Raw genomic sequence first — 57368 nt, forward strand, 5'->3', positions numbered from 1 at the left:
CACGAAGCCGGTAAGCTCTATCGTCTGCGTCGTAAACGCTGTCGGCCGGCCTTCAAGCTGGACAACAAAGGACTGCGGCAAATTCTGCAATCTCGTCTCGAAGAAGGCTGGTCTCCGGAGCAGATCAAGGGCAGAGAATCCCTTGAGGTATCCGTAACTACCATCTATCGGGCCGTGAAATCCGGTCGATTGCCCTTTGAGGTGAGAAAACACCTGCGTCGCAAGGGTAAGCCCTACAGGAGAAAAACACGGCAGGATGGCCGAGGGCGTATTAAGGACGCCGTTTCCATCGAGCTTCGCCCCAAGGAAGTTGAGCAAAGGCTTGAGATCGGGAACTGGGAGGTGGACACCGTCCTGGGCAAGCCAGGTTCTGGGGGCCTGGTTACTGTGGTTGACCGCACAAGCCGCTTGCTGCTGGCGGCAAAGATCGAAGACAAGACTGCGTCACGGACAACGGAAAGGAGTTTGCTCGACACAAGGAGATATCCACAGCCCTGGGGGCTCCTGTGTACTTTGCTCATCCTCACAGTCCCTGGGAGCGTGGTACAAACGAAAATACCAATGGACTCATTCGCGAATATCTGCCCAAGGGGCTCGATTTTCAAGAGGTGCGGAACGATGTTGTTCTACGGATTGTAGAACGGCTGAACAACCGTCCAAGAAAGTGTCTCGGCTTTCGTACCCCTAATGAGGCTTTTTTCAATTTGCCTGTTGCTTTTAGATTGACAATCTAGCTCCTATTTCGTAACCGGAGCAATAAGAAATACTCAACACAAGCGACATTCTTACAAACATTTCCCCAAAGGATAGCTCATCCAAGGATGCCCAGAAAATCCGCCAAGATTTCCCAACCTGAAGGGGATTCGATCGCCGCTCATCTTCAGATAGGCCAATTCCAAGGTTTCTTGTTCCTGGCCCCGACGCTTTTCAGGTACTCCGCAACCAATGTACTTCCGGCCTCCTCAGCCACATCAAGCGGCGTTCCCCTTTCTCCTGTCTCAGATTCCCCCGGGTCACTCAAGGCGTTGACCTCCGCACCCGCTTCTACCAACAATCTCGTCACCTTCAAAAAATCCGTCTCCTCCTTTCCTATCCGCTTCAACATCTCACTGAAACTTTCCCATTTTCCGGAAGGCTTACGCCTCAAAAGCCCTACCCCCGTCGCCATGTGCAAGGGCGTCATGCCCTCCACGCGAACATTGGGATTCGCCCCACGCTCCAGCAGAGCGGACACGACCCTCGACAGCCCCATGGCCGAGGCGCCCCAAAGGGGCGTAACCCCCTCGTTATTGACAACACCAGCATCAGCCCCAGCCTGGAGCAGCAGGAGCGCCGCTTCCTCATCTCCTCCCAAGACCGAATCGTGAAGCGCCGTATTGCCGCTCTTGTCTCGGGTGCTCAAATCCGCCCCCGCATGGAGCAAAGCCCCAAACAGACGCGGGATATCCTTCAAGTCTCCTTGGATTTGCCTGCGGATTTCCCTGTCGCTGTAAAATAACGCAAAATAATGCAGCGGCGTGTTTCCGCTCTGGTCCTGAACATTGACCAGACTCATATCGCTCAACAGAATAAGATTGACGATCTCCAGCATCTTCCCCAGATGACGGCCCTTCGCCGGGGCGATCAGGGCACAGTGCAGGGTGGTCATGTTTTCGTCAGTCCTGTGCCCAAGATTTGCAGAGGCATCAAGCAATAGCCGAACGACCTCGGGGTTCCCTCTCTTGACAACCACAAAAAGGGGCGTCCAACCCCAAATGTTCTCCTGTTCGAGGTTCTGTCCGTCTTGGATCGCCGTCTCAATTTCCGTGATACTGCCGCTCTCCACCAACGCAAAAAAGCCATCTGCATCCATAGCGCCAAGGGCCGACACTTTCAGGCCCGACCACAGGGAAAAAGACAGCGCAAAAAGCAGGCTCCTCGCATAAAAATTCTTCTTCAAGCATTTCCACCTCCTGTTTCTCGGTTGTTTACAGCCCTTTCCTCTGCGCCCCAAATAAACAACGCGAAACAACGGACCTCGATCTTTAAGGTCGGTCGCTTCGCGCGCGTTCGCAGGAATTCGTCGTTGACTCAGGTCTGCGCGGCTGGCGCGGCGCTCCCGAATGCTGTTCTCCGAGTTCCGATCTAGTCCATTCGTGTCAGGGAAATGTCACTGCCGCCGCCATTCAAGCATAAAAACACACAGCTGTAAAGGATGCCGGTGCAAATTCAGAGAGCGACCGCGATGCGTGCTACCGTCTCCAAGGCAGCCAAAGAATTCTCCACAAGGGGCACCAAAAGAAAAAGGGCTCGGGAGAAAAACTCCTGAACCCTTGCTATCAGTGGTGGGCGATACTGGGTTCGAACCAGTGACCTCTTCCGTGTGAAGGAAGCGCTACTACCACTGAGCTAATCGCCCTCGACAAGTGAGCATTATACACAAAAGGAACGAGAAGCACAAGGGGCTCCCCATCTCCATACGGGACGAAACGCCGGAATGCCCGTCCGGAAATCCATTTTCAACCGGGGCAGGCCCCGCACATCCATCGAGAACACGTGCCCCGGAGAAGGCCTTGCCTCCACCTCGGCGGCGCGCGGCCCCACCTTGACGTTCTTGCATCGGCCGGCGACGGGACGCCCGCATCGAACTGTTACAGATCGATGGTTCGGCCCAGCCCCTTCTTCAGCGCGTTCTCGTAGATGCGCCGTGCCGAGACGACGTCCAATACCGCACTGCCCACAGTTTTGAAAAGGGTGACCTGATCGTCCCTCGAACGGCCCTTGGCTTTGCCGGACATCACCTCGCCCAGCTCAACGACACGGTCGTAGCTGAAGACGCCCTGACTTTGCGGGATGATGAAATCCCCCGACTCGTTCAATACGCCGTCACGCGTATCCACCGTGACGATCTCGGCCCTGCGGAGCGCTTCCGGATCCAGTTCCTGCATCTCCGGCGTGTAGGACCCCACGCCGTTGACGTGAGCCCCGGCCTTCAGCTTGGCCCCGTCGAACACGGGAACCTTGGAGGTGGTGACGGCGGTGACGACGTCGGCATCCTCCAGAGCCTCTCCGGAGCTGCGGGCGGCGGCAATCGCCGCCTTGAACTTCCCCGCAAAACGCTCGCCCATGCGCTTTGCGAAATCCTCCGCCCGCTCCATGCTGATGTCGAACACCTCGACCCGCTCGATGGAGGAACGAACCGTCAGGACCGCCTCGAGCTGCGTCTCGGCCTGACCGCCTGTGCCATAGAGCGCAAACTTCCGGCAGTCTTTACGGGCCAATATATCCGTCGCGGCCCCCGAGACGGCACCCGTCCGGATGCGGGTGAGGCACGTACCGTCCATCAGAGCCGAGACCTGGCCGGTATCCGCATCGAGGAGCACCATCGTCGCAGGAACCGAGGGCAAGCCGCGCTCGATGTTCCCCGGATATACGGAGACGATCTTCACGCCCAGAGCGCCGGCTTCCGCCGCATAGCCCGGCATGTAGAGACTCTGCCCCTTGTGCTCGGGGATGTCGATGTTCGTGCGCAGCGGTATGGAAGCGCCGCCCGCTGAATAGAGCGAGAGCGCGTCTTTGTCCGCCTGTACCGCATCGGCCATGGAGAAGACGGACAGCATCTCCTCCGCGCTCAGCAACGTAATCTTCACGGCCTCATTCCTCCTCTTCATCTCCGGCAAAGGGCGGCTTTGCCTGGCCCGATCCGCAAAAGGGCACCGCCAATCTCTTAATCACTATAGGCCGTAAGGAGGTATTCTGTCAAACGAACGACGTGGAGCTGCCCCATCCAAAACGCAACGGGGGGTGCCGGCTGGATTCCGGCACCCCTCGTCTTTGCCTTAACTCAATGCAATTCTTGCCCGCTACTTCTTCGGCTCGGCGTCCTGATCCCCGAAGCCAACGGCCTTGAGCCAGTCGGTCGGGTAGCCCAGGGGCACCATCTTGTCCGAGGTGATCCTGTAGCCGTCGTTGTACTTGCCCACAAGGGTCCAGGCCAAAGCCCACCAGTCCTTGTGAACCTCCTCCATGTAGCCGTTGACGTGCTTCGTGATCATCTCCGAAGCCTTCTTGGGGTCCTTCTTGTAGAGCTCGGCAGCCTTCTTCTCGAAGTCGGCCTGCTCGGAGAAGAACTTGCCCTCCAAACGCTTCTGCTCGGCACGGATATCGCCGATCATGGCGGCAAAGTTGAGGTCCGCCCAGTTGCCCACGAAGTTGAACGCCCACCACGTCGACTTGGGGTCGAACTTGATGCGCTCGCCGGTGTAGTAGGACTCGGGGACCTTCTTCGTCCCGGCGTAGACGGGCATGTAGCAGGTGGTGACGGGCTGGTCCTCGCCGAACCAGGCGATGGCCGCCAGAGGCTCCGGCAGGTTGTCGCGCACCTGGCCGACGAAGCTGTAGGAGCAGCGGAACAGGCTGATGGAGCGGTTCCAGTCGTTCCCCTTACGGTCCTCGGGCTTCATGTCCTTCGTCACCGCGTAGCGCGTGGGGGTGCCGAACGGCCCGGCAGCCAGTCCCTTGGTCATGTCGAAACGCGTGCCCTCCATATAGTCGCGGTTCAGCGCCATGAGATCCTGAACCTTGATGGGGGCATCGGGCTTCTGGAAAAGCGGGTAATGCTCGGCCGCGTCCTCGGCCAGCTTCACGCTGGGGGACAGCAGGTTGTAGGCCCGCCACTCGCGGCGCTGCTGGTAGTAGGGGGAACCGTAGGGCTGGGGATTGTAGAGCTTGTGGAAGACGAACGCATCGCCCTCCTTCCACCAGCCCATCTCCTCGGCGAAGGACTTGACGTTCGAGGAGTACATGAAGTTCTCCTTGTCGTCAAAGTCGATCTCCGCGATGCGGGAGCGGTTGGACCCCATGGCGTAGCTGTCGTCGGGCACGCGCACCGCCGCCCACACCGCGCCGGGCTTGCCGCTCTCGGGCGTCCACAGCGGGCCGGGGCCCGTGATCTCGAACAGCCATATCTCGTCCTTGTCGCCGACCGTCAGGGCCTCGCCGCCGTCGACGTAGCCGTACTTCTCCGCCAGCTCGCCCATGACCTTGATGACCTCGCGGGCCGTCGCCCCACGCTGAAGGCCGAGGACCTGAAGCTGCTCGATCATGAAGAGCCCGTTCTGGCACTCGTTCTCCTCACGGCCGCCCCACGTGTATTCGCCCATCACGACGGACTTCTCGTTCATGATGGGATAGCCCACATGGAAGTAGGTGTAGGTCTTCTCGGCCTGAGGAATCTCCCCCACCTTCTTCAGCTCCTTGCCCGGACGGGTCTGGTAGCAGATGTTGTGGTAGACGGGAACCATCTCGCCCTTCTTGTGGGTGCCGCCGGGGATCACCTGCAGCCGATGGTCGTACCAGCCGTCGCAGGTGTACGAAACCATCACGGACCCGTCGGCCGTCGCCTTCTTGCCCACCATCACGGACGTGCAGGCCAGCGCGGCGCCGGCCATGACCAGAACCAGTACCGCAGTCAAAACAAGAAACTTCCAACTCGACCTCATAAAACAACCTCCCCTTTCAATATCGATCCCACCATTCGGCGAAATCGTGACGCACTCCCCAAAGCTGGCGCAAAAACTCGGAGACGAGCCAATCGCCCTCCAGCCTTTTATTTCGGATCGGCGGGATTGGAGGTCTCCCCATACCCCACGGCCTTGAGCCAAGACTCCGGCAACCCCACGTTCTCCTGCGCGCCCTCCTCCGTCATGACGTAGCCGTCACAGTACTTCCCGATCAGGTGCTCGGAGAGCGCCCACCAGTCCTTGGCGATCCTGTCCATGTTCTCGGAACAGTATTTTGTGAGATAAGCGACAGCCTTTTTCGGAGATTCCTTGTGGAGGGCCAGGGCCTTCTCCTCAACGGATTTCTGAGAAGCAAACAGTGTGTTCTCGATCCGCTTCTGCTCTGCGTTGATATCCTTGATCATATAGTTGTATTTGAGCGTGGCCCAGTTCGAGACAAAATTGAACGCCCACCAGGCGGAGGTACGATCGAAAACATGACGCTTGCCCTCGGAATAGGCCTTTGGAACGGAGGTCACCCCGCAGTAGACGGGCATGTACACGGACGTGGAGGGCATGTCCTCGCTGAACCAGGCCAATCCGCCGATGGGGTCGGGAAGCCAGCTGCGGGACTGGGAGACAAAGGTATAGGAAGCCCTGTAGACCGAGATGTTACGCTCCCAGTATGTGGACTTGAGCCCTTCGGGTCGCTGATCCTTATTCGCCCTGTAGGCGACCGGACACTCGAACGGTCCGCCGGCCAAGGTCTTTCCGATGTCGTAAGGCGTGCCCTGATAGGAGTCCCGGTTCAGCCGAATGATATCCCTGACGGAGAGCTTCTCGTCCGGCTTCACGAAGAGCGGATAGACGCCCGCCGTGGGGCTCAGCTTCTGGGAAGGAGCAAAGAGGTCGAAAAAGCGCCACTCCCTGCGTCCACAGATCGGGAAATGCTTCTGGGAATCCGGGTCGTCATAGGCCAGGCGATACACAAAGGGCTCGCCCTCCTTCCACCAGCCCATCTCCCTGGCAAAATCCCTGACACGCTCGGAGTACATGAAGTTCTCCTTGTCGTCCCAGTCGATCTCCCCGATGCGGGCTCGGTTGGCAATGACGCTCACGCAGTCGTCGGGAATGCGACGCGCCACCCAGTTGGCCCCCGGCTTCCCGCTTTCCGGCGTCCAAAGCGGACCGGGGCCGCAGATCTCAAACAGCCATACCTCCTCGGGATCCGCTATCGCCAAGGCCTCTCCCGAGTCCCCGTAACCGTACTTCTCCGCCAGTTCGCCCATCAGCGCGATGGCCTCGCGGGCCGTCTTCGTCCTCTGGAGCGCCAGGACCTGCAGTTGTTCGATCACCATCCAGCCGGCGTCGCAGAAGGTCTCGTCGCGGCCGCCCCAGGTGGATTCCCCGATCATGAGCTGATGCTCGTTCATGAAGGGATAGCCGGCATGAAAGTAGGTGTAGGTGATCGCCGCCTGAGGTATTTCGCCCATCCTGATCAGGGGCTTCGTGGGCATCGTCTGATAGCAGATGTTCTTCTCAATGGGCACCGTCTCGCCCTTCTTGTGCTTTCCGCCGGGAACGATACGTATCCTATGGTCGTACCATCCGTCCACGGTGTGGCTCACCATGGCGGAACCGTCCACCGAGGCTTTTTTGCCCACCATGGTCGTGGTGCAGGCAAAAGCGCTGCCCCCAACAAGCAGAATCCCTATTGCAGCAGAACAAAAAGCCAGCTTCCTCAGCCTTCCCAACATCAGAAATCCCCCCTTCAGTTTGTGAAATGCTCCTCAAAAAAGGGAAGTAACGTGCTCCCTCCTTCGCTATCGAGCCGCTGAAAAGCGACTTCAATCATACGCCACACGCCCCAGAGGCACCGCCGCGGGATCGTGGAAGAACGCGCCCACGGATTTTTCCTTCACCTCGGCATAACGGGGCACTCCCGTGACGACGACGGCCCGGTCGGGCTTCATCATGGAGAAGGTGTCGACGCACTGAAGGAAGGTGGAAAGATGGCGTCCGACCCGGACGTCGATGTGCCAGCCGTTCTCGTCCATCGGGGCATAGAGCAGACCGTACTTGCCGGCCTCCATGACGAATTCGTCCTTGCCCTCCAGCAGCAGCTTCTGGTCGGTGATGCCGCGGATGCGGTCCAACATGGGCTCGGCCACCTCGAAGAGCATGGACATCGCGGGCGTATGGTCGCCGATCTCCCGGTGGGACAGGCCATGCAGCGCCGTAGGGGAGAACTCCATGCCGATCGGGACCTCGAACTCCTGCCCCGTCAGCATCATCGAGGCCATGGCCGCGATCTCCTGCGCCTTCTCATGGGCGACGATCGTGTTCTCCACCGGATACTCCAGCTCGGCCTCGTGGAAGTCGATGGCCACATCCACGCTCTGGGCGCGGATCATCTGGGCCAGGCCATAGGTGGTGCGTTCCACCAGAAGGCCGTTCGGCCGGCCGGGCCAGCAGCGGTTCAGATTGCGGATATCCATGTAGGCCAGCATCTGGCGGCTCGGATAGTGAAGGTAGACCTCGGGATCCGGCCAGGAGTCCAGCGGGCTCCCCGCACGGTCGCCCAGTCGCCAGGTCTTCTTGCCCCACGGGGTCTTGATGTCGTAGAAACTGGGGTACGCCTCCCCGTTCCGGGAGTACAGCGACCCGCTGGTATTCGCCCGGGTCACGACGATCAGGCGCCCGGACTCCACACGAGCGTTCTCGACCAGGACCTGCGCGGAGAGGTTCGAGGCCGGCTCCTCGGGGTGCGTCCCGCCGATCACCAGCACGGTGCCGCCGGGCTTGCCGCTGTCCAGGAAGTACAGGTTGCAGTCGTTGACCGTACCCTCCAGAGAGGGCTCGTACAGGCTCAGCTTCTGCACCTCGGTGACGCCGGGGCCCAGGACCACCGGCTCCTTATAGTGCCGCATGGCGTAGAACTCGAGCGCGCTCCAGCCCGCGGCCAAGGCACAGACGAGGAGGGCAGCCAGTTTGATTCCGTTCGTTCTTCTGTCCATCGTCCCCGCCCCCTACTTGACGTGCAGAACACGCAGGACGAAGGGAATGAGGATCACCGCGTAGAGAACCGCCTCCTGCGCGTTCCGGGTCCTTCTGAAGTTCCAGGCCAGAGCGCAGCCGAAGAGGAAGGTCATGGCGTAATAGCCGTAGTGGATTATCTGATTCACAAAGATCATCAAAGCGTCGTTCATCGTTTCTATCCTCCAAGCCCTGTGCGTTTTCCTAAAATCAAAACGTCAGGAAGGCGAGCTGCTTGCTGTAGACCAGGAACACGGTGCAGCAGATCGCGACGAACGCCATGGGCACCAGACAGGCCATGACGAACTCGCCAAAATAGCGCCCCTTGTAGTCCAGCTCCATCACCGTGGCGCGACCGACGACCGCCGTGGGCGGCAGACAATCCCCCAAGGGCCAGAGAACCGACATGGCTGAGAGCGCGACAATGACGTCCATCCCCCTCATGTTGAAGAGCATGATCAGGGGCACGCCCAGCAGGGGCGCCACCGCATACTGCAGAATGCCCTCGGACACGGGCAGGATGATGAAGAGCGTGGCAAAAAGCGTCGAGAGCGGCAGGATCACCACATGGAGGGAGATGACGCCTCGGGCTCCGGAGAGGGCCAGAACCTGGATCAGCGCCCCCACCACGACCATGATCCCCACCAGGGGAAGCAGGTTTTGGACCGTCTGGGCCAGAATGCGCCAGACCTCGAGCTTCACCGGAGAGAGCACCCAGACCATGAGGGCGGAGACCATGAAGATCATAGGCAGCCCCACGACGGGGAAGTCGAACGGCCAGACTCGGCCCGCCAGGAGCAGGGCGGCAAAGACGACGAAGGGCGTGAGCACCCGCAGCCAATTCATCCCCACGGGCGCCTGAGGAAGCCGGCTCAGGGCATCCTCGCCGGCGGCGGAGCTGCCACGGCCCGCCAGCCAGAACATGGAGAAAAGGGCCCCCACCACCGAGAGCACGGCCAGAGGGCCGTTGAACCCCACGTAAGGCAGGTTTGCTCCGGCCGCCGCCATCATGGCCCACAGGTTGATGGGGGGCGCGGCGGCGCTCATGGCGGCGGTCATGAAGATCGCTGCGGCCTTTCGGGTGTCGTCCACCCCCATGGCGGAGAGCACGGAGCCGACCAGCGCCCCCACCGTGAGGACGCTCGTGGCCCCCGAGCCGGTCAAGGCCCCGGGGATCAGCATCACCAAGGTCAGGAGCAGCAGACAGATCACGCGCCTCGTCCGGAAGGTCTCCACGATCCGGCGGACGATGAAGGCCACTCCACCGGACTCCTTGACCAGGGCCATGAAGAACGTCGCACTGATGAAGATCAGGCAGACGTCGAAATAGGTGAACGTCCCCTCGACCAGGTGCCGCAGGGGGAACTCCCCGGACCAGACGGCGCCGTGGTAGCCCGCCGCCGCGATGGCCGAGGCCAGCATGGATAGTTCCGTGGACAGCCGAAGCGCCTTTGCGACCAGAAAGACGGCGACGACGATCCCCAGAATGGTATAGGTGTGCGCAAACATCGAATTCTCCCTTCAGAACGAGAAAGGGGGAGCGGAACCGACGGCCCCCTCCCCCCTTTCAGGTTCGCTATTTCAATTCCGCGAGCTTCGCGCCGATCCCCAGCGCGTCCTTGACGACAATCAGCTCCTTGCCCTGCTCCTTGGCGTACTCCGTGAAGAACCCGTCGCTGTTGCTGTCCTCGATGACCATGATGACGTCGGCCAGAGGCATGATGGCCTTGATCGTCGCCTCGTCGGAGGCGTCGGTGCGGCGTGCCATGCCCTCGACATGAGCGCCGATGACCAGCATCCCCTTTTTCTTGGCGGCCTCGATCAGGGCCGTGCAGCGGGCGATCTCCTTGTCCACGTTGGTACCGGCCGCACCCATGCCCTTCATGCTCGTCCCGGTGGTCACGACGAGCGTCTTGCCGTCCTTTTCGGACAGCTCCTGCGCGGTGATCGTCTTGCTGTCCTCGATGGGCGTGACCTTCGCCTGCATGGAGGACATCTTCACCATCATGGCCCCCGGGCTCTGCCCGCATGTGGTGGCGATGATCGGCGTCTCCACCTTGGGCAGCTCCGCAAAGGCGAGCCCCGCCATCAGGCACACGACGCAAACGGCCAGAAACAATCCCTTTCGCTTCATCGTCATACTTCCTTTCCCTCCGTACCTGGAGCCTGAAATGATTGAGGTACAAGCTTCCGTCGCATTCCGTCTTCATTATAGCAACATGGCCCCGGACATACAAATATAAAATACAATTGAGTTATCAGCCTACAATTCCTTCCTTCCGTCCCCCTCCTCCCACCCGTCCCACGACCAGCGCCGGTGCGTCGCCAGGACCAACGCGAACAGGGCGAGTCCCAGCGCTCCCGGAACGGGGCCCCGCGAGGCGAAGCTCCGCCTCCGCTCCGCCCAGCCGATGCCCTCCGCATCCGCCAGAGCACGCAGGTTCAGGAGGTGAAGAACGGGGTACCCCGCCCTGAGGGCCCGGCCGATAACCCCGTTTCCGGCAGCCCCTCCATCCCCCGGCCCCCTCATCCCCGGGGCAAGGGACAGCGCCACGGGATCCGTTCCCATGTTGCCCTCCGAGCCGCCGACACCGACGACCAGTCTTGCCGGAGCCTCCCCGTCCTCCCCCTCGACCAGGCGCATTTTGCGTTGGATCGCCTCTTCCAGCGTGGCGGCGAGCAGGAGCGCCGTTCCGTCCGAGCGGGCCGCACCGGCCAGCAGTTCCCGAGCCTCCTCCGGCATCCCGCCCCCGTTCTCCTCCTCCCCGCCCAGCGTGTAAAAGGCCGGGCGTGCCCTCAGGAACCCCCCGCGCCTCAGGATTCGCGCCAAAACGGGCCACGGGGCCTCGGGGCGGTTGGCCCCCCAGGTGGATGCGCCCAGGGAAACCGCCAGTCCGACGTCCAGCCCCCGGTGCTCCGCCGCCGCCAGCACGGAGTGGAGCAGGCCGGGAAAGGACGAGGAGGCCAGGACGACGATGCGGTCGCCCTCCTTCAACCCCTGCGCGTCGAACCAGCGCAAAAGCCGCACGGCCCAGAGAGGGTCCGTGGCGCACCGTTTGGCCTCCAGGCTCCCCAGCGTGGTGGTGGTCATGCTCCACTCGACGCCGATGAATCCGCTTCTGTAGGGATCCGCAGCAGCGTCGCCGGGCACTCCCTCCCGCTCCAGAGCATCCCAGAGAAAAGCTTGAGCCGCCTCGACCCTGCGGTAGAGCCGGGATTCCTCCGCGGTCAGGGGCGCACGCAGCAAAGCCCAGAGCGCGCACAGGACCGCGGTCAGCAAGACGAGCCGTAGCGGAGACCCCGACACGAGGATTTCCCGAAAGCGGCGAGGCCCGATCATCCTGAGAGCCCCCTTATCAGGTCCGTGGCGAACGCCGTCGCCACCGCACAGGACAGGGCACCGCACAGGGTCATGGAGACGCCCTGACGCTGCGCGTCCGCCGCGACGAGCCCCGGGACGACCCAGCCGATCCAGAACGGTACGGGGACGAAAGGCGTCAGGACGAGCCGAACGGCCAAGGCCAACAGCATGGCGGCCCCGACGCGCTCGCGCCCGTAGAGTCCGAGCGCATGGGACAGGGTCCCCAGCGGCGCGGCCAGCAAACCTCCCAGGGCCAGAGCCATGGCGATGCGGTACGGCGATCCCGCATGGAGCGCCAGCAGACCTGGAGTCACCAACCCTCCGCAGCTCCAGCCCGTCCGGCGGCTCCAGATCAGTCCGAACAGCACCCCGATCCCTACGGTCACCCCCTCCGACAGGGCCGGGGCGGCAAAGGGCGAGGAAAAGAAAAGAAGTTCGTTCATGAAAGCCTCCCATCGGGTCCGGAACGCATCAGCAATTCCAGCGGCCACCCGGCAACGTTGCCGCAGGCGAAGACACGCCCGCGACCGCACCGCCAGCGCTCGAACGCGGCCGCGTCCCGTATGTCGTCCCTCCAGGCCAGAGCGCCGAAGCGCCCCAGCGGCAAGTCCGCAAACGGCCGGCATACCCGGGTGAAGACGGTCTCCCTCCAGGGCAGGGAGCCGATCCACGGCAAAAAGCCGCGCAGCCGTGCGGTGCGGTCCAATCGGTGATGGTAGAGCAGCGTCGTCCCGGCCGGGTCCCATCCCGTCTCCGCGAAAAGCCGCGCGGTGCTCTCCACCTCGTTCGCCGAGAACGCGGCGGCCAGAAGGTCGTCCCCCTCACCCAGCACCCGAAAATCCGCGATATCGGGGGGAAGGGCTTCCATGGCCCGTCGCGCGGCCTCCCGCTGCGCCTCCGCCGCGACGCAGAGGGAGAGCGCGCGGAGCGCGAGGGCCAGATTCTCCTCCCGATGGTTTCCCCTTGGCGTCGTCGGGGGCGGAAAGTGCAGCGAACAGCCGCGGCCCTCCAGGAGGGCCCGTACCATCGGATGATCGGCCTCGGGCCCCCCCGCCACCGACACGCCCCGCGGCACCCCTCGCACAAGGGCCCGTGCAGCCCCCTCGAGCCCCGGCCCCCAGGCCTCCTGGTGGTCGGACCGCAGCGTCGTCCAGACCACAAGGGTCGGACACAGCCAACGTCCCGCCGCCTCCTGAAGATCGGGCGACACGGCGCTGTTCTCCATGACGACGGCGTCCGCATCCGGAGGGATCTGAGCGAGCCACCAGCACATCTCCCTAACGTGCGCGGGCGAGAGGCGACGGATCACCCGACAGCCCTCGGGAGAGAGCTCCCGGGGGAGAACGCCTGTGATCCGGGCATACGTCCTCAGGCCACAGGCGGAGAGCCCCGCGTGCAGCAGTCGGACCAGGCTGCTCTTGCCGCGCGTCCCCGTAACGAGGATGCGGACGGGGATAGAATCGGAACCGAACAAGATCCATGCCCCCCTTTCCCCGAGAGTTTTTCAAAAAGAACGGGGACCGGCCCCCTATTGTACCCTCCCGCGGGCTCCGCCGTCACGGAAGCCCGCCGGTGCGGGAATTGCCGCGGACACATCGGTCGGCTTTGTGCTATTCTTTTCTGCGGAGGCATGAGGGACGGAGCACGTCCCATCCCCAAAAAGCGAGGAGAGATTATCATGATTATCAACGTGGACGAATTGGCATCCCTGTTCTCGAACATCGGAAGCTGGATCGGCATCATCTTCATCGCGCTGCTGATCCTGTCCTCGGCCGTGAAGATCGTGCCGGAGTACAAGCGCCTGGTCATCTTCCGGCTCGGCCGTCTGGCCGGGAGCCGCGGTCCCGGCATCGTCTTCATCATCCCGATCATCGACCGCCCCGTCAGCGTGGACCTGCGCATCCTGACCATGGACGTCCCGGTCCAGGAGGTCATCACCAAGGACAACGTGCCCATCAAGGTCAACGCCGTGGTTTACTTCCGCGTGCTGGATCCCTCCCACTCCGTCGTGGAGGTGGAAAACTACGTCCTGGCCACCAGCCAGCTCGCCCAGACCACGCTGCGCTCCGTCGTCGGCTCCGTGGAGCTGGACGAGGTGCTTTCCTCCCGCGAGAAGATCAACCACGAGCTCCAGAAGATCATCGACGAACGGACCGATCCCTGGGGCATCAAGGTGAGCGCCGTCGAGGTCAAGGAGCTGGAACTGCCCGAGGGCATGAAGCGCGCCATGGCCCGCCAGGCCGAGGCCGAACGCGAACGTCGCGCCAAGATCATCGCCGCGGAGGGCGAGCTTCAGGCCGCGACGAAGCTCTCCGAGGCTGCGCAGCAGATGGAGGTCTCGCCCATCACCCTGCAGCTCCGCTACCTTCAGACCATCCGGGAGATCGGAGGGGAGAAGAGCTCCACCACCTTCTTCCCCATCCCCATCGATCTGGTGCGCCCATTCGTCGAGCGGGCCTTCGGCCCCGCCCCCGACAAGCCGGCGGCGCCTCGGGAAAACGCTTGATCTGCTCCGTGGGGAGGACGGGAAGAAAAATTTTCTCCCCGAAGCTCAAAGAGGAGGCCGTCCGGCTCAAGGCGCAATTGGCGAGCAGCGCGTCAAGGAGCCCCCTTCTGACGAATCGGCAACAGGAAGAGCCCCCATCGCAGCCGGACGTTGTTCCGAATGCCAAGAGCTCCCGGACCGGACCCGGGAGCTCTTGCAAGGGGGCTTCGCACCGTCCCATCCGGTGAGGCGCACACCGTCCGATCGCGCCGCTCCCAGGGATCGGGGGCTGAGACGATCTCGGCCCCGGGACGCTTCTCACGGCGGATGCGTCGGTGGTCAAAAAAACTGACGTCCTTACCGCCCTTTTTTCGCCTCCAGACTGAGGCAGGTCCGATAGATGATGGCAAGGATGAAAAGCCCGCCTGCAAGGGAGCTCACGTTATGAGCGAGCCACCATAGGCTGCCGGTCGAGGTCAATGCCCCCAAAGACCCCACGAAACCGACCGACAGCAGGGAGGAAACGGCGAAAAGGAGCATGAGCAGGGCGGAAAGGTAAAGCGCCGCCCTGCCCCAGAACAGGCTCTCGAAAAAGACCACCATCACCATGAAAAACAGGGAGATGACGATGAAGATGATCGAGAAGATCTTCATGCCCCAAGGCAACATCAGATTCAGCAGGTCGGGAAAAGAGACCAGAATGTTGCAAAGACAAAGAAGAAAAAACTCGACCTCGTGCTCGAACAGGTTCCTCAGCCAATTTCTCATCAGCGATCTCCTTTCCCCAAGCCAAACACCGAATGTCCATCCCGCGCTCGATCGCGTCGCCCTTCCGTGCCGCGCTCCGAGTGTGCGGCCCCGCACCCGAACGCCGCACACTTTTCTCGATTAAAGCACAACGCAATGCGGATGTAAAGCGACGGTCCCCCCGCCGGCAAACCGGCGGAGACGCCGCACGGGCACGAGAAAGGCCGGGACAGGATCCCGGCCTTCGCAAATGCGTTCGGTACGTACCGCTTGCAAGCGCCCCTACAACCCCCTGTAGAGGATCACCAGCAGGGCCACCGGAATGAGATACGCCACCAGCGGCTTCCACCAGTCGGCCACCCGGATCAGCCCCGTGGCCCCCACGTTGCACTCGTCCCGGTAGTTCTCGAACTTCCAGACGAACGTCAGATAGATCGCCACCAGCAGGGCGTCGACGGGCATCATGATGTCGCCGGAGAGGTGGTCGGCGAAGTCGAAGATGCTCTTGCCCCTGATCGTATAGGTGCTCCAGACGCTCTCCGGGCTCAGGGAAAGAATGGAGGGAATTCCCAGGAGGAACATCGCCGCCAGCACCGTCCAGGTCGACTTCTTGCGGCTGATGCCGAAGTACTCGGCAAAGCTGGCCGCAGGAGCCTCCAGATAGCCGATGCCGGAGGTGAAGCCGGCCAGGGCCGCGAGGAAGAAGAACAGCGTGCCCCAGAAATGCCCGCCCGGCATCTTGCCGAAGATGATGGGCAGAGTCTCGAAGACCAGGCCGAAACCTCGGGACGTCGGGTCCATGCCGTAGCAGAACAGGGCCGGGAAGATCACGAGGCCGGCGACGATGGCAAACCCCGTGTCCATGGAGACGACCCAGCAGCTGTCCACCGGGATGTTGCTGTCCGGCTTCAGGTAGGACCCGTAGACGATCGCCGTGGAAATGCCGATGCCGATGGAGAAGAACGCCTGCCCCAGAGCCGCCAGGATGGCCTGCCCCGTAATCTTGCTGAAGTCCGGCGTCAGATACCACTTGAGGCCCTCGAGCGCCGTCCTGCCGCCCTCGACCTGGGGCGTCATCGTCAGGGAGCGCGCCGCCAGCACCACCAGCATGATTCCCAGGATCGGAAGCATGAACTTGCAGGCCCGCTCCACGCCGTTCTTGAGCCCCTGAGTGACCGTGATGCCGAGCGCGGCAACCACAAAAAGAGTGTAGCCCGCCATCTCCACGGGGCTGTTCATGAATTCCCGGAACATGGCCTTGGTGCCCTCGGGGCCGATGCCGTCGAAGGCCCCCTTGACGGCCCGGAAGGAGTAGGCGAACATCCAGCCGATGATCACCATGTAGTAGGACATCAGGATGACGCAGGCGATGCACCCGACCCATCCGATGATCGACCAGGGCGTGCTCTTGCCTCCAGCCAGCTTCCTCATCCCGACGATCGGGGTCAGCTTGGTCTTGCGCCCCAGCCCCACCTCGGCGATGAAGAGCGGTACGCCGATCAAGAGGCAGATCAAAACGTAGACCAGAAGAAAAGCCCCGCCCCCATAGGTACCGACAAGGTACGGAAAGCGCCAGATATTTCCCAGCCCGATGGAAAAACCGGCCGCTGCCAAAATGAAACCGATGCGACTGCCCCAATTCTCACGTTGTTCCGCCACACGTATCCCTCCTCTTCAGTTTCCGGCGTCCGAGCGGAGATGCCCTTCGGCGACGTGCCCGCTCCCCGCACGGCAAAGCCCTCTTTTTGTCCGCGGACTAGAACGACACAGCGCTAGCGGGAGGCCTCGCCGCCGCCCGCATCCAGGGCGAGACCCAATTTATGGTCCCGCAGGGTGCGCAGGAGCAGCTCCTCGTCAATCAAGGCGAAGTCCGCGTCCGAACCCGGCCCTGCGCTCGCGTCGATGGCCCGCTGGGTCTCCATGCGCTCCCTTGCCTTGGCCAAAGCTTTCAGCCCCGCGACATCGTAGCGCCGAACGTCCCTCTGCACCAGAAGGGAGCGGTAGGGGGCGCGCATCAGAGGTATGTTCGGCGGCAGGGGGGCCGATACGAGGCGATAGCCCTCCTGCAACAACGTCTCCGCCCGCGTCAGGACGTCGAGCGGAGAACCTTCGACTCCGTAAAGACGAACAACCCCATGGACGACCGCAAAATCTGCGGTCATCCTGGGGTTGTTCGTCACGATCCCGAGGGAATCAACGTCGCTCATGAACCGTTGACGGCCGGTTACTCCTCGAAGACGGTCTGGTCGTCGATGGAGGTCTCCATGGCCTTGAAGGCACGCAGCAGCAGCTCACGCCGAGCCGCCTTGTCGCCCGCCTCGCCCAGTTCGGGAGCCCCCACGGGGTGAGGGATCGCCACTCCGGGAACGATCCGGTTGGCGCCAACCGTCAGCATGATGGGGACGATCGTCGCGATCTGAACGACGGGGATCCCCGCCGCCTTCTCGATCTCACGCGTCATCGATGCACCGCATCGAGTGCAGGTGCCTCAGGTGGAGGTGAGGATCGCCGCGTCGACGCCAGCCTTCTTGAGCTCCTCCCCGATCTCGCGGCCGAACTTCTCCGCGAAGGCCACGGCCGTTCCGGTTCCGGTCGTCGTGTAGAAGTACGGGTGCAGCTTGCCGTAGACCCCCTCCTTCTCCAGCTCCCGCATGACGTCGAGCGGGACGACGACGTCCGGGTTCTCGTTGGCCCACACGCGGTCGTAGCCGCCGTGCACGGACTCGTAGTTCTTGTCCGTCAGGTCCTCGAGCTTGGAGATATCGTACTTGCCGAAGCTCTCTGCGGAGGAAACCCGGATATGGTCGGGGTTGCCCAGAGGCACGACGCCGCCCGAGCTCACCAGCGCGATCGTCGCCTTCTTGAGGTCCTTCAGCGGCGCCGCGGGCGGGATCTTGTTGAACTTGGGCATCTCATACTCCGTACGGAACTCCTCGCCCTTCAGCTTCTTGAGCAGCATCTCGACGGCGCGCTCCGCCCCGTTCTTCTCGTGGATGAAGTTCTTGCGGATGCCCCTGTGGATGTAGCCCTCCTCGCGGGCCGGCCCCATCTTCTCGCCGGAGATCAGCTTGCCGGCAAGCCCGGCGATCCCCTTCAGGGCCGCGGCCATGCCGCGCGCGCTGTCCGCGCAGGGCACGATATAGGTCTTCTTGGAGTAGAGCTCCACGCCGGGGTTCTCCGGATACATGGCCGTCACGGTCGGGATGTCCAGCTCGGCGGCCACCGTCGCGGCGATGTCGCCGCAGGCGAAGCCGTAGCGCCCGGCATTGAAGGCCGGCCCCGCCACGAGCAGGTCGGGCTTGGCCTCCTTGATCATCTTGAGGCAGGCGGCCCGGGCCTCCTCGGTGTGCTCGCCGTAGTAGCCGTCGCCGCAGATCACGGTGCCGACGACCTCGGCCTTGCCCTCGAGCTCCTTGGCAAGCCCGACGCCAGGCCCCACGAGCTCCTGCTTGAAGAGGGGCGTCTGGTCCGCCTTCTCCTCGCCGCCGATACCGGCATAAAACTGATTTATATAGTGCACCACACGTTTCATGATGGTCCTCCTCCCTTGGAACGCCCGTTCGTCAGATCCACTCGCAGCCGACGCGGTTGAACCCGATCTCCGCCGTGGAGGCGATGATCGCCTGCATCTCCACGAACATGGAGCCGTCCTTGCGCAGGCTCTCCGCCGCGCCGCCCGACAGGTGCGCGATGGACTCCGGCCAGCCGATGACCTTCTTCATGGCCGGGACCTCCAGCATCTCGTTGACGTTGCCCGTGGAGACGAAGCCGGTCATCTCGGGCGTGGCGTCGGCCAGGCTTTGGCTCGCGCCGTCCGTCCCGGCGGCCTCGTCGGAGACCACGACGGACTTGATGCCCGCGAGCTCGAAATTCTTGGCGTTCAGGCACAGGTCCGTATCCGGGTTGCCGTAGCCCTCCTCGGAGACGATGACGCCGTCCGCGCCCAGCTCAAGCGCTATGGACAGGTTCATCTGCGACGCGCGCAGCTTGCCCGCCAGCACCGTGCTCTCCTGCGTGGGGATCACGCCCAGGAAGTTCAGTTCCTTGCCGTGCCGGGCGTAGAGCGCGGCGACGATGGGGTTGTGGACGTGGTGCCACGTGGTGTTCTTGTCGCAGGCGGAGACGCAGTTGCCGGAGACCATCGCGCCGTCCAGCACCTCGTTGGGGTGCAGCAGGGTCGGCAGGCTCGGGCGGATGTCCGCGCCGTAGACGTAGGTGTCGTGCAGCAGGCCCTGGGTGATGTTCATGCACACGTAGATGACCTTGGGCAAAGAAGGGTGCTTGGCGTTCTCCTCGGGCACGGTCCCCTTCTCGAAGACCTCGACGCAGTCGGCCTTCGCGTCCTTGCACTTCTCGGCCAGGTAGACGGCCAGCTTCAGCCCCGCCTCGCGCAGGATCTGCTCGTACTGATGCTGCTCCAGATCCTTGATCGGCTCGACCACCAGCACAACGTTCTGCGTCGCGGAGAACGGCGTGTAGACGGCACCGGGGCCCTCCATGTCGATGAACCCCTCCTGAAACGCCACGATCGGCCCGCAGGTGACGACCGCGGCACCGTCCAGGACGAAGGTCCGTCCCTCGCCGCAGCGGCCCATGGGCGCGCTGAACCCGGGATAGTACCCCTTTTTGTCCATCTTCACGCGGGGCTCCACCACGTCCTTGACGGGGATGATGCGCACGCTCTCCCCCGGACGAGCCAGCTCCAGGTCCACCTTGGCGAAACGCTTCTCCTCCTTGACGCAGTCGATGGCCTCCGCCTTGTTGACGTAGAGCACCCCGTCCTTCACACAGGTGGAATCGCCCCACTGGACGTCCCGAACCTTGACCTTGTGCAGTTCCAGCTTCATGCTGCTGCCTCCTTTCATCCTCATCGCGCCGCCCCTCGGGACGGACGCGTCGTCGCACTCGCCCACCCGGCCGATAGTGCCGGATACTGGCAACCATCGTCCCAAATGGTACAACCGCAAAGTCCATTATTCATCATGCACTTGCCCACAAAATGGTGCGGTATTAAAATGTTTTTTGTTCATCTGCATCAATCCCGATCCGGAATTTTCGTTCATTTTTAAGAGGCCAACGAGGAGGGCGCGATATGCACAGAAAAACGGCCCAGGCCATCGCCCAGACCACCAGCGAGGTGATCGGCTACGGCGTCCTGGTGACGGACGAACGCGGCATCATCATCGGCTGCAACGACACGAAACGCGTCGGCACCCTTCACCTCCCCTCCCTCGGGGTCATGCGGACGGGACAGCCCGTGTCGACCTCACGGGAGGAGGCCGCGGGGCTGGACGGGGTGAAGCCCGGCTATACGGCCCCGATAGCCCTTTCCGATCAGGTCGTCGGGACCATCTCGATCGCGGGCCCCCCACACAAAGCGGAGCGGTACGGCCTGCTCGTGCGAAAACAGGCCGAGATCCTGCTCATGGAACAGGCGTTTCTGGAGCTTAAGCTCCGACAACAGCTGGCCGTCCGCGACCTGGCCGAGAACATCATGCTCTACCGGCCCGAGGACGAAAACTCGGGCATGCTGGTGCTCCATGGGCGGGAGCTGGGGTTCGACCTCGAGCGCTGCCGCATCGCCGTGATTCTGGAGCTTCGGGAGAGCCGGAGCCGGCAGCAGGGGCAGGACACCTTCCGCAACCTGGCCCTGAACCGCATCGTGAACTTCCTCGCCAACCCCGCACACCTCATCGCCCCGCTGCGCAACCGCCAGATCGCGCTTTTTCTTGCTCTGCCGTGCAGCAGCCGGGAGGGGGAAATGGAGGAGACCGCCCTACACCTGTGCGAGGCCCTGTCGGACCACCTGGGCAAGGACGGCCTGGTGGCGGAACTGGGTATCGGCCTGGAGGCGGACACGCTCCCGCTGCTGACGCAATCCGCGCATCTGGCCCGGGAGGCGCTCTCCACCGGCCGGGCTCTCGGTATGCGGATCTGCCCGGCGCGCGCGCTCAATGCCGAGATGCTGCTCTCCTACATCCCGGCTGGGCGCAAGCGGCAGCATATCGAGCGGGTGCTGCACAGCCTGGAGGACTCGGACTCCGAGCTCACGGACACCTTCCTGGCCTGGTGCCGAAACCCCTTCGCCCCCGCGGAGGTGGCACGGTCCCTGTCCATCCACCGCAACACGCTGCAGTACCGACTGAAGAAGCTGCGGAATCTCCTGGGACTGGATCCCTGGAACTTTCACGACTGCTTCGCGATCTGGTCCGCGCTGATCCTGAAGAAATTCGGCCGCCACGCCAGGAGCGACGGGGTGTGAGGGGAGCGCCCATAGCGCCTGGACATTTTCATCGGAGCGGCGAAGCCGGCAGAAGGCGAAAGGACGGAGCCCCATCATGTGGAACAAAATCGGGCATTTTCTGGGAGTGAAGCGCGACCTCGTCGGACTGATGGCGATGGCAATTTTCGTGGGGCTCGGCGAGCGCATGGCCGAGCGTTTTCTGCCCATCTACATCCTGGCCCTGGGGGGCGGAGCCGTGGGCGTGGGGCTGCTCAACGGGCTGGACAATCTGCTGTCCGCGCTCTACTCGTTCCCCGGGGGCTACATCGCGGACCGGTTCGGGACCAAGCGGGCGCTCCTGTTCTTCAATCTTCTGGCCATCTCCGGATACCTCGTGGTCATCGCGTTTCCCTCCTGGTGGGCGGTCGTTGCAGGCTCCGTGCTCTTCCTCTCCTGGACGGCCATCTCTCTGCCCGCCTCCATGAAGCTGATCGCCTCCGTGCTGCCCCAAAACAAGCGCGCCATGGGCGTGACGATGCACTCCCTGGTCCGGCGCATCCCCATGGCTCTCGGGCCGGTGATCGGGGGAACGATGATCGGGATCTTCGGCGAGGTCGAGGGGGTGCGCGCGGCCTTCGTCTGCGCGACGGTCTTTGTGCTCGTGGCCCTGGCGGCACAACAGAAACTGATCCGCCCCGACGACGAGGGGACCATGATCGCGCGGCCCGAGCGGAACCCCCTGGCGGTCTGGCGGGAGATGCCCGCGGGACTGCGCAACCTCCTGGCCTCGGACATCCTGATCCGCTTCGCGGAGCAGATCCCCTACGCCTTCGTCGTCGTCTGGTGCATGAAGGTGATCGAGGCGCCGGTCTCGGCCCTCCAGTTCGGCGTTCTGACGACGGTCGAGATGGTCGTGGCAATGCTGGTCTACATCCCCGTAGCCTGGCTGGCGGACCGGGGCGGAAAGAAGGCCTGCGTCGCGATCACGTTCGTCTTCTTCACGCTCTTTCCGCTCGTTCTCATGATCTCCCGCTCCTTCGGCGCCCTGGTTCTCGCGTTCGTCGTCCGTGGCCTCAAAGAGTTCGGCGAACCGACGCGCAAGTCCCTGATCATCGATCTGTCCACGGAGAATCGAGAGGCGTCGATGTTCGGCCTGTACTACCTGATCCGCGACACGGTCGTCTCCGTCGGGGCCTTCGGCGGTGCGTTCCTCTGGAAGGTCTCGCCCGTACTCAACCTCTGGACCGCGTTCGTCTGCGGGGCCCTGGGAACGGCATGGTTCGTCCTCCACGGGACGGACACGGCTCCGGAGCAAGAGCCTCGATCATAGCGCCCGTTCAAGGCGGAGCTTCCCCGAGCCTCCATGCGCCGACCTCCCCTTCGCCCACCGATCCGGGGCTTCGCGCCGCCGTTGACAACCCGTCCCCTTCGGGACTAGAATGCGGCAAAAGACCGGGCGGTCCCGAGCCGCCCCCCAGGAAGGAAGGACTCCCCCCAATGCCAGAAAAACCCGAGAACGAAAATTTTTCCGGCCCAGCGAGCACAACGGTTCCAGGAACGCATCTCCGGTCCATGCTCCTGGCGGCACTCCTGGCCGCAGCGGCCGTGCTGCTTTCGCCCCTGTCGTTCCCCGTGGGCCCGTCGCGCTGTTTCCCGTTCCAGCACACGATCAACGCCGTGTCAGGGGTTCTTCTGGGTCCCTGGTGGGCCATGGGGAGCGCGTTCGTCGCCAGCTTCGTTCGCTACACGACCGGGACGGGAACGATCCTGGCCTTTCCAGGCAGCCTGTTCGGGGCGCTTTCCGTGGGGCTTGCGGCGCGGACGCTCCTTCGGGGGAAACGCTTCCGCTCCTGGTCGGCCTGGTTCGAGCCCTGCGCCACCGGGACGCTCGGGGCGTTTGCTGCAGCCCTGATCGTCTCCCCGGGAGCGGGGGTCTGGGGAATGTTCGCCACGCTCTCCGTGGCCTTCCTGGTCAGCAGCGTCCCGGGCGCGGGGCTCGGATTCCTGATCCTCAAGGGGCTCGAAAAACGCCTGAGAAGCCCCGGCGCATAGAGCGCGGCTATCGATCGAGCGTCATATCCCCGGCACGTATCCGGCCCCAGCGGGAGAGGGCCCCGGCGAAGAACGAGGTCAGCAGGGCGGGGAGCACGAAGTGCAGCAGAATGACGCCCGGCCACGCGGCCTCACCCATCACGGCAAACGTCCCGATCTGCCCCACCAGACCGCTCGTGCCCATTCCCGCCCCGACGCTGTTGTTCTCCATACGGAAGAGCAGCGTCGCGACGGGCCCCAGCACCGCCGAAGCCAGGGTCGGCGGCACCCATATCCATGGGTTGCGCATGATGTTGGGCACTTGAATCATGGATGTCCCGAGCCCTTGAGCGATCAGGCCTCCGACCCCATTCTCCCGGAAGCTCATGACCGCAAACCCCACCATCTGGGCGCTGCATCCCACCGTGGAGGCCCCGGCAGCCAGTCCCGACAACCCCAACGAGATCGCCAGCGCGGCGCTGCTGATCGGTAACGTCAGGATCATTCCCATGACGACCGAGACGGCGATGCCCATCGGCAGCGGCCGGAGGGTCGTCGTCAGGTTGACGAACTCCCCGACGGCGCTCATCCCCCGCGCGATCCAGGGCGCGCAGGTCACGGCGGCCAGCCCGCCGCCGACGATCGTGGCGATCGGGACCAACAGGATGTCAAGGCTTCTTCCCGCCCTTCCCTGCACCCCCTTGCCGCAGAGCACGCCGACAAGCGCCGCGACGGCCGCCCCCACCGGCTCTCCGGGGACGGGCGCGGCGCCGGCGAACGTCCCGGCCCCTGCGGCTCCGACCGCGAGGGAGGAGAACACCGCCAAGGGCGGGGCCGAAACGCTGCACCCGATGCTGGCCGCAATGGCCGGTCCCATGAGAAGCTGTGCGGCCGCCCCCAGCTTCGTCAGCAGGGGAAGCGCGAGATAGGTCCCCGCCTGCCGCAGGATCAGCCCCACGATCAGCGAGGCGAAGAGTCCGCGTCCCATCCCGTTCATCACGTCGATAACGAAGTCCCAGCCATTTCGCTGCCTGTCCATTACGGAATCCTCCTTGTGTGCGGGTCGGCCCCGCCGTCCCGCGATTTCCACACCGCATTATAAACAAAAAGAAGAGGCCGGAGGCGGGGAACTTCGCCCCGGGCATTCCATACTATAATATAGGAATTCGAGGATTGCGCCCGAAGACGCGACGTGTTCCGGACCTGTCCGGACATCGAATTTCAGAGAGGATGAACGACTATGGCAAAACTAGTGGAATGCGTACCGAATTTCAGCGAGGGACAGAGGCGCGAGGTCATCGAGGCCATCATCGACCAGGCGCGCAACACCCCCGGTGTGACCGTCCTGGACCACTCCTCCGATCCCAGCCACAACCGGACGGTGCTCACCTTCGTAGGAGAGCCCCAGGCCGTCAAACAGGCGGCTTTCGCCTGCTGCGCCAAGGCGGCGGAGCTGATCGACATGGAGAGGCACAGGGGCGGACACCCCCGCGTGGGTGCGACGGACGTCATTCCCTTCATTCCCGTCTCCAACGTGACGATGGAGGAGTGCGTGGCCCTGGCCCACGAGCTGGGGGCGGAGATCGCCGAAAAACTCTCGATACCGGTCTACTTCTACGAGGCCGCCGCGAAGCGCCCCTCGATGAAGGCACTGCCCGATGTCCGCAAGGGAGAATACGAGGGGCTGAAGGAGGCCATCAAGACGCCGGAGCGCGCCCCCGACGAGGGGCCGCAGTCCATGCACCCCAGGGCCGGAGCGACGGTGGTCGGCGCACGCCCCTTCCTGGTGGCCTTCAACATCAATCTGTCGACCTCCGACGTGGCGCTCGCAAAACATATCGCCCAGAGCATCCGCGCCGCCAAGGGCGGCTACGTGCACTGCCGCGCCATCGGTCTGGAGCTGGAGGAGCGAGGCATCACGCAGGTCTCCATCAACATGACTGACTACACCTCGACGCCCCTGCACCGCGTCTTCGAGACGATCAAGTCCGAGGCCGCCCGCTACGGCGTCAACGTCGTGGGCAGCGAGATCATCGGCCTCACCCCGATGCAGGCCCTGCTGGATGCCGCCGACTTCTATCTGCGCCTCGAGGGCTTCAAGCGCGATCAGGTGCTCGAGGCCCGGCTGCTCGGCGAGTAGCTCCACAACCACCAGCGCCCGAACCCGAGAGGGGGCGGGGGATAATCCGCCCCCTGCGCTGCGTTCCGAAACTTCAAGCGAGCTTCGGGCGCTTGGATCCGTTTGCTTCGCGCGCCCTGTCATTTTCAAAGATGAAGGCCCAATTCTGCAAAATATAATTTGTCCTTGTCTCCGTGTACATTTTGCCCCCCTGCTTATAAAATAAGGCTGTGCCTTCTGCCGCCCCGTCTGCCGTTTTAAACCTCCGCCGTTCCGCACGGCTTACTCTTATTTTTCTTTCAAGGAAGGAGTCGATGTTGGTTATGGAAAACATTTTTTCGTCGCCGTTTTTCGAGCAGCTGCTGAAATGGGTCACCGAGGCGAACAGCTTCCTCTGGGGAACGCATTTCCTGATCCCCATCCTCTGCGGCACGGGGCTCTTCTTCACGTTCCGGCTGAAGTTCGTCCAGGTCTCCAAGTTCGGCACGGCCTGCCGGAGGCTCTTCGGCAGCTTCTCGCTGTTCGGCGAGGCGGCCGGAAAGTCCGGCATGAGCTCGTTCCAGGCCCTGACTACGGCCATTGCCGCGCAGGTCGGGACCGGCAACCTGGTGGGCGCCATGACCGCCCTGGTCACGGGAGGTCCCGGCGCCATCTTCTGGATGTGGGTCGCCGCCTTCTTCGGCATGGCCACCAACTTCGGCGAGGCCTGCCTGGCGCAGCTCTACAAGGAGAAGGACGACACGGGGCAGGTGGTCGGCGGCCCGGCCTACTACATCTCCCGCGGGCTCGGGAACGGCCCCGTCGCCAAGTTCCTCGCCGGCTTCTTCGCCGTAGCGATCATCCTGGCCCTCGGATTCATGGGCAACATGGTCCAGGCCAACTCCATCAGCGACGCCTTCAAAAACGCCTTCGAGGTCGAGCCCCTTTACGTAGGAATCGGCCTCGCCGTCGTCGCGGGCGCCATCTTCATGGGCGGCGTCAAGCGCATCGCGGCGGTAACGGAGAAGCTCGTCCCCATCATGGCGGTCCTCTACATCATCGCCGGCCTGATCCTCATCATCTCGAACGCCTCCCACATCCCGGCGGTGTTCGGGCAGATCTTCGCCTGCGCGTTCTCCGCCAAGGCGGTCTGGGGCGGAGCCGCCGGCGTCGCGGTGGCCACTGCGGCCCGTTACGGCATTGCCCGCGGCCTCTTCTCCAACGAGGCCGGCATGGGCTCGACCCCCCACGCCCATGCGGTCGCCAAGGTCAATCACCCCGTGGAGCAGGGCGTCCTCGGCGTCATTGCCGTCTTCATCGACACCTTCGTCGTCCTGAACATCACGATCTTCAGCGTGATGTCCTCGGGCGTCCTCGACACGAACTTCGACGCCTCCGGAGCCCCCATCAAGAAGGGGATCGTCCTCGTCCAGGAGGCCTTCAGGTCCAACTTCATGGGCGAGTACGGCTATACCTTCATCGCCGTCTGCCTGCTCTTCTTCGCCTTCTCCACGATCATCGGCTGGTACTACTTCGGGGAGACGAACATCCGCTTCCTCTTCGGCTCCAAGGGCCTGCTGCCCTACCAACTGATCGTCGTGCTGTGCATCCTGATCGGCAGTGCCCTCAAGATCGAACTGGTCTGGGAGCTGACGGACTTCTTCAACGGCATCATGGTGATCCCGAACCTCATCGCCCTGCTGCTCCTGAGCGGCAAGGTCGCTCAGCTTCTGAAGGAGTACAACGAGGGGATACCGTACGACAAGGAACGTCTGATGAAGTAGCCTCGGAGCACGCCGCCCATTCCCGCGGAGCGGCATGTTCGTCCGGCGCCGCCCCTCCCCGTTCGGAGGGCGGCGCTTTTTGTTGCGCTACCGGGCAGGTTTGGAAGTATAATTAGGGGAAGCCCTCTCGAGAACCGGCACGACATGGAGACGTGCCCGTTTTTGGGTGGTTTTCTCCAAAAGTTCGAGTGCAGGAGGTCTTTACTTTCATGAAAAGGAATATGCGCTCTTTGCGTGGGCTGCTCGTTATCTTCCTCGCCGGGGCGGCGCTGTGGGGCTCCGACGCGCACGGGGCGCTTCCCGACCCCATTCACCCCTACCCGAAATCGGACTACCAGTACCAGCTCCGGGACGTCAGCGGGCCCCGGGACGGGCATACGATCGCGGGGGCCCAATGGTTCGCGACGAGCTTCGAGAACTGGTTCTGGCGTATTTTCCACGAGGACGACACCCACCCCCGCTATCGGCGGACGCGGGGCGGCGAGGCGCCCGTCGTGCCGATGGTGACCTCGGCGGACCTTCTCTACGACTTCGAGCACGTCTACATCGACGAACCGCAGCCCTACCCGGTGACGCCCCTCTACGACAGCTACATGGACCCCATAGAGTCCCTGTTCCTGGTGATCCCGGAGGGGCGCGGCGAGCTGAGGGTCCGTTTCGCCAACCACTGGGCACGCCATTTCCCCTATTGGTGGAACACGCCCGCCTCCCCCGACGTCGCCTCGAGAGACATCATGGAGGACGTCCTCGTCTCCGTGCCGGAGTACGACGTGCAGGCCCACCCGGACGTCCCCCAGCGCGTCGCCCAGGGCGCATCCATGGAGCGGACGTTCCGTTTCCTCGCGGCACATCCCGACGAGCACGGCAGCTCGCTGGGGCACGCCACCTTCCGCCAGTCCGCCAGCCTGGACCTGGGCTACAAGGGATACCGGGAGTCGATCAAGATCCCGCTGGTCGTCGCCAACGTCTTCGACGGCCCGGCCTCCGAGCCCGGACACGAGCTCTACTTCGACATGACCGTGAAGGAGACGAGCGGCGATCTTCCGGGGGGCTACGTGAGCGGCGACGTGGTCGGGGACGTCGTGACCCGCACCAAGTTCCGGTGGGGCGTGAACGAGAACAAGACCCGCGACCTCGGGACCTTCTTCATCATGGCCCCCTACGGAGGGCGGATGCCCTCCTATACCCTGCTGTCCCGCATCACGAACCGGACCGGGACGCGCTACCGCGTCCAGCGGTACGACACGCTGGACGTTCCCGCCTCCGACGACCTCATCGGGGGCCGAGGACCGCGGGACCTGAAGCCCCTTCACTGGGCCTACGATCTGACTCCGGACCTCTACGGCAGCTTGCCCCCGCATTTCCAGCTGGACCCCCAGAGCCAGGTCGCCCCGGGGCTCGTGACCTTCTACGAGAACAGGATCGATACGACCTACGGCTCCAGCGAGTCGTTCCGCCTCTATCCGTTCCCCAGCCCCGAGAAGCCGCACGATCTGCGCCTTTTCTATCGCCGGGTCGGGGGGATGACGCGTCTCGGCCGGGTCTACTCGCCCTCCCTGTCGGGGAGCCGCTATCGCTGGCGCCTCACCGCCTTCGGCATGACCTTCGCCGACGTGGTTAAGAACGAGACGAACACCGAGCGTGAGCTGACCCTCCTCATGGGCAAGCCGCCCGTCATGTCCCGTTCCGGATACGCCTTTGACGGCGTCGCGGACAAATACATCAAGGCCGACGCCCTGAACGCCTTCGAGATCGATTCCCTGGTCCCGGCGGGGCTCGTCTCGATGGATACGGAGGTCCTCTCCCGGGACGCCTCGGGCGACGTCGTCTCCCGCGACGTTCCCGCCCAGATCGCCCTGTTGCCCGTTCAGATCCGTCTCTGCATCCCCAGGCAGGAACAGCTGCTCGTGGGGCGCTGGGATGAGCTGGACCGCGCGGACGAGGGGCAGCTGCTGGACCGCTTCGCCCAATTCGGGACGATCTGGGTGCGGTCCTCGGCGACGAACGAGTTCGACATGAACCTTCTCTCCGCGCTGGGGAACCGCGGGGTCGCGCCCAGGGACTGCGTGCGGGCCTTCATCCACGACGACCGCCTGTACCTGGACTTCATCGTGCTCCTGGCCGACGCCAAGAGCCCCAAGGCCAAGTACACGGCCTTCTGCGAGGTGGTCAAGGACGACGGGGTCCCCTACATCCTTCTGGGCGACGGGGCCGCGGACGGGAAATGGAACCTGAGCTTTTACGTCGCCGCGACCGGGCCGAACCCCCAGCCGGGCTACCCCGAATCCTCCGACAGGCGTCCGGGGAAGAAGGAGGAGGGCGGCGGAGGGTGCAACGCCTGGGGGATCGCCCTTCCGGCGATCGCCGGGCTGGCCCTGGCTTCGATCCTTCGGCGGAGGCGCTAGACTCGAAAGGACGGTGACGTGATGAGCCTTTGGGACAAATGGGAGCGGGAGAAGCTCCGCAAAAAAGGATTCCGCGTACAGGAGCCCAAGGACGTCGAGATTCACGAATCCTACACGAAACCCGATATCCGCAAACAGGTCTCGATCGTTCTGGCCACGCTTATCGGCTGCCTTCTTCTGGTGCTGATGGTGATGCTCGTCGAGACGCTGTACACGGGCAAGGGCTGGTCCGATACCTATATCGTCCGTCTCTTCGCGACGATGCAGAGGACGCGGGAACGCCTCGCCGTGCAGAACCCATAACCCATGGAAAGAGGGAGGCCGGAGCTCGAGCTCCGGCCTCCCTCTTTCCATGGGTTGTGCCAAACAACGGACCGCTACTTTTTGTCCGGCAGGCCCTTGGCCTTCCTCTCCGCCGTGTCCATGTAGTTCTTCACATAGAGGTCGAGCGTCGTCACCTTCGGATCATAGAAGGTCGGCGTCCAGCCCTTGAGCTCCTTCAGCTGATCGGGCGTCTTGTCGTCGGCGTAGCGCATGTGCCAATGCCGGGTCGTGCCCTGACCATGAGGGTGCGTGGCCACGACGGTCTTGTAGCCGGCAACCATCCCCTCGATCCAAATCCACCAGCCATCGTCAAGCCCGTCGATCCGGTAGGGCGAGTTTGCGACGACCGTGCCGTCCGCCTTCTTGAACTGTACGCTAATCCCGTCGGTGACGGAGACGCGATCGAAAGGCGTCTCGAACAGCTTGTGGTAGTAGTTCTTCACGTCCTCGGCAGTGTAGTTCTTGCCCAGCTTCTTCGCCTCCTGAGCGATCTTCTCATAGGCGGGAAGCATCTTGTCGCTCCTGTGGAGCTCATAGGCCGAGATCCAATCGCCCTTCCAGGGGCCCATCGGCGGCGGGAGCATCGTGGCCAGGAGCTTGGCCTCCCCCAGCTGGTCCTTGGCGACATCGGCCACCTTGGTGTCGGGCGCGCAAAGCGTCGGCCACCACAAGGCGAGATCCGGGTCGTCCATCAGCGCCTCCAGGCTCCTGTTGCCGTAACGCATATGCCAGTGCTTGAGGCTGTCGGGACGATCCTGGTGCACAGGGGACAGGGCAAGATACTTGCAGGACTTACTGGGATCGAAATCGCCGTCCGCATGCATGGCCTTGTTCGTCGCACCGCTTACGGCCGGCGCCTCGAACAGGTGCCACTCGACCTCCATGGTCTGCCCCGCCATCTCAATCTTCCGCTTCTGGGTTCCCTTGGACACATAGGTCAGCGTTCCCTTGGCGGCTCCCTTGGAGTCCATGAAGGTGACCGTGTCGCCGCTGACCTTGAGGCTGTCGAAGTCGGTGTGGTACATCTCCTCGAAAAAGCCCTCGACGCCCTTTGCGGTATACCCGGGCGCGTGCTTCGCGACCTCCGCGTATACGGGCTTCATGGCATCCTCATCCACGAAGTCGTCGAAGCTCTTCCACGTCCCGTTCCACTTCTCGAGAGCCTTGCCCTGAGGCTGGGGGCCCGGCTGCTGAGGACCCGGCTGCTGAGGACCCGGCGCAGGCTTCTTGTTGTCGGAACCGCCTCCGCACCCGCCCAAAGCCATGAGGGCAAAGATCAATGCGAACAAAACCGTACCGATACGCCATCTCCTGTTCTTCACGCTTACCACTCCTTTAGTTTGCAGTGTGAAACTTAAAGAAATATAGCCTCTCCCGGCCGTCCTGTCAAGAACACAGGTTTTCAGGCAATGCACAAAGGCTCTCCCAATCAAATGTTTGTGGGTTAAAATTTGAACAGCGGTCTTTGTCCTTTGGGACCCCGGCGCGACGGCAGGCGAAAAACATCCTCCCCTGGAAGGAGGAGCCCGTTTCACTCCCCTCCTCCCTAACGCAAAGGGCAACAAAACAGCGGACCTCCTCCGCAGAGAGAGGTCCGCCTCGGGAAGAAAGCACGGAGGCCCGTCAGATTTTGAAAAATTCGACGTCCTCCTTCATCTTGTTCGTCATCTTCTCCAGCTCCGACAGGGAGGCCGAGGCATCCTGGGTGGAGGAACTCATCTCCTCCGCGGAGGCGGAGATGTTCTCGGCACTGGAGGCGATGGTCTGGGAGAGGGAGGAGACCTCGCCCACCTTGTCCTGCAGCGCACTCTCCTCGTTCCGCACTTTGCGGGAGAGCTCCTGGGCCGACCTTACCTTGGGAATGATCTCGTCCACGGCCCCGACGATGTTTTCGAAGGAACGGATGGTCTGGCGTACCGCCTCCCCTTGAGTCACGATCTCCTGATTGACCTTCTCGGTCGAATCGATCATGACCTGGGAGTCCTTCATGATCTGTTCGATGACCTTGTTGATCTCGTGGGAGGAGTCCCGGCTCTTCTCGGCCAGCTTGCGCACCTCCTCCGCGACGACGGCGAATCCTCGCCCCGACTCGCCGGCCCGTGCCGCCTCGATGGCCGCGTTGAGCGCCAGAAGATTGGTCTGCTCCGCCAAATCGTTGATCATCCCGGTGATCTCGTCGATCCTCCGGGTGCTCTCCCCGACGGACTGGACCTTCTCCAGCACATCGCCGAACATGGAGCCCAGGCGTTCGAACGACCCGCTCATGTTCCCCATCTCGCGATGGCTCTCCCTGGCCATGTCCTCGATTGCCTGGGTCGACGCACCGACCTCTCCGATCATGCCGTCCATCGAGCCGATGTCCTCGTCGCAGGCCGCCAGGGATTCATGAATGCCGGTAAGCCGCTCGTTCTGGTCCGAGGAGCTCTGGGCTATGTCCGTGATGGACATGGCCACATGCTCGGCCGCCCGGGCGATCTCCTGGGCAAAGGCCGCCAGCCTCTTGGCGCTCTCGTCCACGGCGATGGTGTTCTCCTGCGTGTCGCTGAGGATCCGGAGCAGACGCTCCCTCATGCTCAGGAGAGCCCGACCGGTATCGCCCAGCTCGTCCGCCCGCATCCCGATCGTGTCGTCGTCCCGTTTTCTCAGATCACCCGACGCGATGAACTCCGCAAAGCGGCTGTAGCGCCCGGCCACCTTCGCGATATTGCGGGCAAACAGCACGATGATCAGGGCAACGACGGCCAGGGAAACGCCCCCCGTCAGGGCCGACATCCAGAGCAGGTACTCGAGCGACGCGAATACGAACATGCCCCGCTCGGTCACCCAGATGCAAAACTTCCATCCCGTATCCGGAGCGGTGGAGTAGAAAAGGACGCTGTCCCCCTCCTCGTTCGTAAAGGCCGCCTCGCCGGCAGGGCGGGAGAGGAGTTCGTCCACGGCCTTCTTCAGCGACGGATTGGCCCCGTCGCGGATATCCTTCCCGGAACGGGAGGCGTCGAGTCCGCCCAGTACCGTCCCGTCGGGCTCGAGCAGGATCGCCCTGCCCCCGAACCCGAGCTTCATGGAGCCGATCTCGTCCCTCAGGCTGGTGGTGTCGATGTCCACCGTCACGACGCCCAACAGGGCGCCCGAGGCACGGTACATGGGGTAGCAGAACGTCACCATGGGAACGTTGGTGGCGGGGTCCACGTAAAACTTCGTCCAGCCCCCCTCCTTGCCCGCTCTGCCCACGACGTACCACTCCGAGGTCCAGATGTCGAAGTCGTTGGTCGTGTACGTGTCGTCCGGCTTGACGACCCCGCCCTCCCTGAAGGCGTAGGGAGCAAACTTCTTCAGGCCGGGAAAGGCGTCCGGCTCGAACCAGATCCCCATGCCGAACGTCTCCTCGTAGAGCGAGATGGTCTTGACCAGCAAGGCGTCGTAATCCTCCCGGGACAGCTTGCCGAACTGCGCTTCGACCGTCCGGGCCAGGCTCTGGGCCAGGGCCCTCTGGCGGGAGAAGAAGGAGTTTACGTACTCCAGGCCATACTTCACCTCCACGCGTATCTGGGCGGCGACCTCGCGGCGGATGATGCCCTGGGCGTTGAGATAGCCGGACAGGGAGATCGCAAAGGCCATCAGGGCCACTACGGGTACGAAGACAAGGCACATGGACACCGCAAGGCTGCGCCGGCGGACCGTTTTTCCGCCCTCTGCGGGGTCCTTCGCACCTGGAAATGCCTGTATCCCTTTCCGGGTTCCGCTTTCGTTGTCTTCCTTCCGCGACATTTCAACAACCGCCTCCTTGTCGATATTCCCCTTAAGACGCGAGGCGCACGTTCTTCTCCTGCCGAGGGAACCGCACCTCCCACAACCCCGCCCAAATGGCGGCACCGATGCTCGAGCTGTCGAGAAAATGACGTCAACACCTCAAATTGTAGCGCATCCCCCCCCAAAAGGGAACTCGCCCATCCCCACCGAAAAAGCGGCGGGAGACAAGCTCCCGAAACGGTCGCCTGTCCCCCGCGTCAATCGAATGATCCGGACTGCCCCTACTTTTTCAGCGTCTTGGCCTTGAACTGCTGAGCCGGCTTGTAATCCGGGTTGATCTCGAGGGCCTTTTCGATCCAGCGCAGGGCGTCCTCCTTCTTCTTCAGCTTGTGGGCCGACACCCCGGCCCAGTAGGCGGAGAGGTAATTGACCGTACCGTAGGCGTCCGCCGCCTTGGAGAACTCCTGATAGGCGTCCTTGTAGCGGCCGTTCCTGAATTTGTTGTAGGCGTTGCGCTGCATGATCCCCAGCAGGTTCTTGTCCCCGGCGGAGAGCGCGTAGGTCTGGATGACCTTGGCGTCCGTGGAGCCGTTGGGGTCGAATCCCGGGATCTTCTGAGCCTCTGCCGTTGCTGGAGCCGTTGCCGGAGCCGGATCCGAGGCCGGCTTCTCCGCCGCGGGTTCGGAGGCCTTCGGCTCCGCCTTGGGATCCGGAAGGGGGCCCTCCGCCGTCGGAGCGGCTCCTCCCTGCCCTCCCTCGCCAAAGATCTGCTCGAAGGTCCCGCTGGACGCGGAGGGGCGGGAATCGGCATACTTGACGGACTTCAGCGTTTTCGCGCTGATCGGCTCCACCTTGTCCCCGCGTCGGACCAGGGCCGTCCTGCTGCCCTTCACGAACACGCAGTTGCTGTAGGCGGGGGCGGCCTCACGCACCTTGAGCGCGGCCAGGGCGAGGCGCTCGCGGCCGATGACCTCGCCGTTCATGCCTAGGATCGACTTGCCGTCGGCATAGACCAGGTACAGGGCGCCCTCCTTGGCCCCCATGGAGGAACCGATGTCGATCGTCGCCTCCTTGTCGCGCACCGCCACGACGTACGAGCTCTCGCCGCCCACAATGCTCCGGATGCGCGCCGCGAGCCGGGTCACCGAGTCCCCGATCGCACGGCTCTCGAGCCCGTCGAAGGTTCCCTCCGCCAGAACGGCCCCGCCCAGGTACAGCCCGGACATCTCGTTTGACGAGAACCCCGTCTCGGAGAGCGCCAGCTTGACCTCGGCCGTCGAGGTGTCCACGAGGCGGACGTCGATGGTCGCGCGAGCCTCCTCCGAGCCCGTCGCGATGCCGATCTCGCCGAAGAGGGGGATCGCCCCTCCCGACGCCTTCTTGCTCAGTTCCGTAACGGCACCCAGCAGGATGTACTGGACCCCAGCCACCCGGCCCAGCTCGGCCGCGGTGCTGGTGTCCACGAGCCCGGACTGCCCCAGCCGGATCTCCCTGCCCACCTTGTCCAGCTGCTCCCGCTCGATCACCGAGATCGACTTCGAGCTCGCCAGCGCTCGGGTCATCAAGTCCATCACGGCGTTGGCCTGCTGCTGCGACACCCCGGACGCCTTGCTCTCGAACTGAAAGACGCCGATCCGCACCCTGCCCTCCTGCGCCCAGGCCGGCAGGGCCAACAGGGCCAGAACCGCCAACGACGCCAACCAAACCCTTATCCGCATCCTCATGATTCCCCACACACCTCCGCTTTCCCGGGGACACGCCGCCCCCGCCCCTCCACGGCACCGCCGCGCGAACGCAACAACCTGATCCTCTTCGACCTTCAATCGAGGCTCAGGCCCCTCATGCCCTCCACATGCTTCACCACGGCCTTCCGGGTGGCCGCAGCCAGGATTCCGTTGACCTTGCCCGCGCCGAAGCCGCCGTACCTGGTGACGAGCCCGCCGATCGTCTGGTTGGAGGCCCCGCGCTCCGCGGCCGCGTAGACCACCTCCCCCGTCTGATTGTCGATGACGCGGATGTCGAGCGTCACATAGGCCGTGTTGGAGACGCCCCCCGCCCCTCCGATGCCCGGAATGGGAACGGCCCCGCCGGCCGCCTTGTAATGGTACTCCGTGACGGCCCCCGTCATGGAGTACCGCGCCCCCTTGATCTTGCCCAACTGCGGCGCCGTCGACTCGTCCATCAGCCCCGACTGACTCAGACGAATCTCGTCCGCCACGTAGTTCAGCTTCTCGCGCTCCACCAGGGTGAAGAGCCCCGCCTCGTAGAGCTCGGTGGTCATCATCTCCGTGATGGCGGAGGCCGGCACGCTGCCCCCGGCCTTGTTCTCGAACTCCCGAACCGCCAGGCGCGGCTTCGCTTCGGCGAAGCCCGCGCAGACGAGGAGCAGCGCCAGCCCCCACGACAGCAAACGCACCGTCCGCCTCATCTCTCTCCCCCTTTTCATCCGGAGGACGCCCCTATTCGGTCATCCTCTTGACGGCCAGTGCCGCGGCGGCCTCCAGCGACTTCTGCTGAGCCTCCGAGGGCGTGTAGCCCACCTGTTTGCCCGCAACGGTGTCGGCGTAGATCTGGCTTCCGTTGGAGGCCGTCACCATGACGGCCACGGAGGACGTTCCCGTATAGAGCTGAAATTCGTTCAGGACGGGACGCCCCGCCTCCACCTGCGCGGTGACCATGGTGCTGAACCCGTACTGTCTGCCGAGCTTCATGATGGCGTCGACGTTGCCGTCGAGGGCCAGGGCCGCGGCCTTGCTGCGGCGGATGGCCTCCAGCTTCTTGGGATCCACGACCTTGTACCCCTTGGCGATCAGCTGACGCGTAAATATCGAGGCGGCCTGGGCCGCCTCCTGCGCGGAGGCGCTCTTCACCAACACCGCGATCGACCCCTTCGGCAGAGCCGCATGGGCGCACGCCGAACCCAGACAGAGGACCAGTCCCAAAACCAGGGCCGCGCCCGACCCCCAAAATCTCAAAGCCTTCATCGTCTCCTCCTCGAAATCTCCGGCCAAAACCCTGCCTCGGGCCGCCTCGTCATCTCAGGCGCAGGCGCTGCATCTCGCCCGCCAGATACGACTCCCCGCTCCGGCCGAGCAGGCGGGAGAGCGCCGTCTCCACCTCGATAAAATAAAGCCCTCCCTCGATCCTCTCGGAGAGGACCCTCACCGGGGGGACGTGGCCCGCAAGCCACAACGCCCGTTCCCGCAGCGCGGGGTCGTCCAGGATGCGCCGACGCAGCAACAGCAGGCCGCGCCGCGCATCCGTCAGGGCCGCACGGCGGGCCAAAAGCCTTCCCTGGCCCGTATTGTGAACGATACGGCCCACGCCGCACACGACCGCGCGGTTCTCCTGCCAATCGGCCTGGAGGCTCTCCTCCGTCATCTCGAACAGGTCGGCCGTCGGCACGGGCTCGGCGAGCGGAACGGCCGGGGCGGGAAGGACGAGACAGAAGAGCAGGACAAAGGACGAGAGCCCCCAAAAGTACGCATTCCTCGCACCTCTCATGGGGCGGAGGCCTCCGTTCCACGACCCTCCACGAGGGCTCCGGACACGCCGTCGATCTCATAACCTCCGTCCGAAAGGATACCGGCCAGATCCTCCGCCGTCTTGTCCGAGACGACGTCCAGCTCCAGCTCGCCCTTACGGAACTGCCTCTGATAGACCCCGGTCACCCCCTCGAGCCCCGAAAGGGACTCCTTGAGCGCCTTGGCCTCCTTGAACGTCACGCCGGCCAGCTTGAGCTTGATCGTCCGCCCGGGGATCCCCCCCGCCGTCCCCGAGACCAGCGCGTAGGCGATCTTGTTCACCAGGCTCTTTCCCGCACGGCTCGCGCCCGGTTTCAAGCCCTTGACCGCACCGTCCTCGACGGAGGTCCCCTTCTGCTTCTCCTCATAGGTGTCGGACCCCAGCTGATAGGCGGACGAAGCCAGCACCGCCCTCAGCTGGACGGTGCTGCGCACTCCATAGATGCGGACGCCGCTGATCTTCTGATCCGCATAGGCGCTGGCGTAGGCCTTGCCGTAGATCAGCACGTCCGCCTGGAAGTCCCGAGCGATCTCCCTCAGCCTCTCGGGATTTTCCTCGCTGCGGGCCGCGGCCAGATCGATGTCCTTGAGCGTCCCGGCCTGGGTGGGATCGACCAGCAGGTACCCCGCCTTCTCGAACACCCTCAGGACCTCGCTCTCGGCCGTGGAGAGAAAGGAGGGCTTGTCGCCGATACGCTCGTCGAGGAGGACCATGATCCTGGGGTTCCCCAGCGCGTCGATGACGACCGGCCCCAGAACACCGTCCAGCGCCGCCTCCGCCACATCGCACCGGACGGAAAGGTGGAGCACCCCATCCTCGTCCTCCCACTCCTTCAGGATCTCCATCCCCTTGACGATCCCCTGGGACTGGGAGAAGACCTTGTCCTTCACCACCTCGAAGTTCTTCATCTCCGTGATGCCGGAGACGTAGGCGCCAAGGGCCTTCTCCAGCGCCTCGCGCATGGCGGAGCGTTTGGCGTCCTCACGGGCCTTGTTCCTGGCGCCGTCGACGATCGGGGCGTAACCCTCGACCTCGACGGTGATGAGCTTGCCGACGGGCTTGGAGCCCGTCTTCTTCTCCGCCCAGGCCGAGCCCGCCCCCATTCCCGGCAGCACCGCAAGGCACAGGGCCAGAAGCGCCGCCAGTCCGAGGGCCCCTCGCCTCGGGAGGGGCCTTGCCGCACGAAAATCCGATCCTCTGAGCATCGGACGGCGCCTACTTGGAGACCACGATCACTTTGCAGTCCTTGCGAAAGTCGTAGGAACTGCCCCGGATCTTCGCGGCCACGGCGTTGCTGACGACGATATCCACGTTGCCGTTCCTGAGCTTCAGGGCCTTGGCGACGATCGGATTGCCCGCAACGTGAATTTCGCCCTTCGCGTAGTTGATGTTGTTGTAGTAGGCGCAAAGCCCGGACTGGAGGTAGCGGTCCTGGTCGACGAACTCCATGCCGTAGACGGGCTTGCCCTTCTCGTCCAGCACACGGAAGCTCATCGAGGGCACCAGGGGAAGGTGGCGGACGTCCAGGATGAGCCCCGTGTAGCGGCCGGAGGATTTCTTGGGCTTGGGCTCCTTGTACTCCCTGTCGACCGGTATCCTGGGCGCAACGACGGCCCGGACCGGGGGCAGCTTGATCCTGCCGGTGACCGTGTAGGTCTCGCCGTCCCACTCCCCGCTCATGACCTCCACGTTCTTGACGACGCCGCTGATCTCGGAACGCACGCGGTCCTCCGCCATGAAGTCGTTCATCGTGGTGCTCGAGTCGATCTGGACCCCCTTCAGGAACTCCAGCAGATTGCGCTGGAGATCCAGGGTCGCCCCCCTGCGGGCCAGGGCCTTGGCCTGTCCGCCCTTCGTCCCCGTGGGGGCCACCGCCGTGCCGATGGCCTCGATGTAGTTCTCCGTCCAGTTCATCAAGCCGTTTTCCCGCTTGACCACGACCGCCCCGGGGCCGTCGACGTCCGGCAGGACGTTCCCCTGCGCCTGCGCAACGACGGGGGCCTTATCCATCAGGGCGATCTCCTTGACCTGAAGGGCGGCCTCCTTCTCGGTCAGGGCGGCCTCCTTCTTCTTCAGCTCGGCCTCGCGCCCCGCAAGTTCCGCCTCCCGTTTCGCGGCCAGTTCGGCCTCCTTCTTCTTGACCTCGGCCTCGCGCCCCGCGAGGTCCGCCTCGCGCTTCTCCGCCAGCTCGGCCTCTTTCTTCAGCGCGGTCTTGCGGGCCGCAAGCTCCGTGGACGACTCCCTATCCTGTCTCGCCAGCTCCGCCTCGCGCTCCGCAAGGGCCAGCTCGCGTTTCGCCAGCGCAGCCTCGCGCTCCGCAAGCTCCGCGGACGAGGCGGACGAAGCCTTGTCCTGCTTCAGCAGATCCGCCTCGCGCTCCGCAAGGGCCGCCTCACGTCCGGCCAGATCGGCCTCACGCTCCGCCAGCTTCGCCGCCTCGGGAACGACCTTGCCCTGTTCCGCCAGATCCGCCTCGCGCTCCGCAAGGGCCGCCTCGCGCGCCGCCAGATCGGCCTCACGCTCCGCCAGCTTCGCCGCAGCCCCGCTCCCCTCCTCCGACCCGGATTCGGCCGCCTCGCCGTCCAGGGAAGCCCCCCGAACCGCCGCCTCCGAATCCACAGGCGCCTCCGCCCTCCGAAGCTCCGGAAAATCCGAGGCGCTCAACAACGCCGTGGAAAGCACGACCACCTTCAGAAACATCAACATCATGACTCCGATCCCCTCCCGACTCCCATGGTTTGCGATGCACGTCAGACCTCAGAAAAGTTCCGAAATATCCACTCACCTTCACCGAATTGTATACGATGAAGCCGGTTCGAACAAATGCGTCTGGTCCTTCGGGACGGTCGGAACGGGGTGGTTTTCGGGGTGGTTTTTCGGCCGACGGGGACAGGAGCCCCGCCGGCCGTGAAACGAGGCGGACGTCAGATCAGCCCCGCAAAGGAGGAAACATACGGAGCCACGCTGTCGTACCAGTCCCGAAACTGTCGGGCCCAGACCAGCTGCGTCACCGTGAAGAAGTCGTCCGTCGGGCCTCCCAGGGTGTCGTGCAGAAGGGCCCTTTCATAGATATCGGCGGGGAAAACGTAGATCAGCTCCCCCTCATGGCGCAGAGTCGCCGCTTTGGGTTTGCAGCCCAGCGCCATCCGTCCCTTTTCGTCGTCGAAGAAGGTGACGGCGTAGGAGACATCGCCTATGGTCCCATCCTGAAAGACGAGCCGGTGTTTGCGCACGCAGCCCCGATCCAGCAGCTCCTTGTCGCTGTCCAGGGAGGTCCTCGACTCGATCGCCTTGGCGGCCTCGAAATGGCGGATGAAGGCCACCAGCTTGCGCCCCATTCCCATGAGGCGCGGATCGCGAAGGCCGAAGGAAACGCCGCCGGCTCCCGACCGACGGGGGACGTTCTGTGCCGGATCCCCCTCGCCCCGCCAGAACAGGTCGACCATCTCGGAGCCGTCCGCCTCGCAGAAGGAGAAGCCCAGCAGCATCGCCGCAGCCGCGATGCGAAGCGGGCTGTGCCATCGGGCCGGGTTCGCGTGCGCCAGCCGCCGGACCGCCCCCGTCCTCAGGAGGTCCTCCACCGAGCGTGCGTTGTCCTTGATCTCGAGCGGAGCCGACAGGGCTCCCCGCTCCTCGGGAGACACCGGAAAAAAGGGACGGAACTCGCCCTTTTTCTTGTCCTCCCCCGTGAGGTCCGCGACCCAGAGTGCGGACCGCTTGTCCTCCGAAAGCAGGTTCAGCTCCCCCCGGTCCGTCACGACCTCGGGGACGTGAAGCACCCTCTCCAGGTCCACAGCAAACTTCCACAGCTTGGGACGAAACGCCGTGTACACGGCATACTCCGACAGGATGCGCTGAAGCGCGGGCAGGAACTCCCCTATCTCGTAGACGGAGCTCTCCCCCCGCTTTCGTCCCTTGACGGACAGCTTCCGATCCCGCTTCTCCAGCCAGGAAAGGTGGATCAGCTTTCTCGCGTTCTTGTTCTTGTTGAGGACCACCAGACGGGGAGAGAGCCCCTTCGTCCAAATCTGCAGCGCGATGTTTTCATCAATGTCGCAGCTGCTGACAATTTCTCCCTTGTCGTCCATAAGCACCATCCCCTTATGACCTCATCCCGTCCCTGGGGAAGCCGTCGAGATTGAAACGCCCCGCGTTTTTTTCAAGTGTAGCATACCCCCCGAAGGAAAAAGAAAATCTTTTTAACAAAGCGCAAACACGACAAAAAGGGTCTTGACAAATCAGGCAGGATGGAATAAATTAGACTTAGTTTAATTCTAATAACGATGGCGGAGATCGAGATGACGAAATACGGCAGCGGAATCCTGGAGATCGTGAGCAGAGCGGGCGAGCACATGACCGCCGAGCAGGTCTTTATGGAGATGAAAAGGCAATACCCCTCGATCGTCATGGCAACGGTCTACAACAACCTGAACTCTCTTTGTGCGGCGGGGCTGATCCGCCGGATGAACATCGAAGGCCAGCCCGACCGCTACGACCGCACCGTGAGGCACGATCATCTGATCTGCCGATGCTGCGGGGAGCTCAGGGACATTTTTATCGCGGACCTCACGGATCGCCTGAAGCGGGAGACCGGCTTCGACATCGATTCCTACGATTTGAAGCTCTCCTACGTCTGCAGGGCCTGCCGCGAAAAAGCCGGCGCATCCGTCGCCAGCTCTTTCGAGTCGTAAGCAAAAGAAAAATCATAACGCGATGGACGCCCTCTGTCTCGTGATCGCCGGGGTCGTTCGGGAAAGGAGTGTATCCGTCAGCTTCAGGAGGAGATCGCGCAGCGGAAAAAGGGACGGCCGGGCCGAAACATCGGGGCCCTGAATCAAAACGACTTAAATTATAAGGAGATGTTTGAAATGGAAAAAAAGATGAACATACTGCTCTCGGACCTCGTGTTCTTTTACCACAAGCTGCAAAGTTACCATTGGTACATCGCGGGGCGCACCTTTTTTCAGACCCACGCCAAGCTTGAGGAGTACTACGACCAGATCAGGGATCAGATCGACGAGGTTGCCGAGACCATGCTGATGGTCGGCTATCGCCCGGTCTCGACCATGGCCGGCTTTGCGGAGAATGCAAAAATCAAGGACGCTCCCGGCAACTACGAGAACGACGAGAAAGTGGTTTTCGCCTCCGTCTTGGCCGATTTCAAATACCTGCTGGACAGCGTCAAAGCCATCAAGTCGGAGGCCGACGACTCCAACGACTACCTCGTCTCCGCCAAGATGGACGAAGCCATCGAAAGCTACAGCAAGGCAATCTGGATGCTCTCGCAGGCTGCGATGTAAGCCAGCCGAAAAACCGCGGCCTTCGGGTGCAGAGAATTTTGAGGAAATCCCCTGCGCCCGGAGGCTGTGGCCCCGGGACTCCACGGACTCGCCAGGAGGGCGCGGCATCTTCGAAGGTGCCGCGCCCTTTGTGTTGCCACGCTGAACAGCCATCGGTTACGGTGCCCTGTTACCGCCAAGATGGTTGGGGGCGACAGGTTCGCCCTTATCTGTTTCCCACTCCGTACAAGCTTTGAAGCCCCGAAACACGGGCCTTCGCGCTGGAGAGGAGTTTCCGTACGGAAAACCTGGACAACCGGCAGGGCAGCCATGAAGGGCATACGCCGCTCCGGGGGCCGGAATCGGAAACGCAAGAAGTCGGTTCCCTAACGAGGACACGCAGTTCGGGGGCTCCAAAAACAACCTTCAGTCTACACTACAGCTGCTCGTTCAGCTCCGGGAACAGGGATTTGATGTGCGTTTCTACCTTCTCGTAGACCCTTATCGCCTCGGGGATGTTTTCCCGAAGCAGGGCCTCGTCCATCTCTATCCCATAGCCGTGGGTGAGACGGTGACGGAAGCGCCTCATGCCGTTCAGTGTAGGCTCGATATCCGGCGGAAGCAAGCCCTTCTCCTCTCCTGCATCGACGAGACGTTTGTGCCAGGATTCGTCCTTAGGGATCTTCTCCTTGTACACGCCCTCGATGAAAAGCCGCAGGATGTTCTCGACGCTCATGTAAAGATCGCCAAGAAGCATCCCCGCTCCGGCACGTACCATCAGGCTCCAGGGGGTGTCTCGAAGTGCCGCTTGGAGTTCAGAAATGGTTCGACGGCTTTTCTCAAACACGATGCAGAGCGATTTTCTGTGGTTCTCGGTCAGCATAGATCTCCGCCCCTTCGTCAAGGATAATCGGAACAAGAAAACCGTTGTCTTCCACGCGTATCACGTCAACGGGCTTCCCCCCAAGCTCATCAGCCCACAGAAGGCGATCCCAGAAGGCATGATAATCCTTCGAGGACAAACCCTCCACGGCAAGGTCAATGTCCTTGGCCTCGCCTTCCGGTCCTGTCAGGCAGGAGCCAAAAAGCCATACGCGAGCAGCACCGTATTCCTCGGCAACGGAACGGATGAAGGTTAGGCTTGTATCGCTCAGCATCGTGTTCACCTCCTGATGTCCTTCTCCGATGAATGCTATAATACCCTAAAATAAGGCGTTCAGGATCACGGGATAAACTACCGGGAGCCAAGCAAGCATAAATACTTCAACTATTACGACAGAGCGAGGGGAAAGCCCGTGACTTTATTCGCGGGATGAAAGTCGCAACGCCGCCAACGAGCGGCGTTCGCCTTTGTTTTTGATTTTTGTCAATTATCTACGCTCATGTTAAACTTCTTTTATGTCATCACAACGATGGACGCAATCTAAAACGTGTGTTTTTAATATTGGCTACCACCTCATCTGGTGTCCTAAATACAGGCGCAGGGTGTTGGTAGGTGACGTGGAAAGCAGACTGAAGGGGCTTCTGTATGAGAAGGCCGAAGAAATCGGCGTATCTATTGAAAGATTGGAGATCATGCCGGATCATGTTCATCTTTTCATCAAAACAAAACCTGTAAACGCACCACACTATGTAGTTCAGCAGTTTAAGGGCTACACTTCGCGTTTTTTGCGTTCAGAATTTCCCCATCTCTTGAAGATGCCTTCCCTTTGGACGCGTTCGTACTATTAATCCGTAGGTCATATCTCTGAAAAAACAGTGCTTAAATACATTGAGGAGCAAAAGAATAAGTGAGAACCTACGTTTTTAAGCTCTATCAGTCAAAGAAGCACAGACGGCTGCACCGAACGATCGACGTTGCCGGGTGCATCTGGAATCACCTCATTGCCCTGCACCGCAGGTATTATCACCGTTATCAGAAGAGCTTAAACATCACGCGCATCCAACTTCACATCACAAAACTCAAGAAAACGAAGCGCTTTGCGTTCTGGAGCACATTGGGCTCTCAGGCTATTCAGGATATTGCCCAGAGGATTGACCGAGCCTACAGATCATTTTTTCGTAACCTGAAACACGGACTTAAGACTGCGCCGCCGAACTTCAGGGCTGTAAAAAAGTATCGCTCCTTCACGTTGAAACAAGCGGGATGGAAACTGCTCCCGAAGAACCGCGTTGTCATCATGGGCAAGGAGTACAAATACTTCAAATCCCGAGAGGTTGCAGGGAAAGTTAAGACTGTCACGGTGAAACGCGACTCTGTCGGCGACCTGTGGCTCTTTTTTGTCGTAGAGGAAGGGGAAGTCCCAATAGAGGTCAGATCGGGTGAAATCGTCGGCCTCGACTTCGGGCTCAAGACCTTCCTCACAACGTCGAAAGGGGAATATATCCAAAGCCATTTGTTCTTCAAGCGCAACGCGAAGCTCCTGAAGGACCTGTCCCGAAAGCTCAGCAGGAAAAAGCCTGGGAGCAACAATCGCAGTAAGGCTCGCCTTGCATTGGCTCGTGCACATCGCAGAACGGCAAACCAGCGCAGGGACTTTCACTTCAAGACGGCGCTGGCACTGGCGCGAGAATATGTCCCTGTCGTCGTCGAAGACTTAAACTTGAAGGCAATGCAGCGACTTTGGGGGCGGAAAATATCCGATCTCGGACATGCCGCCTTTCTGAATATCCTGAGCTGGGAATGCTTTAAGAACGGTTCCCGACTTCTGAAGATCGACAGATTCTATCCATCAAGCAAAACCTGCTCAAAATGCGGATATGCGCTTGCGGAGCTGCCTTTGTCCATGCGAAGCTGGCAATGTCCGATATGCAGTGCTGTCCATGATCGCGACATAAACGCCGCGAAAAATATCCAGAGAGTGGGGGCATCCACTCTTAAGAGAGAAGACGTAAGACCGGCTTCGGCCGGCTGTCTTTGTCGATCTTAGAATCCCACGAATTTATTCGTGGGAGTATGTCAATTTGCGATTTGGCCACGGACACTCGTTGTCGCCTCCTTCATATTTCGTATGCAAAAATCCGTAAGAGCTCTCACTTGCCAAAGCCTTAGGAGTCCTGTAGCATTGCCTCGTCGCGCTATTTCGGAGTTGCGATTCTTGTTATCGGTTATGGAAAGGATGTGTTCTGAAATGAAGATGGTTTTGTTGTCCGTCGCCCTTCTGGCCGTCATGCTTGCGCCGGCGCACGCCGAGTCCAAGAAGCTGCCGACCCTGAGGTCCCTGTCGACCCCCACCTGACCCGCCTGTGTGCAGATGTCCAAGGTCTTGGACGAGATCAACGAAAAGTACGCGGGCAAGCTGGTGGCCGAGAAGGTGGATGTCAATCAGCATCCCGAAGTGGCCCGGGAGCACAACGTGCGCTACGTCCCCACCCTTCTCTTCATCGACGCCGAGGGTAAGGTCCTCAGGCAGGAGGTCGGCTACCGCAGCCTGGATCAGGTGCTGAGCATCTTCAAAGAGGCGGGTGTCACCATCGAATAATGCTTGACGCCATCTTCTCCGCGATGTACTCGAGCGGCCCCCTCCAGTGGGCGGGCGCCTTCCTGTGGGGGGTGGCGAGCGTCATCCTGAGCCCCTGCGGCATCGCCGCCATCCCTCTGGTCGTCGGCTACATCGAGAACACGGACAACCCCAGCCGCTGGGAGGCCTTCAAGATCTCGTGCGCCTTCTGCAGCGGAATCGTGCTGAATCTGATGCTGGTGGGATTCGTCACCTCGAGCTTCGGCCTTCTTCTGGGCGGCAACGAGCGTTTTCTGACCCTCTTCGTTGCCGTCGTCTTCATCCTGATGGGGCTCCACCTGACGGGACTGGTGCACTTCAAGTTCTTCTCGTTCGGGGGAGGCGGCTCCACCGAGCGCCGCGGACTGTGGGGCGCCCTGATCCTGGGCGTCGTCTCGGGGCTCGCCATCGGGCCGTGCAGCATCGCCTACATCACCCCGGTACTGTCGCTGGCCGCGGCTCAGGCCTCGCGGGGCCTCGCCTTCTCCTTCGGCCTGATCGCCGCCTACGCGCTGGGTTACAGCGCGGTGCTCGTGGCGGCCGGAACCTTCGCCCAGCTCGCGTCCGGATGGCTCCAGAGCGAACGGGGGCAGACCACCCTGCGCGTCCTGAACTTCGTCTGCGGCGTGGTGCTGATCGGGGTAGGGATCTACCTGGGACACAGCGTACTTTACGTCTACTTCGCCTGATTCTCGCCATAAAAGCGAAAAGCGAAAGAAGAGGCGTCCCTTCACTTCTCGAAGGCGCGCCTCTTCTTCACGTCCCATGGAGACGCGTCCGCGTTCCGGCCTCCGCAAGGCCCCGTTGAGTAGAATTCGTGAATCTCGACAGATTTCTTTGTTTTTGACCGGCTTCCTATATAATGGGCACATGTCGCCGTTCCCTTCACGGCGGCAAAAACCGATTTTGGAGACGGGCACAGACATGACTTTTCTGGATGCGAACTTTCGGCACGCGGATCTTTTGAAAATGGAGCCGGGGGACCTTCCGGCCCTGGCCGGGGAGGTTCGCGAACGCGTCATAAGGACCGTGAGGGAAAACGGCGGGCACCTGGGGTCCTCCCTCGGGGCCGTGGAGCTGACCATCGCGCTGCTGCGCCGTTTCGACCCCGTCCGCGACCGTATCGTCTTCGACGTGGGACACCAGGTCTACCCCTACAAGCTCCTCACCGACCGGGCGGGCCGTTTCGATTCGCTCCGGCTGAAGGACGGGATCTGCGGTTTTCCCCGACGCTCGGAGAGCCCCTGCGACCACTTCAACACGGGGCACAGCAGCACGTCCATATCCGCGGCGCTGGGCTACGCCAAGGCGCGCGACCTGCTGGGCCAGGACCACCACGTCGTGGCCTTCACCGGGGACGCCGCGCTGATCAACGGTCTGGCCTTCGAGGCGCTGAACCACATCAAGGAGACCCGGACGCGCCTCATCATCGTGCTGAACGACAACAAACACTCCATCAGTCCCCGCGTAGGCGGGTTCGCCACCATGCTGGCGCGCCTCTCGGCCAGCACCTCCTACAACAAGGTCAAATCGGCCATCAAGGAATGCTGCCGTGCCCTGCCCGCCGGCGGCGCCCTTCAGCGGAGCCTCGAGGGCATCCACGCCCAGATCAAGGCGCTGGTGAAGCCCAGCAACATATTCGACGACCTGGACATCAACTACTGGGGGCCCTTCGACGGCCACGACATACCGGCCTGCGAGATGATCTTCGAGCTGGCCAAGGGCTACGACCGCCCCGTCCTTCTGCATTTCAACACGGTCAAGGGCAAGGGCATGCCCGAGGCCGAGGAGAACCCCACGAAGTACCACCAGATGCCGCCGCGCGCCGAGGCCGAACAGCCCAAGGCAAGGACCTGGAGCGAGGCCGCCTCCGCCGTGACGGAGCAGCTGGCTGGGGCCGACCCCCGCATCGTCTGCCTCACCGCCGCGATGGCGACGGGGGTGAAGCTGGAGTCCTTCCGAACCCAGTTCCCCGAGCGATTCTTCGACGTCGGGATCGCCGAGAGCCACATGCTGACCCTGGCGGCAGGCATGGCCGCAGGCGGGATGAGGCCCTGGGTCTTCATCTACTCCACCTTCCTTCAGCGTGCCATGGACCAGCTGACCCACGACATCGCCCTCCAGAACCTTCCGGTGGTGCTGATGGTCGACCGTGCCGGCCTGGTCGGCTCGGACGGCGACACGCATCAGGGGCTGCTGGACGTCTCCTGGTCCCGCGCCATCCCGAACCTGGAGGTCTACGCCCCCGCCGACGAGGCCTCGCTGCGCCAGATGATGAGCCATGCCGCGGGGCGGAACGGCCCGACCCTCATCCGCTACCCGCGGGGGGGGCTGCCCATCCGGAACGACCTCTGCGCCGGACACGAATCGCTGGGGACGGTCCAGATCCGCAACGGTACGGAGTGGGCCCTGTTGGGCCACGGCGTCACCGTCCACATCCTGCTGGAGGTCCGGGAACGGGCCGCGGCCGCGGGGCTTCCCGCCCCCGCGGTGGTCGACATCCGTCGGCTCAAGCCCCTGGATACGGAGGCGATGGACGAGATTCTGGGGCGCTTCCCCCTGATCGCCGTCGCCGAGGAGGCCTACCTCCATGGAGGAGTCGGCGAGGCCGTCGCCGCAAGGATCGCCGAGACCGGAACCCCCACGATGCTGCGTCGTTTCGGGGTGCCCGACGTCTGCGTCCCGCACGCGACCATCCCCGAACAGCGGGAGCTCTACGGCCTGACCGCCGAGAACATCCTGGCGGCCTGCAGGCCCCGGCTCTCCGTTCAGGCCCACACGGCCTGACACGAGAATGCGAGCGAAGGAGCGCCTGGACAGGCTGCTCGTCGACCGCGGGCTCGTGGAGACGCGGACGAGGGCTCAGGCCCTGATCATGGCGGGCAAGGTGCGCGTCGACGGAGGGACCGTAACCAAGGCCGGGACCCTCCTGTCCCCCGACTGCCGCCTGGAGGTCGCGGATGTGCCGCGCTGGGCAAGCCGGGGCGCCCACAAGCTCCTGAAGGCCTTCGAGGTCTTTCCGCTGAAGGCGGAGGGGCGTGTCTGCGTCGACATCGGCGCCTCGACCGGGGGGTTCACGGACGTGCTGCTGGACCGGGGGGCACGCAGGGTTTATGCCGTAGACGTCGGCTACGGCCAGCTGCACTGGAGGCTGGCCTCGGATCCGCGAGTCGTCGTCAGGGACCGCACCAACGCACGAAACCTGGCTCCCGACGACTTCGGCGACCCGATCGACCTCGTCGTCTGCGACGCCTCGTTCATCTCGCTCACCCTCATCCTGCCGGCGGCCGACGCCATCCTGTCCGATGACGGCTCCGCCCTGTTTCTCGTCAAACCTCAGTTCGAGGCGGGACGCGAGCGGTTGGGGCGGGGCGGCGTGGTTCGGGACCCCGCGGTGCACGCCGCCATCCTGAGGGAGACGACGGACTTCGTCGCCCGGAACACGCGCCTTTGCCCCTCCGGCCTGACGTGGTCGCCGATCCTCGGGCCCGAGGGGAACATGGAGTTCCTCTGCTGGCTCACCCGAGGCGCGGAGGCTCCCCCCATCGACATCGAAACGCTCGTCGAGGAGGCGCACTCGGCCCTCCACCCCCGCTCCGATCGGACGGAACGGGCACATTCCCCCTCCGGGGGCAGACTCGAAAAGTAGGGATTCACGTGGATGAAGGTCAGAACACGAAAAAAACACATCTCGACGGCACCGATCCATTCAGGGGCGTCGGGGCCCGTCCTTTCAGCAGGCTCGGAAGCGAGGTGAAGCTGGACACCGACCGCCTGGCGCGCACCGGGTTCTCCGAGATCGTCTATTGTCCCGGCAAAAGCGACGACCAGCTGCGGGCCATCGCCCGGGCGTTCGGGGACGGCACGGAGAACGTGCTGTTCTCGCGCATCTCTCCCGAGCAGCACGCGGTGGTCGCCGCCGAGCTTCCGGACGTGGTCCACCATGCGACGGCGCGCCTCTCCGGGCTCCGGCGCAGGGAGTCGGAGCACTACGAGGGCGTCGCCGTCGTCTCCGCGGGCAGCAGCGACGTGCCCGTGGCCGAGGAGGCCGCCCTGACCGCCGAGTACATGGGCTGTGCCCCGACGCGTCTTTACGACGTCGGGGTCGCGGGCCTGCATCGGCTGCTGGCCCACCTGGACGAGCTGCGCCGGGCGCGGGCGATCGTGGCCGTCGCGGGCATGGAGGGCGCGCTGCCGACCGTCGTCGCAGGACTGGTGAGCTGCCCGGTGGTCGCCGTCCCCACCAGCACGGGCTACGGGGTCAACCTGGGCGGAATCGCCCCCCTGCTGACCATGCTCAACTCCTGCGCCATGGGGGTGAGCGTCGTGAACATCGACAACGGACTGAGCGCCGGCTATCTGGCCGCCCGCATCGTCCGCCAGATTCACGAGGCCCGGACATGATCACGCGCCCCCTGCTGGAGCAGATCTTCGAGGCGGCGAGCATCGCCCGGTGGAACGACCACCCGCACCCGGCCGTCTTTACCGAGCTGGGCAAACAGGCCCACAAGATGGTGGCCGCCTGGGTTCTGGGCAAGGCCCAGGAGGACGCCGGGAGCGCCGTCGACTGGAACGCTCTGATCGAGGGCGGAATCTTCGAGTTTCTCTACCGCGTCGTCGTCACGGACATCCGGCCTCCGGTCTTTCACAAGCTGATGCAGGACCGCGCCACCCGGGAGCAGATGGGCGAATGGGTCTACAACAGACTGGAGCCCGACCTCACGGCCTTTTCCCCCGAGATGGCCCGCCGTTTCCGCGCCTATCACCGTTCGGACGCCGTGGGGCCGGAGCGGAGCATCCTGCGTGCGGCCCACTGCATCGCCACCCAATGGGAGTTCGATTTCATCCTCCACTGGAGCGCCAACATGTACGGCATCGACCGGACGCGGCGCGAGATCCAGGAGCAGGTCTCCCGCATCGACCTGCCGGTCGCCCGGGAGATGCTGACGGATCCGGCAAAGTCGAGGCTCTGGGGCTTCGTCTCCCTGGTGGGGCAGCTGACCTTCCAGCGGCGCTGGGCCCAGACCTCGCGCACGCCCCAAACCTCCGTCCTGGGACACCTTCTCTTCGTCGCGCTCGTCGCCTGGATGATCTCGCACGAGATCGAGGCCTGCCCCAGGAGAATCTACAACAATTTCTTCGGGGGGCTCTTCCACGACCTTCCGGAGGTGCTGACGCGGGACATCATCTCTCCCGTCAAGGCCTCCGTCGAGGGGCTCGACGACATGATCCACCGCTACGAAAAGGAGGCGATGGAGGAGCGCATCTTTCCCCTCCTTCCCGAACACTGGCACAGGGAACTGCGCTGGTATACGGAGGAGGAGTTCGCCAACAAGACCTGGCAGGAGGGGCAGATCGATCCCATCCAGCGCCACGAGGGGGACATTCCTCCGGAGCTGAACCGGGACCGCTACAACCCCATGGACGGCCGTCTCATCGAGGTCTGCGACAAGCTGGCCGCCTACATCGAGGCCTCCGTATCCATCAGCACGGGCATCCGCTCGCCCGCTCTCGAGGACGGCAAGCGGCGGCTTTACGAACGTTTCCGCCGCGCCCGCGTCGACGGCCTCCCTCTGGGGTATCTGTTCGAGTACTTCCGATAAGGGGAGCGGAGGAGGGGAAAAACCACCCTTGCTCTTACGCTCCGATTTTTTATACTGTTTCCGTGCTTTTTTAAAAATCTGACCCGCGAAAGGATGTCCTGCAATTGAAGAAGACGACTTTGCCCTTTCTTGCGCTGTTCCTCGCCGCCGCTCTCGCGCTTTGCGGTCCCCAACCTGCCGAGAGCCTCACGCCCGACGACCTGAACGGTTACCTCGAGGCCGCCAGCTCCCTAAAGCTGAGCGACGACAACCTCAAGCTGGCGAACGAGGCTGCGGCTCAGGACGCACGCTTCATGGGACTGTTCCGGGCCAAGCTTCGCATCGCCCGGCTGCTTCAGACGGCCGATTCCTCCGGGCCCGAGGGGGAGAGTTACGCCCTTCGCACTCAGGTGGGCCCCCTCGTCGCTTTTCTGTGTCGGGACGGATTTCCCACGCCGGACAAGCTCGTCGAAAACGCCGTCGAGCGGATCGTGAAGCCCCTCGAGCTTCAGCCCGTCCTCAAGGAATTGCCGCGCTACTACGAGGCCGTGGTCGGCACGGCGGACTGGCAGAAGAAGTTTCAGAAAATACTTCACCGAGGGGGCTATCCCTCCCTGGATGGGGGGACGATCTTCCATCTCGCAGGTTTTCCGGAGATCGGGGACAAGCCCTATTATACGGCCGCTATGGATGCCGAGCTCCAGGACGGTTCGCTGTTCCTTTACGAAGGGGATGCGTCCGTCGAGGGCTGGCTCTACTCCTTCTGGATGCGCCGTTGGGACGACGGGACCATGGACGCCGCCAAACTGGCCATCGACTGGCTGAACAAGGCTTTGGGACAGTAGCGGCATTCCCGACGGCGAACGAATCGGCTCCCAGGGGACGAGGCTGGCCGCCTCGTCCCCTGGGAGCCGATTCGTCCCTTTGTCCCGAGCGCAGCAAAACTCTCTGGCCGAAACAGTCCATGGATGTTATGATAGGGAAACTTTATTCCGATTCCGAGGCCGTCCGCATACTCGGCCGACCTTGCCTCGCCCCTTGCGATAGCAGCAAACGGAAAAGGAACGAAGATACTTTTGTCTTGTTGGAGGGCATCGGCTATGGAGGAACACGGGTTCGACTTTCGGCGGCAACTCAGCATCATGGCCAGGGAGAGGCTGACGTTCTCTCCGATCAGCGAGATCTCCACTCTGGTTCAGGCTCATGCCGCGTTGTCGTTCGGCGCGGGCGAACCCTCGGACGGCACCATTCCCAAGACCTCCTTCCAGGCTGCGGCCGAGAGGGCGTTCGCGGACCCCGGGATCTGGGGCTATCACCACGACGAGCTTGGGGACCTGGACCTGAGAACCTGGCTCCTCGAACGCATGAAGCTGGACGACATGGCCCCGGACTGGGTGCAGGCGGAGGACATCCTCATCACGCACGGAGCCGGAGGAGCCATCAGCCTCGCCGTAGAGGCCCTGGTGGACGAGGGCTCGGTCGTGCTGGTGGAGGGGCCGACCTACAGCGACAGCCTCCTTGCCCTCCGCCGGCAGGGGGCGGTCTGCATCCCGGTCCCCTCGGATGCGGACGGAATCCTCCCCGAGGAGCTGGAACGGATACCCGCCCTGCGGGAGGCCCGCTTTCTCTACACGATCCCAAATTTTCAGAACCCCAGCGGCTGCACGACCACCCTGGCGCGCAGGCGGCACATCCTGGAGATCCTTCGGCGACACGACGTCGCCATTCTGGAGGACGATCCCTACCACTACCTGGGCTATGACGGCCCGGCCCCGACAAGCTACCTGAAGCTGGCGGGCAACGACCGGCGCGTCATCCACTGCAACTCGTTCTCCAAGATCGTCGCGCCGGGCATCCGCATCGGATGGGCCGTCGTCCCCCCCGCCCTGAAGGAGGCCTTCCTGGCACTGGCCGTCTGCGACGGCCTGGGGCCGGCTCTTCTGCTCCAAAGGGCGCTCCTGTACCTGATGCGGTCCCTGGACTTCGAAAAATACGTGGAGGGCCTTCGAAGCGAGTATCGCTCCCGACGCGACAGGATGCTGGACTTGATCGAACGGCGTCTGGCCCCTCTCGGTCTCCGGACGAACCGTCCGGGCGGGGGCTTCTTCATCTGGGCCCAGGCGCCCGAGGAAATGAAGGATTTTCACTCGGAAGCCTTCGCACGCTATGCGGTGAGACGCGAAAAGATCGGCGTGGTCCCGGGGAACGCCTTTTTCCCTGAAGGGGCCTCCATGGGGGATCGGGCCTTCCGGCTCTCCTACGCCAAGCTCCCCCCGGAACACATGAAGGAGGGTGTGGAAAGGCTGGCAAGGGCCTGGACTTCGTTTGCCGGACAGCGAGGCAAAAGCGACCGATAAGGAGGAGACGAAGAGATGGAAAACGGCAAAACGGCGGGGTACACGACCGGACAGATCCTCAAGTTCGTGATCCCCTCCCTCATCGGGGCACTGGCCTTCATCATGCCCATCCCGGACAAGGGTACGTTCAACACGGCCCTCGGGCTTCTGATCGACTGGGGGAAGGGAGACCTGAAGGCCTACTTGCCGACCGCGGCGATGACGGCGGTCGTCCTGAGCGCCGCGGCAAGCCTTTTTGCCGTCCTCGCCAGGCCCCGATCCATCATGGAGAACACGTTCCTGAGGGAGCTCCTCTGCGTCTCGCCCTTCTGGCTGGCGTCGCGCGTTCTGGGCGCCGTCCTGACCGTCTTCCTGCTCCCGCCCTTCGCCTGGTATTCCTGCATGTAGCGTAGGATTGTACGGGAACGGCGGCAACTCCGAAACATACGGAGCTGCCGCCGTTCCCGTACAATCCTCTAGGTGGGCAAGTCCGAGGTGGAGAATGTCGGCTCCGCTCCGCCTCGGTTCATCTCCCGAAAGGCCTCCATCCTCTCCTTGGGGCAAAGCATCAGAAGCTCGTCCCCCTCCTCGAGCACCTCGTCGGCCGGAGGATTGTAGACGGACACCCCGTTGTGGTGCAGAATGGCGACCACCATGGCCTCGAAACGGCTCCTCAGCTCCGAGTCCCGGAGCCTGACCCCCCTCAGAGGGCTGTTCTCCCCTATCACCGCCGTGTCGAAACTCAGGCGGAAATGGCCGTGCACGTCCACAAGGTCGAAGAAGTCCGAAACGTTGGGCTTCAGCGAGGCCCAGGCCAGGGCCGAGGCTCCCGTCTGCACGGGGTTGATGACGCGGTCGGCCCCAGCCCGGTAGAGCGTGGTGGTGGACTGCTCGCTGCTGGACCGGGCAACGATGCGCATCGTTCGGTTATGGGCGCGGGCGGTAAGGACGGTGTAGACGTTGTCCGCATCGTTGCTCATACAGACGATCATCCCGCAGGCGCGCATCAGGCCGGCCTGAAGCAGAATCTCCTCCTCCGTCGCATCCCCCAGGATCATCGTCCAGCGATGTGCCCGAGCGGCCGCATCCGCCTCGGGGTCGCTATCGATCCCGACAAAGGCGACGCCGCCCTCGCTGAAGTGTTCGGCAACCTTCCGCCCGACCTGCCCCACCCCGCAGATGATCCAATGGTCGTTCAGCCTGTCCAGCATGTGGTCCCTCCTGCGCCCAAGGGCCTCCAGAACGCTTCCCATAAAGAAATACTCCGCCAGCTTCGCCAGGGAGATCCCCACGACGCCGATCCCCGCAAACATCAAAAGCGACATGAAGAGCTTTCCGCCCTCATTCAAGCCCGGCGGCTCGCCGTACCCCACCGTGGTCAGGGTGGTCAGCGTATAGAAAAGGCTGTCCACCAACGAATAGCCCAGCAAAAAATGCAGCGCGGCGAAACCGGCCAGGAGGACGCACACCAAAACCCCCAGCCAAAAAAGGGTGTCCTTAGCCTTTCCGGTCAAGTTCGTCCCTCCTCGCCCTCGGCGACGGCAGTGCGGTTCACCTTTTGTTTGCGTTCGATTATATCAGGAAAAAAGACAAAAAAAGAGGAGGGGCCGAAGCCCCTCCCGATGGTGCATTGAGTGCGTTGGGAACTAGAAGGACACCTGCGTGCGGAAACGAATCACATCGTCGTCGTCGGCATTGTCCCAGTCGACCTTGACGTAGTTCAGGCCGAACTTGACGTTGGGGTTGTAGGTGTACTGAACGCCCAAGCCGTACTCCTTGAAGTCCTCAAGCGCAAGATCGAAGTCGTAGTTGTAGTAGAAGAGGTGGGTGGCCCACTTGTCGTTCCAGACCTGGCCCGCACCGACGCGCCAGTACTTCAGGTCATCCATAAGGATGTTGCCCAAATCGACCTGCGAGAAAACAACTTCTTCCGTCCCCGTGGGAACGACGAAGCCCCTATCGATCTGGCCGTACTCCAGCCACAGGCTGGTGAACTTCAGCAGATCCTGCTTCACGTCGACAACGGCCTTCCAAGCGTTGGTGCTGTCCAGATCGGCATCGACCCAATTTCCGCCGACCAGAACGTCCACGTTGGCCTGCTGGTGGTAGAAAAGTCCCTTCAGGGCGATGTTGTCGTTGAAGTTGAAGCGAAGCCCCGCAAAGGCCGTCCACATGTTGTCAAAGCTCAAACCCACCGCAGGATCCTCGGCGTTGTCTCCAAGGAAGGCCTGAACGCCAAGGTCGAAGCCCAGCTGCTCCGTGAACTGGAGCTTGCCCATCAGGAAGAGCTCCCAAGCACCCCAAGCGCCGATGGCATCAACAGTACCGTCCCTGTTCAAGTCCATATCGAAGAGGTTCGGATGAGCCACATAGGCGTAAACGCCACCCATGCCGAAAGACTTCTCCCAGCCCAGACCATCCGTCCTGCGGTCGGTCAGATAGGAGTCCAGCCCGTAGAAACCGCCCGTGGCGCTGAAGTCCGTCGCGCCGCCAAGGTAGTACTCGTCCTCCAGATCCCACACGAAGCGGCCCGCGGTCAGCTTGGAATCCCAGAAGAAGGGGATCTCGGCATAGAAGCGCGTCCACCCGGCATCCAGACCGTCCAGACGCCCAACGAACTTCATGCTCTCGTCCTCGCCGAACCAACGCTCGAAGATCAAACGGGAACGCGTGACCCTGGAGCTGCCGTCGGAAACAGGAGCGTCGTTGTCCTCATTCCTGATGTCCAGACGAAGCGAACCGCTCAGCTTCCAGCCGCCAAGGCGATCCTCGATGACGGAAACCCTCTTGTCGAGGTTGTCCACCTTCACGCCCAGGGCATCCAGCTCGTCCTTGAACTCCAGGACCAGCTTCTTCAGCATCTCGACGTCCTGCTTGCTGGCCTTCGTCATGTCGACGACCGCAAGGGCGCGGGCCAGAGCGGAGGCCATCTCGTAGCGGGTGGTGGGCTGCTTGCCCTTGTAGGTGCCGTCGGGATAGCCGGAAAGAACGCCGTGAGCGGCCAGCTGACCGATCGCGTCATAGGCCCAGTGGTTCATGGGAACGTCCATGAACGGGTTCGTGGCCGCGAAAACGGGAGCGGCAAAAGCGAAAAGAACCGCAACTGCAACAAGTGCTGCAAACTTTTTCATTACTGTGTTACCCCCTTATTGGTTTGTCAATATGCGTCGAAAACTCGACCTCGATACTGCGCTTCCGAATCCTTCGTTCGTCCTGGAAGGCCTTCAGGGGGGCACACGAAAAAGTGACCTTGTTTCCTTTTTCCGTCCCCCATCGGGACTGCATACTCCCTCGGGATCTTCCGCGCCTTCCTCAAATCCGCCTCGTCCTTGATGGCAACAGGGGGTATCCGCACCTCGCTTTCCTGCCTCGGGAATCCCCGGCGAACCTTGGAACCCTACTTAGGCGATATTGCGCAATAC

Annotated in this window: 50 protein-coding genes, 1 tRNA gene and 2 pseudogenes; 22 read left to right on the forward strand and 31 right to left on the reverse strand. The window is 62.9% G+C overall.

The features are described 5' to 3' along the window. Positions 1–57 precede the first annotated feature (57 nt). Positions 58–734: pseudogene (locus tag EII26_RS07095) on the forward strand (IS30 family transposase). Between the two features lie 146 nt (positions 735–880). Here EII26_RS07095 and EII26_RS07100 read toward each other — a convergent pair. From EII26_RS07100 to EII26_RS07155, 12 genes are all read right to left on the reverse strand, one after another. Beyond that, positions 881–1939: an ankyrin repeat domain-containing protein gene (locus EII26_RS07100; RefSeq protein ID WP_124888461.1), complete on the reverse strand. Its 1059-nt coding sequence runs from the start codon at positions 1937–1939 to the stop codon at positions 881–883. A gap of 383 nt (positions 1940–2322) precedes the next feature. Further along, positions 2323–2398 (reverse strand) — tRNA-Val (locus EII26_RS07105). Between the two features lie 232 nt (positions 2399–2630). Then, the gene (locus EII26_RS07110) at positions 2631–3629 is read right to left on the reverse strand and encodes an ornithine cyclodeaminase family protein (RefSeq protein WP_124888462.1); all 999 of its coding nucleotides are present in this window, start codon (positions 3627–3629) and stop codon (positions 2631–2633) included. Between the two features lie 213 nt (positions 3630–3842). Continuing rightward, positions 3843–5480 (reverse strand): dipeptidase, encoded by a 1638-nt coding sequence (locus tag EII26_RS07115; protein WP_124888463.1) that lies wholly within the window; start codon positions 5478–5480, stop codon positions 3843–3845. A 107-nt stretch (positions 5481–5587) separates the two neighbouring features. Then, complete coding sequence (locus EII26_RS07120) at positions 5588–7237, reverse strand: dipeptidase (protein ID WP_124888464.1); 1650 nt, start codon at positions 7235–7237, stop codon at positions 5588–5590. A 90-nt stretch (positions 7238–7327) separates the two neighbouring features. Continuing rightward, positions 7328–8497, reverse strand: a complete 1170-nt coding sequence (locus EII26_RS07125) for a succinylglutamate desuccinylase/aspartoacylase family protein (protein ID WP_124888465.1) — start codon at positions 8495–8497, stop codon at positions 7328–7330. Positions 8498–8509: 12 nt separating this feature from the next. Further along, complete coding sequence (locus EII26_RS07130) at positions 8510–8689, reverse strand: hypothetical protein (protein WP_124888466.1); 180 nt, start codon at positions 8687–8689, stop codon at positions 8510–8512. A gap of 37 nt (positions 8690–8726) precedes the next feature. Further along, the gene (locus EII26_RS07135; RefSeq protein WP_124888467.1) at positions 8727–10025 is read right to left on the reverse strand and encodes a C4-dicarboxylate ABC transporter; all 1299 of its coding nucleotides are present in this window, start codon (positions 10023–10025) and stop codon (positions 8727–8729) included. Positions 10026–10092: 67 nt separating this feature from the next. Next, positions 10093–10650: a DUF6305 family protein gene (locus tag EII26_RS07140; protein ID WP_124888468.1), complete on the reverse strand. Its 558-nt coding sequence runs from the start codon at positions 10648–10650 to the stop codon at positions 10093–10095. 129 nt (positions 10651–10779) lie between these two features. Then, positions 10780–11856, reverse strand: a complete 1077-nt coding sequence (gene pgsW / locus EII26_RS07145) for a poly-gamma-glutamate system protein (protein WP_124888469.1) — start codon at positions 11854–11856, stop codon at positions 10780–10782. Then, positions 11853–12320 carry a poly-gamma-glutamate biosynthesis protein PgsC/CapC gene (locus EII26_RS07150; RefSeq protein ID WP_233572653.1) on the reverse strand — a complete coding sequence of 156 codons (468 nt, stop codon included), beginning with the start codon at positions 12318–12320 and terminating at the stop codon, positions 11853–11855. Before EII26_RS07150 ends, pgsW begins: the two co-directional genes overlap by 4 nt. Continuing rightward, a complete protein-coding gene (locus tag EII26_RS07155; protein ID WP_124888470.1) occupies positions 12317–13351 on the reverse strand; it encodes a hypothetical protein in 1035 nt (344 codons plus the stop codon). The genes EII26_RS07150 and EII26_RS07155 overlap by 4 nt, the downstream gene beginning before the upstream one ends. Positions 13352–13555: 204 nt before the next feature. Here EII26_RS07155 and EII26_RS07160 point away from each other — a divergent pair, with 204 nt between their 5' ends. Then, complete coding sequence (locus EII26_RS07160) at positions 13556–14383, forward strand: slipin family protein (RefSeq protein WP_124888471.1); 828 nt, start codon at positions 13556–13558, stop codon at positions 14381–14383. 336 nt (positions 14384–14719) lie between these two features. Here the strand turns inward: EII26_RS07160 and EII26_RS07165 are convergent, their stop codons facing one another. The 5 genes from EII26_RS07165 to EII26_RS07185 form a co-directional block, all read right to left on the reverse strand. After that, positions 14720–15130 carry a hypothetical protein gene (locus EII26_RS07165; protein ID WP_124888472.1) on the reverse strand — a complete coding sequence of 137 codons (411 nt, stop codon included), beginning with the start codon at positions 15128–15130 and terminating at the stop codon, positions 14720–14722. Between the two features lie 261 nt (positions 15131–15391). After that, complete coding sequence (locus tag EII26_RS07170; RefSeq protein ID WP_124888473.1) at positions 15392–16768, reverse strand: sodium-dependent transporter; 1377 nt, start codon at positions 16766–16768, stop codon at positions 15392–15394. Positions 16769–16881: 113 nt separating this feature from the next. Next, positions 16882–17316: a GrdX family protein gene (locus EII26_RS07175; RefSeq protein ID WP_124888474.1), complete on the reverse strand. Its 435-nt coding sequence runs from the start codon at positions 17314–17316 to the stop codon at positions 16882–16884. A gap of 17 nt (positions 17317–17333) precedes the next feature. Next, positions 17334–18641, reverse strand: a complete 1308-nt coding sequence (locus tag EII26_RS07180; RefSeq protein ID WP_446718756.1) for a glycine/betaine/sarcosine/D-proline family reductase selenoprotein B — start codon at positions 18639–18641, stop codon at positions 17334–17336. 31 nt (positions 18642–18672) lie between these two features. Then, on the reverse strand, positions 18673–19956 hold the full coding sequence (locus EII26_RS07185) for a glycine/sarcosine/betaine reductase component B subunit (RefSeq protein WP_124888476.1): 1284 nt from the start codon (positions 19954–19956) through the stop codon (positions 18673–18675). Positions 19957–20201: 245 nt separating this feature from the next. Here EII26_RS07185 and EII26_RS07190 point away from each other — a divergent pair, with 245 nt between their 5' ends. From EII26_RS07190 to thiW, 3 genes are all read left to right on the forward strand, one after another. Further along, positions 20202–21371: a CdaR family transcriptional regulator gene (locus EII26_RS07190; protein WP_124888477.1), complete on the forward strand. Its 1170-nt coding sequence runs from the start codon at positions 20202–20204 to the stop codon at positions 21369–21371. 76 nt (positions 21372–21447) lie between these two features. Further along, positions 21448–22662: an MFS transporter gene (locus tag EII26_RS07195; RefSeq protein ID WP_124888478.1), complete on the forward strand. Its 1215-nt coding sequence runs from the start codon at positions 21448–21450 to the stop codon at positions 22660–22662. Positions 22663–22904: 242 nt separating this feature from the next. Further along, a complete protein-coding gene (thiW, locus tag EII26_RS07200) occupies positions 22905–23384 on the forward strand; it encodes an energy coupling factor transporter S component ThiW (protein WP_233572654.1) in 480 nt (159 codons plus the stop codon). A 7-nt stretch (positions 23385–23391) separates the two neighbouring features. On the opposite strand, the gene EII26_RS07205 is transcribed toward thiW, so the two are convergent. Beyond that, on the reverse strand, positions 23392–24402 hold the full coding sequence (locus EII26_RS07205) for a PTS transporter subunit IIC (RefSeq protein WP_124888480.1): 1011 nt from the start codon (positions 24400–24402) through the stop codon (positions 23392–23394). A 201-nt stretch (positions 24403–24603) separates the two neighbouring features. Here EII26_RS07205 and ftcD point away from each other — a divergent pair, with 201 nt between their 5' ends. The 4 genes from ftcD to EII26_RS07225 all read left to right on the forward strand — a co-directional run bounded on the left by ftcD (position 24604) and on the right by EII26_RS07225 (position 29953). After that, on the forward strand, positions 24604–25503 hold the full coding sequence (gene ftcD / locus EII26_RS07210; protein ID WP_124888481.1) for a glutamate formimidoyltransferase: 900 nt from the start codon (positions 24604–24606) through the stop codon (positions 25501–25503). Positions 25504–25805: 302 nt separating this feature from the next. Beyond that, positions 25806–27245: an alanine/glycine:cation symporter family protein gene (locus EII26_RS07215; protein ID WP_233572655.1), complete on the forward strand. Its 1440-nt coding sequence runs from the start codon at positions 25806–25808 to the stop codon at positions 27243–27245. Between the two features lie 209 nt (positions 27246–27454). Further along, positions 27455–29650: a hypothetical protein gene (locus EII26_RS07220; protein ID WP_124888483.1), complete on the forward strand. Its 2196-nt coding sequence runs from the start codon at positions 27455–27457 to the stop codon at positions 29648–29650. A gap of 21 nt (positions 29651–29671) precedes the next feature. After that, a complete protein-coding gene (locus EII26_RS07225; protein ID WP_124888484.1) occupies positions 29672–29953 on the forward strand; it encodes a hypothetical protein in 282 nt (93 codons plus the stop codon). A gap of 74 nt (positions 29954–30027) precedes the next feature. Here the strand turns inward: EII26_RS07225 and EII26_RS07230 are convergent, their stop codons facing one another. The 9 genes from EII26_RS07230 to EII26_RS07270 form a co-directional block, all read right to left on the reverse strand. Further along, positions 30028–31296, reverse strand: coding sequence for a ZinT/AdcA family metal-binding protein (locus EII26_RS07230; RefSeq protein ID WP_124888485.1), 1269 nt, complete (start codon positions 31294–31296; stop codon positions 30028–30030). Positions 31297–31597: 301 nt separating this feature from the next. Continuing rightward, complete coding sequence (locus tag EII26_RS07235) at positions 31598–33742, reverse strand: methyl-accepting chemotaxis protein (protein WP_124888486.1); 2145 nt, start codon at positions 33740–33742, stop codon at positions 31598–31600. Between the two features lie 263 nt (positions 33743–34005). Next, positions 34006–35448, reverse strand: coding sequence for a CsgG/HfaB family protein (locus tag EII26_RS07240; protein WP_124888487.1), 1443 nt, complete (start codon positions 35446–35448; stop codon positions 34006–34008). Between the two features lie 95 nt (positions 35449–35543). Further along, a complete protein-coding gene (locus tag EII26_RS07245) occupies positions 35544–36152 on the reverse strand; it encodes a CsgG/HfaB family protein (RefSeq protein WP_158612198.1) in 609 nt (202 codons plus the stop codon). A gap of 31 nt (positions 36153–36183) precedes the next feature. Beyond that, positions 36184–36708 (reverse strand): hypothetical protein, encoded by a 525-nt coding sequence (locus EII26_RS07250; protein WP_124888489.1) that lies wholly within the window; start codon positions 36706–36708, stop codon positions 36184–36186. 49 nt (positions 36709–36757) lie between these two features. Next, positions 36758–37228, reverse strand: coding sequence for a hypothetical protein (locus EII26_RS07255; RefSeq protein ID WP_124888490.1), 471 nt, complete (start codon positions 37226–37228; stop codon positions 36758–36760). Then, a complete protein-coding gene (locus EII26_RS07260; RefSeq protein WP_124888491.1) occupies positions 37225–38454 on the reverse strand; it encodes a flagellar assembly protein T N-terminal domain-containing protein in 1230 nt (409 codons plus the stop codon). Before EII26_RS07260 ends, EII26_RS07255 begins: the two co-directional genes overlap by 4 nt. A gap of 10 nt (positions 38455–38464) precedes the next feature. Beyond that, on the reverse strand, positions 38465–39958 hold the full coding sequence (locus EII26_RS07265) for a hypothetical protein (RefSeq protein WP_124888492.1): 1494 nt from the start codon (positions 39956–39958) through the stop codon (positions 38465–38467). 215 nt (positions 39959–40173) lie between these two features. After that, on the reverse strand, positions 40174–41346 hold the full coding sequence (locus tag EII26_RS07270; RefSeq protein ID WP_233572656.1) for a hypothetical protein: 1173 nt from the start codon (positions 41344–41346) through the stop codon (positions 40174–40176). A gap of 186 nt (positions 41347–41532) precedes the next feature. Here EII26_RS07270 and EII26_RS07275 point away from each other — a divergent pair, with 186 nt between their 5' ends. Together EII26_RS07275 and EII26_RS07280 are read left to right on the forward strand one after the other, a co-directional pair. Continuing rightward, complete coding sequence (locus tag EII26_RS07275; RefSeq protein ID WP_233572657.1) at positions 41533–41940, forward strand: Fur family transcriptional regulator; 408 nt, start codon at positions 41533–41535, stop codon at positions 41938–41940. 177 nt (positions 41941–42117) lie between these two features. Next, complete coding sequence (locus EII26_RS07280) at positions 42118–42549, forward strand: Dps family protein (protein WP_124888494.1); 432 nt, start codon at positions 42118–42120, stop codon at positions 42547–42549. Between the two features lie 415 nt (positions 42550–42964). On the opposite strand, the gene EII26_RS07285 is transcribed toward EII26_RS07280, so the two are convergent. Together EII26_RS07285 and EII26_RS07290 are read right to left on the reverse strand one after the other, a co-directional pair. After that, entirely contained in the window at positions 42965–43306 is a 342-nt protein-coding gene (locus tag EII26_RS07285; RefSeq protein WP_124888495.1) for a ribonuclease toxin HepT-like protein, read from the reverse strand. 61 nt (positions 43307–43367) lie between these two features. Further along, entirely contained in the window at positions 43368–43685 is a 318-nt protein-coding gene (locus EII26_RS07290) for a nucleotidyltransferase family protein (RefSeq protein WP_124888496.1), read from the reverse strand. A gap of 241 nt (positions 43686–43926) precedes the next feature. On the opposite strand from EII26_RS07290, the pseudogene tnpA reads away from it, so the two are divergent. The 11 genes and pseudogenes from tnpA (at position 43927) to EII26_RS07345 (ending at position 54354) form a co-directional block, all read left to right on the forward strand. Next, positions 43927–44322 (forward strand): annotated as a pseudogene (gene tnpA / locus EII26_RS07295) (IS200/IS605 family transposase). Next, complete coding sequence (locus tag EII26_RS07300; protein WP_124888497.1) at positions 44319–45458, forward strand: RNA-guided endonuclease InsQ/TnpB family protein; 1140 nt, start codon at positions 44319–44321, stop codon at positions 45456–45458. The pseudogene tnpA and the gene EII26_RS07300 overlap by 4 nt, the downstream one beginning before the upstream one ends. Positions 45459–45782: 324 nt before the next feature. Then, on the forward strand, positions 45783–46010 hold the full coding sequence (locus EII26_RS07305) for a thioredoxin family protein (protein WP_124888498.1): 228 nt from the start codon (positions 45783–45785) through the stop codon (positions 46008–46010). Continuing rightward, positions 46010–46717: a cytochrome c biogenesis CcdA family protein gene (locus EII26_RS07310; RefSeq protein ID WP_124888499.1), complete on the forward strand. Its 708-nt coding sequence runs from the start codon at positions 46010–46012 to the stop codon at positions 46715–46717. The genes EII26_RS07305 and EII26_RS07310 overlap by 1 nt, the downstream gene beginning before the upstream one ends. A 235-nt stretch (positions 46718–46952) precedes the next feature. Next, positions 46953–48815 carry a 1-deoxy-D-xylulose-5-phosphate synthase gene (dxs, locus tag EII26_RS07315; protein WP_124888500.1) on the forward strand — a complete coding sequence of 621 codons (1863 nt, stop codon included), beginning with the start codon at positions 46953–46955 and terminating at the stop codon, positions 48813–48815. Positions 48816–48822: 7 nt separating this feature from the next. Beyond that, positions 48823–49677, forward strand: a complete 855-nt coding sequence (locus tag EII26_RS07320) for a TlyA family RNA methyltransferase (protein ID WP_124888501.1) — start codon at positions 48823–48825, stop codon at positions 49675–49677. A gap of 8 nt (positions 49678–49685) precedes the next feature. After that, complete coding sequence (gene larB, locus EII26_RS07325; protein ID WP_233572658.1) at positions 49686–50432, forward strand: nickel pincer cofactor biosynthesis protein LarB; 747 nt, start codon at positions 49686–49688, stop codon at positions 50430–50432. Next, on the forward strand, positions 50429–51631 hold the full coding sequence (locus EII26_RS07330; protein ID WP_124888502.1) for an HD domain-containing protein: 1203 nt from the start codon (positions 50429–50431) through the stop codon (positions 51629–51631). Before larB ends, EII26_RS07330 begins: the two co-directional genes overlap by 4 nt. Before the next feature lie 104 nt (positions 51632–51735). Further along, positions 51736–52455: a hypothetical protein gene (locus tag EII26_RS07335; RefSeq protein WP_124888503.1), complete on the forward strand. Its 720-nt coding sequence runs from the start codon at positions 51736–51738 to the stop codon at positions 52453–52455. Between the two features lie 255 nt (positions 52456–52710). Continuing rightward, complete coding sequence (locus EII26_RS07340) at positions 52711–53967, forward strand: aminotransferase-like domain-containing protein (protein ID WP_124888504.1); 1257 nt, start codon at positions 52711–52713, stop codon at positions 53965–53967. A 15-nt stretch (positions 53968–53982) separates the two neighbouring features. Then, entirely contained in the window at positions 53983–54354 is a 372-nt protein-coding gene (locus EII26_RS07345; RefSeq protein WP_124888505.1) for a hypothetical protein, read from the forward strand. Between the two features lie 68 nt (positions 54355–54422). Here EII26_RS07345 and EII26_RS07350 read toward each other — a convergent pair whose 3' ends face one another. Both EII26_RS07350 and EII26_RS07355 read right to left on the reverse strand, forming a co-directional pair. Further along, positions 54423–55460, reverse strand: a complete 1038-nt coding sequence (locus EII26_RS07350) for a potassium channel family protein (protein WP_124888506.1) — start codon at positions 55458–55460, stop codon at positions 54423–54425. A gap of 132 nt (positions 55461–55592) precedes the next feature. Beyond that, on the reverse strand, positions 55593–57077 hold the full coding sequence (locus tag EII26_RS07355) for an S-layer homology domain-containing protein (RefSeq protein WP_124888507.1): 1485 nt from the start codon (positions 57075–57077) through the stop codon (positions 55593–55595). Positions 57078–57368: the final 291 nt, after the last annotated feature.

This window comes from Fretibacterium sp. OH1220_COT-178, from assembly GCF_003860125.1.
Taxonomy (GTDB): domain Bacteria; phylum Synergistota; class Synergistia; order Synergistales; family Aminobacteriaceae; genus CAJPSE01.

What these genes read in the sequence shown, in the direction of transcription:
- EII26_RS07115 (WP_124888463.1), bottom strand. Translation starts at nt 5,480, where the DNA reads ATGAGGTCGAGTTGGAAGTTTCTTGTTTTGACTGCGGTACTGGTTCTG.
- EII26_RS07120 (WP_124888464.1), bottom strand. Translation starts at nt 7,237, where the DNA reads ATGTTGGGAAGGCTGAGGAAGCTGGCTTTTTGTTCTGCTGCAATAGGG.
- EII26_RS07125 (WP_124888465.1), bottom strand. Translation starts at nt 8,497, where the DNA reads ATGGACAGAAGAACGAACGGAATCAAACTGGCTGCCCTCCTCGTCTGT.
- EII26_RS07130 (WP_124888466.1), bottom strand. Translation starts at nt 8,689, where the DNA reads ATGAACGACGCTTTGATGATCTTTGTGAATCAGATAATCCACTACGGC.
- EII26_RS07135 (WP_124888467.1), bottom strand. Translation starts at nt 10,025, where the DNA reads ATGTTTGCGCACACCTATACCATTCTGGGGATCGTCGTCGCCGTCTTT.
- EII26_RS07140 (WP_124888468.1), bottom strand. Translation starts at nt 10,650, where the DNA reads ATGAAGCGAAAGGGATTGTTTCTGGCCGTTTGCGTCGTGTGCCTGATG.
- pgsW (WP_124888469.1), bottom strand. Translation starts at nt 11,856, where the DNA reads ATGATCGGGCCTCGCCGCTTTCGGGAAATCCTCGTGTCGGGGTCTCCG.
- EII26_RS07150 (WP_233572653.1), bottom strand. Translation starts at nt 12,320, where the DNA reads ATGAACGAACTTCTTTTCTTTTCCTCGCCCTTTGCCGCCCCGGCCCTG.
- EII26_RS07160 (WP_124888471.1), top strand. Translation starts at nt 13,556, where the DNA reads ATGATTATCAACGTGGACGAATTGGCATCCCTGTTCTCGAACATCGGA.
- EII26_RS07165 (WP_124888472.1), bottom strand. Translation starts at nt 15,130, where the DNA reads ATGAGAAATTGGCTGAGGAACCTGTTCGAGCACGAGGTCGAGTTTTTT.
- EII26_RS07175 (WP_124888474.1), bottom strand. Translation starts at nt 17,316, where the DNA reads ATGAGCGACGTTGATTCCCTCGGGATCGTGACGAACAACCCCAGGATG.
- EII26_RS07185 (WP_124888476.1), bottom strand. Translation starts at nt 19,956, where the DNA reads ATGAAGCTGGAACTGCACAAGGTCAAGGTTCGGGACGTCCAGTGGGGC.
- EII26_RS07190 (WP_124888477.1), top strand. Translation starts at nt 20,202, where the DNA reads ATGCACAGAAAAACGGCCCAGGCCATCGCCCAGACCACCAGCGAGGTG.
- EII26_RS07195 (WP_124888478.1), top strand. Translation starts at nt 21,448, where the DNA reads ATGTGGAACAAAATCGGGCATTTTCTGGGAGTGAAGCGCGACCTCGTC.
- thiW (WP_233572654.1), top strand. Translation starts at nt 22,905, where the DNA reads ATGCTCCTGGCGGCACTCCTGGCCGCAGCGGCCGTGCTGCTTTCGCCC.
- EII26_RS07205 (WP_124888480.1), bottom strand. Translation starts at nt 24,402, where the DNA reads ATGGACAGGCAGCGAAATGGCTGGGACTTCGTTATCGACGTGATGAAC.
- ftcD (WP_124888481.1), top strand. Translation starts at nt 24,604, where the DNA reads ATGGCAAAACTAGTGGAATGCGTACCGAATTTCAGCGAGGGACAGAGG.
- EII26_RS07215 (WP_233572655.1), top strand. Translation starts at nt 25,806, where the DNA reads ATGGAAAACATTTTTTCGTCGCCGTTTTTCGAGCAGCTGCTGAAATGG.
- EII26_RS07220 (WP_124888483.1), top strand. Translation starts at nt 27,455, where the DNA reads ATGAAAAGGAATATGCGCTCTTTGCGTGGGCTGCTCGTTATCTTCCTC.
- EII26_RS07225 (WP_124888484.1), top strand. Translation starts at nt 29,672, where the DNA reads ATGAGCCTTTGGGACAAATGGGAGCGGGAGAAGCTCCGCAAAAAAGGA.
- EII26_RS07235 (WP_124888486.1), bottom strand. Translation starts at nt 33,742, where the DNA reads ATGTCGCGGAAGGAAGACAACGAAAGCGGAACCCGGAAAGGGATACAG.
- EII26_RS07240 (WP_124888487.1), bottom strand. Translation starts at nt 35,448, where the DNA reads ATGAGGATGCGGATAAGGGTTTGGTTGGCGTCGTTGGCGGTTCTGGCC.
- EII26_RS07245 (WP_158612198.1), bottom strand. Translation starts at nt 36,152, where the DNA reads ATGAGGCGGACGGTGCGTTTGCTGTCGTGGGGGCTGGCGCTGCTCCTC.
- EII26_RS07250 (WP_124888489.1), bottom strand. Translation starts at nt 36,708, where the DNA reads ATGAAGGCTTTGAGATTTTGGGGGTCGGGCGCGGCCCTGGTTTTGGGA.
- EII26_RS07255 (WP_124888490.1), bottom strand. Translation starts at nt 37,228, where the DNA reads ATGAGAGGTGCGAGGAATGCGTACTTTTGGGGGCTCTCGTCCTTTGTC.
- EII26_RS07260 (WP_124888491.1), bottom strand. Translation starts at nt 38,454, where the DNA reads ATGCTCAGAGGATCGGATTTTCGTGCGGCAAGGCCCCTCCCGAGGCGA.
- EII26_RS07265 (WP_124888492.1), bottom strand. Translation starts at nt 39,958, where the DNA reads ATGATGTTGATGTTTCTGAAGGTGGTCGTGCTTTCCACGGCGTTGTTG.
- EII26_RS07270 (WP_233572656.1), bottom strand. Translation starts at nt 41,346, where the DNA reads ATGGTGCTTATGGACGACAAGGGAGAAATTGTCAGCAGCTGCGACATT.
- EII26_RS07275 (WP_233572657.1), top strand. Translation starts at nt 41,533, where the DNA reads ATGGCGGAGATCGAGATGACGAAATACGGCAGCGGAATCCTGGAGATC.
- EII26_RS07280 (WP_124888494.1), top strand. Translation starts at nt 42,118, where the DNA reads ATGGAAAAAAAGATGAACATACTGCTCTCGGACCTCGTGTTCTTTTAC.
- EII26_RS07285 (WP_124888495.1), bottom strand. Translation starts at nt 43,306, where the DNA reads ATGGTACGTGCCGGAGCGGGGATGCTTCTTGGCGATCTTTACATGAGC.
- EII26_RS07290 (WP_124888496.1), bottom strand. Translation starts at nt 43,685, where the DNA reads ATGCTGAGCGATACAAGCCTAACCTTCATCCGTTCCGTTGCCGAGGAA.
- EII26_RS07305 (WP_124888498.1), top strand. Translation starts at nt 45,783, where the DNA reads ATGTCCAAGGTCTTGGACGAGATCAACGAAAAGTACGCGGGCAAGCTG.
- EII26_RS07310 (WP_124888499.1), top strand. Translation starts at nt 46,010, where the DNA reads ATGCTTGACGCCATCTTCTCCGCGATGTACTCGAGCGGCCCCCTCCAG.
- dxs (WP_124888500.1), top strand. Translation starts at nt 46,953, where the DNA reads ATGACTTTTCTGGATGCGAACTTTCGGCACGCGGATCTTTTGAAAATG.
- EII26_RS07320 (WP_124888501.1), top strand. Translation starts at nt 48,823, where the DNA reads ATGCGAGCGAAGGAGCGCCTGGACAGGCTGCTCGTCGACCGCGGGCTC.
- EII26_RS07330 (WP_124888502.1), top strand. Translation starts at nt 50,429, where the DNA reads ATGATCACGCGCCCCCTGCTGGAGCAGATCTTCGAGGCGGCGAGCATC.
- EII26_RS07340 (WP_124888504.1), top strand. Translation starts at nt 52,711, where the DNA reads ATGGAGGAACACGGGTTCGACTTTCGGCGGCAACTCAGCATCATGGCC.
- EII26_RS07345 (WP_124888505.1), top strand. Translation starts at nt 53,983, where the DNA reads ATGGAAAACGGCAAAACGGCGGGGTACACGACCGGACAGATCCTCAAG.
- EII26_RS07355 (WP_124888507.1), bottom strand. Translation starts at nt 57,077, where the DNA reads ATGAAAAAGTTTGCAGCACTTGTTGCAGTTGCGGTTCTTTTCGCTTTT.